Raw genomic sequence first — 57,671 nt, 5'->3', positions numbered from 1 at the left:
TTTTATGCGATTTTTTAGTAGGTTGAAATATAGGTATATTTGGATTATTTTTTAATCTTTCAGTTTCTTGATAATTTCTTAATTTATCAATAACCACGTCAACCTTACTTCTAGTTTCTCCTAGGACAAAATAAAAATCATCATATGATGGAATATTATGCTTTTCAATATGTTTTTGTATAATAGAGTTATCTTCTAAATCTTTTAAAGTTAAAGGTATAGGAAGCTTAGAAAGTTCTTTTTCTATAGCATCCTTACCTAGTCTAATATTTTCTTCCCATTTTTTATCTTTTAGCCATTTCTTTATTTTACTTTTAGCACTATGTGTAACCACTATATCTAACCAGTCATTTCCAGGTCCCTTAGCACTTTTAGAAGTTATAATATTTACTCTGTCACCACTTTTAAGTTTATAATCAAGAGGTACAATTTCACCATTTACTTTAGCTCCAATACATTTACATCCAACCTGTGTATGTATTGCAAAGGCAAAATCAATTGGAGTAGAACCCTTTTTTAGTTCTGTAATATCTCCTTTTGGAGAGAAGACATAAATAGTATCTTCCATTATATCCCCAGTTACAGTAGAAACGAATTCATCAGCATTATCAGCTTCTTTATTAACTTCTACAATATCTCTAAGCCAAGAATAAACTTTATCTTTTTTATTAGGTGTTATTTTTTCCTTATAACTCCAGTGAGCAGCAACTCCTTCTTCAGCTATTTTATCCATTTCATCAGTTCTTATTTGTATTTCTACAAATTTTCCTTTAGGACCTACAATTGTAGTGTGTATTGATTGATAATTATTTGATTTAGGTACTGCAATATAGTCTTTAATTCTTCCTGGTACAGGGTTAAAATGCTCATGAATTATTCCTAAGACGTGATAACATTGGGCAACATTATCAACTATTATTCTAATTCCCATTAAATCATAGATATCATCAAAATCCTTATGTTTTTCATATAGTTTTTTATAGATACTATAAAAATGTTTAAATCTTCCTTTAATACTTGCTTTTAAGTTATTTTTTTCAATTAAATCTTTTATTGTAGCTACAACAGATTGAATATATACTTCTCTTTCACCTTTTTTAGCATCAACTAAAGCTTTAATTTCATGATAAATATCAGGATAAATATAATAAAAAGCAATATCTTCTAATTCAGATTTAATTTTAGCCATACCTAGTCTATGAGCTAGGGGAGCATAGATAGATAGAGTCTCTTTTGAGACTCTTACTTGTTTTTCATTTGGGACAAATTTTAAAGTCCTCATATTATGTAATCTATCTGCTAATTTAATAATTATAACCCTTAAGTCTTTGGACATAGCAAGCATCATTTTTCTAATGCTTTCTCCTTGCTGTTTAGTACCATTAGGTAATTTTTTTAATTTAGTAACTCCATCAACTAAATGAGCAACTTCACTTCCAAAATTATATTCAATATCTGCAAGGGTAATGTATGTATCTTCAACTATATCATGTAAAATTCCAGCTACAATAGATTCAGTATCCATTTTCATATCAATTAATATCTGAGAAACTTCAGTAGGATGAAGAATATAATTATCACCAGATTGTCTATATTGTCCTAGATGAGATTCTTCAGCAAAATAATAAGCTTCTTTTATTCTATCTAAATCTACATCTAAATTATTCTTTTTTATTCGTTCTTCTAATTCACGCCAACACTCCATAAGCTTTCCTTTCCCCAAAGAAAAATTTAATATTTTATAAGAGACATAACATCATATCCTTGGAGTTTGTCTCTTCCATTACATTCTTCTTCTAATTCTATTAAAAATCCCATTCCAACTACTTCTCCTCCTAATTCTTCAATTAGTTTAATAACAGCTTCAGTAGTTCCACCAGTTGCTAATAAATCATCAATTATAACAACTTTTTGTCCTTTTTTTATAGCATCTTTATGCATTTGTAAAACATTTTCTCCATATTCTAATTCATAACTACGAGTTACTACTTCTCTTGGTAATTTTCCTGGCTTTCTAACAGGAACAAAACCTAATCCTAATTCAGACGCAACAGGACATCCAAAAATGAATCCTCTTGATTCAGGTCCTACGATTACATCAGCACCCTTTTCTTTAGCGTAGTTTGAGAAATCTTTTATAGAAGCTTTGAAAACTTCTCCGTTAGAAATAAATGTAGTGATATCTCTAAAGATAATTCCTTTTTTAGGATAATCCACTATTGATGCTATATAATCTTTGTAATTCATAATATTTTTTTCAACCTTCCCTTTATTTTAGTATTGTTTTCTTTTTTTATATTTTTATAACTTTTTCTTTTTTTCTGTTTTAAATTTTTTCTTTCCTGCCCATTATAAATTGTTTTAGCTAATTTAATAAAAAGTTCATTACTTCCATTATGGGTAGCAATATATCTTTTTAAGATTTCTTCTGCTAAATCAAATTCATAAAAATATTCTTCTATACTTTCAGTATAAAAAATTATGAAAGCTTCATTATCAAAATATTTTTCTTTGTTTTCATCTAAAAATATTCTCATTTTTTCAATCTTTTTTTCTTTGTTTAATAAAGTCATATAAATTTCTGCATATTCTTTATTGAAGCTATTCATTTTATCAAAAGCTTCTTCAATTTCAAAAATTCCTTCTTGTTCGTCCCCATCTTGGAATAATAGGAATCCTTTGAAAAATTTAGAATCAGTATCTAATTTATTTAAAGGTAATTTATTTATATATTTTAAAGCCTTTGAAGGGTTATCATTAAAATAATAAATAAAAGAAATTCCTTTTAGTGATTGAGTATCTTTATTATCAACTTTTAAAGCTTTTTTATAAAAAGAAAGAGCCTCTTTATAATTTTCTAGAATAGTATAAGTTCTAGCTGTTTCTTTAAGAGCATAAATATTATCAGATTCTATATCAAGGACTTTATCATATTCTTTTAAAGCTTGAGTATATTTTTGTTCTCTTGAATAGTTCATTCCTTTTAAAAGAGAATGCTCAGCTTGTCTTAATTCTTTAGAATCTACAGAAGAGCATCCTATAATTAAAGTTGAAACTATTAAAAGTGTAATTTTATTTTTTAGTTCCATGCTTATTCTCCATTCCCGGAATTAAAACTCCTCCCGAAATAACTAATTTAATAGCATCTTCTATTTTAATATCCAAAACTTTAACATCTTTTTGTTTCATAGCGATGAACATCCCAGATGTTGGGTTAGGAGAAGTTGGGACAAAAATATTGTAAACTTTATCTCCTACTATGTTTTCTATTAAAGGATTAGTTTCTGATGTTAAAAATCCAATGCTGTATATTCCTTTTTTAGGATATTCAATTAATACAGCTTTTTTATAGCTTGTATTTTTATTTGAAGATATTAGATTAACAATTTGATTAATTGTTGAATATATATGTTTGATAATTGGTAATCTATACATTATTTTATTGATAGCAGAAGTTATTTTTCTTCCTAAAATATTTCTAGTGATATACCCTACAAAAATTATAAATAAGATAATACCTAGAACATAGAAAAAATATATTATATATTTTAACTCCCTAATCTCAGAATAACCAAATTTATTAATAAATTCAGATATTAACTTCACAGTAAAAGACTTACTAGAAAGCATAACAACAAAATTTACCATCCAGTTTATTATAAATACGGTTAAAAATATAGGTAAGATTACTATTGAACCAGCGTAAAAATAACTTTTTAATTTTCTAGACATTGCCCCTTATCTCCTTCTTTTTTTAAGATAATTTTTGATATTCTAGTTTTTTTAATTTCTTTAACTTGTAATTTAATATTTTCTAAAGTTACAAGGTCTCCTACTTTAGCCATTTCATCTAATTCGTTTAAAATCAAACCTCCTAAACTTTCATAATCTTCTGATATAGGAAGTTCAATATCTAATTCTTTGTTAATTGTTTCAATATCTAATTTAGCGTCTATTTCATATTCATTATTTCCTAAATCTTTTATAGAATCTTCTTCTTTGTCATATTCATCTCTGATTTCTCCAAAGATTTCTTCTACAACATCTTCTATAGTTACAACACCAACTACTCCACCGTATTCATCTACCACAATAGCCATATGAACTTTACTATCTTTAAAATCTGCCAGTATTTTTAAAATTGGTTTTGTTTCTGGAACAAAAAATGCTTTTCTTACAAATTCTTTAACAGGATGATCTATTTTACCCTCTTTAACAGCATTTAATAAATCCTTCACATATAATAATCCTGTGATATCTTCAAGGACATCATTATAGACAGGAATTCTAGAATAACCTAGTTGAGTAATATCGTCCCAAATTTCATTGATAGTTTTATTTCCTTCAATGGCATATACAGAAGTTCTAGGAGTCATAACTTCTTTTGCGGAAGTTTCTCCAAAAGTAACCATAGATTCAATCATATCTTTTTCTTCTTCTTCAATTACACCTTCTGCTTCCCCAACATTAATATATGATATTATATCTTCTTCTGTTATCATTATCATCTCATCATTTATTTCAATACCAAGAATTCTACTTATTAATTTAGATATTCCAGTAAGAATAATAATTAGAGGTTTAGTGATTTTGGATAGTATATATATTGGTTTGATTACTTTGCTAGATATTTGTGATGAATTATTTTTAGCAATAATCTTAGGAGTAATTTCTCCAAATATTAATATTATAGTAGTCATAACAGCTGTAGAAATGAAAACTGATACTCCCTTAGAATGAGTCATGCCTTTTTCAGCAAGAATCTGAGTAATAAAAGCAGTTGCAAGGGATGTTGCTAAAATATTAACAATATTATTTCCTAAAAGAAGAGCAGTTAACATATCATTTGGTTTTTTAAGCCACTCTTTTAACATTTTTCCTTTTTTAGGATTTTTATCATTTATTTCTTCTAAAGCTATACTTTTAAACGCCGTTAATGCAGTTTCTGAAGCAGAAAATACTCCAGAAAGAATTATTAATATTATAAGTAAAATCAAATCATGAAATGTCTCCAATTGACAAATACACCTTCCTTAATTATTCAACAACAAAAAGTTGATCTCCTTTTTGTACTACTGTGCCATCTTCTACAAAAATTTTAACTATTTTACCGTTAAAATTAGAAGTTACTTCGTTCATCATTTTCATAGCTTCTATAATACATACAGTTTTTCCAGGTTCAACTTTATCTCCCATCATAACAAATGGAGCTTCTCCTGGAGCTGGGGAACTATAGAATGTCCCAACAGTTGGAGCTACAATGATATTTCCTTTAATTATTTCTTTTTCTTTATTAGTATGCGCAACTTTAGCTACTGGTGCAGATTTTTTAACAACAGTATTTTGTACTTGAGCTACAGGCTGACCTTTAATTTCTCTTTTTAAAGTTATTTTTTCGTCTCCCTTTTCAATAGAAATTTCATTTAAAGAATTTTCATTCATTTTATCAGCTAACTTTTCTACTAATTTTAAGTCTATATTTTTCATTATTTTTGTTTCCTTTCTGATTCTTTATTTTTTAATTAATTACTACCTATGATTCTAAGTTCTTTGACTCCATCAACTTCGCTGATTATTTCAAGCATACCTTCAATTTGTCTTAAAACATTTTCAGTGGTTTGAACAGTTATAGTTGCTCTGCCAACTCCGTCAATAGCTATGTTTTGCATAATTGTTAAAACATTCATATTATGATTTGCAATTACATCTAAAATTCTTGCTAAGATTCCAGGTTCATCAATCAAAGCTAAATGGATACTAAATACTTTTTCTTGCCCACTTTCAAAAAATGGTTTAATATAATCTTTATATTTATAATAAGTACTTCTACTTAGTCCAACTTTTTTAATGGCTTCATATTTTGATATTTTTGTTTCTTGTATTAAATCATTTACTTTAATAACATTTTGAATTGAAGTAGGTAATATTCTTTTGTCAACTATATAATATTCCTTTTTTCCTTCATCTTTTATTTCACCTTTCTTTTTTCTACCCATTATTTATTTCCCTCCTTTTCAAATGATTTTAAAGTATTTTTTAATAACATTGCAATTGTCATAGGACCTACTCCACCAGGAACAGGAGTTATATAAGATGCTTTTTTAGATACTTCTTCAAAATCTACATCTCCATATAATTTTTTATCTACTCTATTTATTCCAACGTCAATTATAATAGCTCCTTCTTTAACCATGTTACCTTTTACAAAGTTGGCAGAACCTAAAGCAGCAACAATTATATCAGCATCTCTTAATTTTTCATCAAGATTTTTAGTTCTACTATTACATACTGTAGTAGTAGCTCCTCTATTTATAAGTAAACCTGCAACAGGCTTTCCAACTATATTACTTCTTCCAATGACAACAGCTGTTTTTCCGTATAGATCAACATTTGTTTGATCAAGTAAATACATTATTCCTTGAGGAGTACATGGAATATATCCGTCTTCTTCTCCAATTAATAATTTACCTAAACTTTCAGGTTTAAATCCATCAACATCTTTTTCAGTAGCAATAGCATCACAAACTTTCTTTTCATCCATATGTTTTGGTAAAGGCAACTGCACTAAGATTCCATTCATAGAAGGATCATTATTTAATTCTTCTATTTTATCAAGTAATTCTTTTTCAGTAATATCTGCTGAAAAAGTTATTTTTTCACTTTTGATTCCAACTTTTTCACAAGCTCTAACTTTTGATCTAACATATATTTGAGAAGCTGGATTTTCTCCAACAATTATAACAGCTAGTCCAGGGACTTTATTTTCTTCTTCTTTATGCTTAGCAACTTTTTCTTTTAATTCTTCTAAAATATCATTTGAAAACTTTTTTCCATCTAGTATAGTCAATTACTGTTCAACTCCTTTTAATATTTCACCGATTTTTATAAAATTACCATTTAACAAATCTGCTCCAGAAAGTCTCTTCTTACTTTGAGGCTTAGCCGAAGTTATAATAACAGATCCATCTTTAGTTTTAACAACAGGACCTTTTCCTTTTACTTTTCCAACTACTTCTCCAATAGCTCCATTATCGTATACTTGCCCATTTTTTTTAACTTCATATATCTTTAAAACTTTATCATTTAACATAGAAAAACTACAAGGAATAGGACTTATTCCTCTTACAAAATTATATATTTCTTCTTCGCTTTGATTCCAGTTAACAATTAAATCTTCTTTTTTAAAAGGCTTTACAAATGTAGCTTTGCTATCATCTTGAATGATTCTATCATTTTCTCCTTTTTCCATTAAATTAACAGCTTCACTTATAGCTTCAGCTCCTAATTCTTTAAGTCTATCGTGAAGAGACTCAAAATTATCTTCTTCGTAAATAGGAGTTTCTTTAGCAAGAATGATATCCCCTGTATCAAGACCTTCAGCAATATACATAACTGTAACTCCAGTATTTTTATCTCCTGCCATAATAGCAGCATTTATAGGAGCAGCTCCTCTAAATCTTGGTAGTAAAGATGAATGGACATTGATAATTCCATATTTAGGAATATCAATTATTTCCTTTGGAATTATTTTTCCATAAGCAACTACAGCTATTAAATCAGGATTCATATTACGAATTTCTTCAATAACTTCAGGATCTTTTAATTTATTAGGTTGGAAAATTTTCAAATCATTTTCTAAAGCATATTTTTTTACAGGAAGATATTCAATCTTTCTTCCCCTATGATTTATTTTGTCAACCTTAGTATAAACTCCGATTATTTCGTGTTCTTTATTTAATATATCTAAACAAGGAACAGCAAAATCAGGAGTTCCCATAAATAAAATTTTCATATATTTTCCTTTCAAAACTTTATTAATTATTTATTTTTTTTAATTTCTTCAACAATTTTAATGAATGATTTAATATCATCAAAATCTTTATAAACAGAGGCAAACCTAACATAGGCAACTTCATCAACATCTTTTAATTTGGACATAACAATATCTCCTAATTTTTTGGTGCTGATTTCACTAGTTAAAGAATTTTGCAAAGATCTTTCAATATCTATAACAAATTCTTCAATTTCTTCCTGACTAATATTTCTTTTAATAGTAGCAATAGAAAGACCTCTAATTAGTTTATTTTTATTAAATTTTTCTCTACTTTTATCTCTTTTGATTACATAGATATCTCTTTCTTCAACTTTCTCATAAGTTGTGAATCTCTTTTTGCAGCTAAGACACTCTCTTCTTCTTTTGATTGAGTTTCCGTTTATAAAATCTCTACTATCAATTACCTTTGTGTTTTCACTATTACAAAAAGGGCATCTCATAGTCTACCTCCTAAAACAATTTATATACATTCTTCTTCTTCTATATATTTAATAACAGAAGCAGAATCTTTACAGTTTGCTAATTTATTTCTGAAAGATTCACTTCTTATTAATCTAGAAATTCTCGCTAAAACTTTTAAATAAATTTTACTATCTTCGATTGGGGAAGCAAATACGAAAAAGATATTAACTCCTTCTCCATCCATAGAGTCGAAATCTATTTTATGTTTACTTAATCCAAAAGCTACAGTTAATTTAGAAGCGCCACTTGTTTTAGCATGAGGAATAGCGATACCTTTTCCTATTCCAGTACTACCTAGTTCTTCTCTTTCTGTTAAAGCTTTTTTTATAATGTTTTTATCTTTTATATTTGAAGATTTAATCATCAATTCTGACAACTCATTTAAAACATTTTCCTTTGTTTTGCTTTCTAAATCAAGTTTTATTAAATCTTCTGACATATAGTCAGTTATTTTAACTATATCTACCATGCTATTTCCTCCAAAATATAATTTTTTACATTTAAATTTATTTCTAAATGATAATTTAAATATTTTTCATAAACTTTTAAAATATTGAATAAACTTTTGATACTAATAGTATTTTTCAATAACTCTCTTATTTTATGGTTTTTTATTGCAGATATAACCTTATATTCTTCATCTGACAACAAAAGGCTATCTACATACTGGTGTTTTCCAATATAAGATTCTTTAATTGAAAAATATTTTCCATCTTGAAAAATATAAGAAACTCCTTCTAAGGTAATAACTTTATTCATAAAAAATAGAAGCAAAGTTATATATTTATATTTTTCTTTTTCTTCATTTATATATTTTAAACTTTTACAAACTAATTGAAATAAATCGTTGTTTTGCTGAGAATCATTTAATATATTATTTAATATTGAAAACATATAGAGTGCAGTTCCTACTTTATCTATATCCTTTCTAATAAACTCATAACTACTTATTAATTCAATGGAACTTCCAATGAAGTTTTGTCCTTTTTTATAGCCGACTACTTTACAATAGGAGAGGACATCTGCAGCTATTTTATCTCTTTTTTTACTCTTTTTAATTCCTTTGATTAAAACATCTACTTTTCCAAAGCTAGGAGTAAATATTTTAAGAAATCTATCAGAGTCATTAAGGTCATTTTTATTTATAACTATTCCTTCTAACTTTATTAATTCTGTCATTAGATATCAAACTCGCTTTTGTTTATTCCAGAATTTATTTTAACATTAGAAAACTTTAGTTCTCCTATGAAAATATCATTATCATATATTTCCATTTCAACAGGCATTCTATAATTTGAAAAGACTTTAAATTTAAGAATTTTTATATTTAAATTATCTTTTTTAACTAGTAAATTTTTAGAATTGTTATATTTTTCTTTGAATGAATCATTTTTCTTATATGTTTTTTGAAATAATGTGATAAATTCACTAATCATATTTTCATCAACACTAGCATCATCAATGATTTTTTCATCAAAAATAGGTAAATAAGTTATTTTTTTATTATTTTTATATATAAAGATTTCTCCCTTGTGAGACTTAGGCTCTAACATTTCTTTCCTAAGTTTATCAGGGAGTGAATATTTTATTAAGTAAGTTTTATTTGTTTTTTTTCTTCCCTGCATAGTAGCTTCATGAACAGTTATAGTTAAATCTTTAATATTATTTATATCATTATATTTAGAAAAACTAAAACTGAATATTGTGAAAAATAAAAACATAATTTTTTTTATCATATAATCTATTCTCCTGTAATAACAATAACTTCATTTAAATTATATATATTTAAGTTATTTTCAATTTCATAAATTTTTTCAAGACCATTATTTTCTGAAATAATTTTTTTAATTTTTCCTACATAAAGTCCTTTAGGATAGACATCACTTATTCCAGAAGTATAAATTTCTTCTCCAATTTTTAAGTCAGATTCTAAAGTTGAGGTAGGTTTAAAATATAAATCTTCTCCTGTATTACCACTAAGAACTCCTAGGATATTATTTTCTGCTAAACAGCTTACATAGGAGTTGTTAGCTGTAATCATTCTTACTTTAGAATAATGAGATGAAGTTTCAACTACTTTACCAATAAGAGTTTTATCAACTAATACAGGCATATTAATTTTAACGCCGTCTTCTTCTCCAATTTTTATAGAAAAACTAGTATAAAGTTCTTGTATGTTTTGAAAACTAATCTTAGCTACAAGAGTTTTATATTGAGTTTCTTCTTTTATTTTTAAAAGTTTTCTTAATCTTTTGTTTTCTTCTGTAACATTTTTTAAAAGTTCATCTTGATATTCAACTAGAGATAATTTCTTTTTTAACTCAATATTTTCTTTAAATATTTCCTTATAATGAGTTATTATTTCAAATGTTTCTCTTACTCCAACGCTAGTTGTATAAATTTTACTTTGAACAGGTAATAAAATCATATTTATTTTTTTTAAACTAAAAAGTACAATACCTCTCAGAAAAAAAATAACAAGTACAAATACAATAAAGGAATATATCCATCCCATAATGGTTTTCTTTTTTCTTCTTATTTTCATACATCCAGCTCCAATTTACATTAATCTACCTTAAATTATAATATATTTAGAGAGATTTGTAAAGTTGAACGGTGATTTTTTTGGTACTTTTTTTGGTTAAACTCCATTTTTTTTAACACAATAAAAAAACTGCTGGCATAAAAATATCAGCAGTAATATATTTAATGAATGGCGATTCTGATGCGAATTGAACGCATGACCTACGCCTTAGGAGGGCGTCGCTCTATCCAACTGAGCTACAGAATCATGACAAGAGATATTATACACCATTTTTTGCTTTTTGAAAAGAGGTTTTATTTATCTATTGCTCTGTGGATCATATAAAACAAATGTTTTTTTCCTAAACCTGCTAAAAGTTTAACTTTGCCAAGGGATTCTAGGAGATCGAATTTATACTTGATTTGATTAATTAAATTACAAAATTTTTCAACTTCAGTTAAAAAATGAGCGTCACTTCCAAAGGTTAAATCTTTTTTATATTTCTTTTGTAAATTTTTTGCAATTTTATTTCTAGAGTTAGGAAGAGCATCATTATGGATTTCTATAGCATTAACTTTTTTAATAACTTCGTAAATATATTTTTTATTTTTAATAAAGTTTTTTTGAGCAACTCCTGCTATATGAGGTATAGATATATAGCATTCAAAATTTTCCAAAGCTTTTAAATAATGAAAAACATCCTTTGTAGTTTTTGACATTCTATATTTATTTCGATTTGGTCTTACATAGGAAGTATAAAAGTAGATAAGATCATCTTCACTTTTAAAATAAACTAATAGTTCAAAACCATCATTACATCCAAGTTCAATTCCAGGGACTACATCGATTCCTAATTTTCTAAGTATTATATTTCCACCAATGGCATTATGGTCTGTTACAGAGATTAGATAGTTTTTATCTCTAAGAAAATTAGCAAGCATTCTTCCTGTTATGAATCCATCAGAATAGGTTGTATGCATATGTAAATCTATTAAGGTAATTTCTCTTCCTTTTTCTTTGTAAAACTCCGTAAAGAAATTATTTAAATTTTTTAATTTCATAAAATCACACCCTTTATATTATGGGAGATATTAATTTTATAATAGCTTCCTTAAATTTTTCAGAAGTTTTTCTATTAGAGATATCCTTTTTATCCAGAATAACAGATTCATGGATATCTTCATAAAATAATTGTCTTAAATATCCTATAAGTTCAACATCATAAACATTAAAATTTATTTCAAAATTTTGATAGAAACTTCTATAGTCAAAATTAGCGCTACCCATGGCAGCTACTTCATTATCTATAATAATAATCTTACTGTGAAAAAAACCTTTTTGGTATTTATAAACTTCAGCTCCAAGCTCAATAAGTTCAATTACAGATGCCTGATTAGCCCAGTAAACAAACAAATGATCCCCAAAAGAAGGAATAATAATTTTAACTTCAATACCTGAAGAAATCGCTATTTTTAAACAATCTAGAATTAAATCATCAGGAACAAAATAAGGAGTTTCAATATAGATGCTTCTTTTAGCATTTGTTATCATAGAAATAAAAGAATCTCTTATTGTTCTAGTTTGATAATTAGGACCACTACTTATTATTTGAAGAGCATTAATATCATATTTTTTAATATTAGAACTCATTTCATCAGCCTTTTGTCTTAAATGTCTATCAATTTCTTTAAAGTCTAGGGGTTCTTTATGTAAAAAATTCCAAGAAATATAAAATTCCCTATCAGCATCAATTGAAGTTTCTCCTTCTATTCTACACCCAGTATCTCTCCAATATCCAAATTTACTATCACCAATATATTCACTTCCTATGTTGAAACCACCAGTATATAAAATTAAACTATCAATAATACATAATTTTCTATGATTACGATAATTTGCTCTTAAAGTTCCAATTTTAAGTATTGGAAAATGAGATGGAAAAAATATTTGTAAATCTACTCCACTTTCAGCTAAAGATTTTCGTCTAGATCTTTTTAATCTTTTAGTTCCAACTCCATCAATTATTATTTTAACCTTTATTCCTTCTTTTGATTTTTTTTCTAGTTCATCGTAGACTGTTTTTCCAAATGTATCATCATTAAATATATAAAATTCTAAATTTATTGTTTCTTTGGCATTTTTAATATCAGACATTAGGTTTTTAAAGAATTTGTCACCATCTTTATAGAATAGAACTGTGTTACAATAAGTAACTTTATTCCCAACAGTTTTAATTATGTAGTTAACAAGTTCTTTTCTTTTTTCAACTAGTCTAATTTTATAATTACTGTGGCTGTATATTTCCTTTAAAAAAGTTCTTTTGTAGAATTTCTGAACTTTTCTTTTTTTATAAAACTTTAATCCAAAGAATAAATATGCAATAAATCCTACATAGGAGGTTAGGAGTAAAATAACTATCCAAAGTAAGGTGTAAACAGGACGTTTTCTTTCAAAAAATAATACAATTGCTGCAAATATTATATTTATAATGTAAATATAACTTCCTATTTCTACAAACATTTTATCCCTCCAATATATTTTTCATTTTATAAAAAAATAAATATTTCATTATATACATATTATACCTTATTTTTTCAATTTTTAATTGAGAATTTTTCATTTTTAGTATATACTTATATTGAGGAAATAAATTTATAAGTGAGGTATTATATGAGCTTTTTTGAAAAACTTGATTTAGAAAAAAAACTTAATATATTTACTGGAAATTTTTTTCAACAATCTAGTGACTTGCCCAGTAGAGCAAATATTTCAACTATTCTTACCAATCAATTTAAATTTAAAAATTTAGGTGAGATTCATGATAGTTGTTCTTTGTTTGAGGTCAGTCAATGTTTTGTTGACGATGTAATTAGTACTCGAGATGGTCTGCTAAAAAAATTACAGGGAATATACGAATATAAAAAAGGAAATCAAACATTTTTAGAATCCTTAGTTAATTCTAATGTTGTTGCTTCCATAATAAATACTAATTATGATTCTTCTTTTGAAGAAAATGTAAATGTATTTAAAGCAACACCTTTTAGTAACTTAGATTCTCCAAATGGAAGGATTAGATTGTACAAAGTTTTTGGTGATTTATCTGATTTAGAATCTTGTGTTATAACAAAACAAGATTTTAGAAAGTTAAAATTATTACCATTTTACAAATTATTTTGGGATAGCATTAGATGTGAACTAAAAGTTAGAAATTCTATTTTTTTAGGAATTGATTTAGAAGATTCAGATTTTTTTGAATTTATAGAATTTTTATTAGAAGGATACTCAGAAGAAATTAAACCAATGTATTTTGTTACTTCTAAATCTATATTAGATCCAAAAATTATAGAGTTTTTTAATAAATACAAGATAAAATTACTTGTTTCGAATGAATATGAATTTTTTAAAGGTTTACATTCTTTTCTAGAAGGGGATAGTAAGATAGAATTAGAAAAACTATTTCCAGTGGAAAATCAAACTGTGATGTTAGAAAAAAAATCCCTATCGTAGTTTCTGATGCAGAAGCGGTGATTTCTGAAGCCAGTGAAAAAGAATGCACCGTGGAGACTACGAATAATGGCACTAAAGAAGAACAATTTTCTCTTTTATCTTCTTCCAATACAATTAAAGAAGAAATTTTAAAAAAAGAAATAGAAGAACCTATTGAAGAATCAATTAAAGAAGAATCAATTGAAGAAAATTTAATAGGACAAGAAGAAGAGTCAAATGAAGAAGAAGCAACTGAGCAAGAAAAAGTAATAGAAGAAAAGAAGGAAGATGTTTTAGAAGCTAAAATGGTAGAACTTAATAGTGAAAATGAAGGAGTGTTTTTAGAAACTGCTCCGGAGATTAGATGTTCTTCATCTAAGTTATTTAAATTTCCTTTAAAATCTGGAAATTTACCAGAGAACATTAAATTTGATAATTCTGTTGTGATAGGACATACAAATGTAGAAATTGGAGAATTATCAATTCCTTGTTATTTGCATTCTTTTTCTAATAGTAAGTTGACATATCTTGAGATAAAAAATAGAGAATTTAAATTAGGGTTTAGTGTAATTTTAAAAGATGACACTATAGAAGCTACCAATGAGTATTTCTTTTATGAAATGAGCAAAGGGTTGAATCATGTTCGTGGAATAGAAGTTTTAAAAATTCTAGATAAAATTTTCTCAGGAGTTCCTTTAATATTTAATGTTAAATTACTTTTTGGAAAATTAGAAATTGAAAATTGGGTGGAGTTAGTTAAGATAAAAACAGCTCTTGAAATTTTTACTTTAGCTAGAGAGAATCAATTCAAAATACAAATGAATAAATTATTAGATGTAGACAATGTATTTTATAAGGTGAATTTAATAGCTTTATTAAATAAAACTTCAAAATTTAATACATGGTGTAATTTTAAAATAGATAATGATAAATTATCTAAAGATAAAAACTTAAATGTTTCGGATTCTTTAAAAATTAAAAGAATTCTTCCTTTTAACAATAAATTTAGTATAGAAGAAACAATTGAGATTTTAGAACCAATAGGTTCTTGGGAACTTAGAGATAATAAAGTTGTTAGTAGAAAGAAAAAATGTGTAATAGCTTTAAGAAAGTTAAGAGGTGGATCATGCTAGATAGAGATGAGTTTTTTGAAAACTTTTCAATTACTGAAAATTATTTTAACTCAACAGGATTAAAATGGGAAACATTGGAAGAAATTTATGATGATTATGTAAAAATTATTCCTCATTTAGAAAAAAAAGCAGATGATTTCACTTTTAAATTAATTGATAAAGAAAGTGTCCATTCTGTTAGACGTAGAGTTAAAAAGCCTACCCATCTTATAGAAAAGATTATAAGAAAAGGGAAAAAGTATGTTGCTCAAGGAATAGATGTTAATAATTATAGAGATATAATAACAGATCTTATTGGAATTAGAATATTACATTTGTTTAAAAATGATTGGATTTTTATTCATAATGAAATTATAAATACTTGGAAACTTGCAGAAACTCCACAAATAAATGTAAGACCAGGGGATTATGATATGGATGTGCTTAGAAAAGATATGGCAGATCTTCATTGTGAAATTATAATAAGACCACATGGTTATCGTTCAGTTCATTATTTAATAGAAGCAGATATGGGAGAATTAAATATAAATGCTTTTATAGAAGTTCAAGTAAGAACAGTTTTTGAAGAGGCTTGGAGTGAGATAGATCATATTATAAGATATCCTTATGACATAGACAATCCAGTTTTAAATGACTATTTAAGTATTTTTAATAGGATAGTAGGGAGTGCAGATGAAATGGGGACCTTTATAAAAGATTTGAAACCTAAAGTAGCTTCTCCACATATGGATAAATATATGGAATCAGATAACAAATATAAATAAGAAAAGAGGAGTAATCCTCTTTTTTTTATTTGTTATTTTTAAAGAATTAAAAATTTATATTATTTAAAGTTTAGTACTTCTTGTAGGTAATTTAGGAGTGTGTTATAATCTACTAAACATCATGTTATTAATTACAGTGGAGGAAGATTATGAATCACACGATTAACTATAATGCTAAGAAAACATTTGGGGAATTTATAACTGCTTATTTTTATGAAAAGGATATATCTAAGGTTTTAGAAACTTTACATGATAAAATCAATTGGAATGGTGTGTATATTAATGAAGTAGCTATAGGAGTTAAGAGTGTAAGGAAGATAATAGAAGAAAATATGCTTAAAAGAGAAAGCTTTAATTATTCTTTAGAAAATTTTGTACAAACTAATTTTTCTAAAGATTTAGTTAATTATAGCTTATTTATTAGAAATAAAGCTTCTTTATCTGCTATGTTAAAAGCTGATGATAATGGAAATTTTAAAATTATTTCTATAAATATTAATAATTATACTAAGGATAGAGAAAAATTATTGATTAATACAGAAAGTATATTTAATGAAATTATTCAGGGGGGAGTTATAGGAGCCTATTTGGATGAAGATTATACTTTTTATTTTATAAATAAAAAGTTACTGAAATATTTAGGATATGAAAATGAAGAAGAGTTTAAAAGAGATATAAATAGTAAATGTGCAAATTTAATTCATCCTGAAGACTTAGAAAATTATAAACTTTCTTTAAAAAAACAATTAGAAACGAAAAAGACCTTTAGTTCAGAATTTAGAATGAAACGAGCAGATCAAACGTATATATATGTTTCGGAAATTGGAACAGTTTTAGAAAAAGATGACAATGGAAAAATATTATCATCTTTTATTTTAGATATAACTTCTAGGAAGAAAGCTATATTTGATAAAAAATTTATAGAAAAAAATACTGAAATAGCTTTAAAACATACTAATATGAATTATTGGATATATTATTTTAAAGAAGATAAAATTAGATTTTTAAATACACAAAAAGACTTTGATTATTTAGATCAAGAGTTTAATAATTATCCTGAAAGTTTATTTGCTAGAAGAATTATTCATCCTGAGGATAGTGAAAATTATAAAAAAGTAATTGAAAAAATAAAAAATGGTGAAAAAGATGAAGTTAATTGGAAAAGTAGAGTTTTAAACGGAGAAAAAGAATATAAAAGAAGAAGTTGCAGACTTTTAGCAGTGTATAATGATTTAGGTCAAAGAGAATATGCTGTTGGAATTTGTGGACCTGATGAGGAAAAGTTAGAAGTTTCTAAAATTAACGGAACTTTATTTAATCAAATGGGAGTTTTTTCATGGGTTTATAGAATAAAAGAAAAAGAAGTGGAAACTGTTAATAGTGATATTAATTTATTTAGTAAAGATTTAACTAAGACAACTGTTAAAAATGTTCCAGAAAGATTTTTTCAGTTGGGATTTATAAAAGGAAATGAAAATATTCAAAGAATAAAGAAATTTTTTAAGGAGATAAATCAAGGAAAAATTTCTTCAAAAACTACAGTATATTTATATAATGCTCAAACTGGTAAATATGGTTGGTATCAAGGTAATATGACTATTATAGAGTGGGAAAAGGAAGAACCTAAAACAGCTATTGGCTCTATGTATGATATTACAGATACAGTTTTAGTTAAGAAACGTTTTGAAGAAGCTTTAAAATTAGAAAAAAAAGAAAGAAAATATCAACTAGAAAGTTATGTTCCTGGTGCTTATACTTCTTGTGTCTGGAATTTGTCTAAAAATATTCTTCATTCTCAAGTAGGTTATAACTGGCTTATTGAAAAATTATCTGTAGAAGAGCAAACTTTTGATAATTTTTTAAAAGGAATAGGAAAGAATTTATCAGATGAAAATTATAGAGATATTTTTATAGAAGAGTATAGTATTAAAAATTTATTTAAATTTTTTGCAGAGGGGAAAAATAATATTACCTTTACTTTACCTTATAATAGTTATATAGGAAAAATTTGGGCTAAAACTAATCTTTTTTTTATAAAAGATCCTACAACTGATGATATATTTTTAAAAATTACAAATGAGAATAAGACTAATAAAATTATAAAAGATGAGATTTTAAATATTATAGTTAAGAATGAATTTAATTATATTGCTCATATTGATAAAAAATCAGATAAGTGTTTTCTTATTGCAAATCAAGAAGAGAAAATTTGTTCTTTAAAAGATTATATGATTAAATTTTGTAAAGAACTAGAGATAAATTATATAGATGCAGATGATTTTTTTAAAGAAGTTTATAAAATTCTTAAAGAATCTGGAATATATGAAAAAAGTTATACATTGAAAAATAAAAAAGTAAAATTAATTAGTATACACATTTTAAATGAAAAAAATAAAGAGTTTTGTATTTTATGTTCTGATATTACAGAACTTACAAGGGAAGAAAAACATCAAAAAATAAAATTGTTAGAAGCTAAAAAAATAGCAGAAAAGGCAAATACTTTAAAGTCAGATTTTTTTACTAGAATGAGTCATGACATGAGGACCCCTTTGAATTCTATTATAAGTTTTGCAGAATTTGGAATTAGAGATGGGAGAGATGCTAGGGATATTGAATATTTTTCTCAAATAAAGGAAAGCTCCAATTATCTTTTAGGGTTATTAAATGATATATTGAATATGAGGCGAATAGAAATGGGGAAAATACAAATAAATCCAGAACCTGTTTTTGCAGAAGAATTTATAAGGAATGTTTTGAATATAGTAAAACCTAAAGCAGAGTCTAAAAAAATAGATTTAAAAGTTAGATTACATACTGATGTATGGAAATATCAAAAATTTGATAAACTAAGAGTTATGCAAATAGAATTAAATATTTTAAACAATGCTATTAAATATACAAAGGATAACGGAAAGATTATATGGAATAAATGGTTTAAGTATAATGAGAAAAATGAACCTTATTTTCATAATGAGATTATAGATAATGGCGTAGGAATGTCGCAAGAATTTTTGAAAAAAGTATTCGAACCCTTTGCTCAAGAGAAAAATGAACTTTCTCATAAGGAGTCAGGAAGTGGTTTAGGGCTTGCTATAACAAAAAAATTAATAGAAATGATAGGCGGTAAAATTTGGTGTGAAAGTGAACTTGGGAAGGGAACAGTTTTTTATTTTAATCTTCCTGTGAAAATTATTTCTAAAAAAGAATATTTAGAATATTCTAAAGAAGATGTAGTTTTAAATGAGAAGGTTGATTTAACAAATAAAAAAATATTACTTTGTGAAGATAATGAAATAAATGCAAGAATAATGATTAAATTACTTGAAAATAAAGGAGTAATAGTAACTTGGGTTGACGATGGATATAAAGGAGTTATCAAAGCAAAAGAAGAGAATTATGATTTAATTTTAATGGATATTAGGATGCCTGTAATGGATGGACTTAGTGCAACTAAAGAAATTAGAGGATTTGATAAAAATATACCTATAGTTGCTCTTTCTGCAAATGCTTATGAAGAAGATATACAAAAATCATTAGATGCAGGAATGAATATTCATTTGCCAAAACCAATTAATTTTAATGTTTTATATGATACTTTAGAAAATGTAATAAACTAATAAAGGGCTCACTTATGAGCCCTTTTTATTTTGAAAAATTATTTATCTTTATTTTTTCTATCAGTATAGTGAGTGTGAAGTAATTCATGAGATTTTTTACTATAAGGGTTACCAAGAGCTTCTTTATAAAGTTTGATAACAGCTTTATTTTTATGAGATTCTCTTACTTTATTATAGTCATCTAAACTTTGAATAGCTTCTCCTCTTTTCTTAATGATGCTGAAATCTCCATGGTGATAAGGCTGACCTCCACCACCAATACATCCACCTTTACATGCCATAACTTCAATGGCGTGAAAATGTTCTTCTCCTTTTTCTATTTTTTCTATAAGTCTGCTAGCAGCTCCAAGACCATGAACAACAGCAACATTTAGATCTATCCCTTTAACATTTATAGTAGCTTTTCTTACCTCTTCAAAACCTCTAAGAGGAATGAAGTCTAAATTTTGTAATTTTTCGTCAGTAACCCATTCATATAAAGTTCTTGTGGCAGCTTCCATAACTCCACCAGATCTACCAAATATTTCAGCAGCTCCTGTTGAAGATCCAAGAGGATTATCAAATTCTTTTTCATGCAATAAAGGAAGATCAATATTATATTGCTTTAATAATCTACCTAGTTCTCTAGTTGTTAAAGAGTAATCTACATCAGGGGTTCCGTTTGTTGAAAACTCTTCTCTTGTACATTCATATTTTTTAGAAATACAAGGCATGATTGAAACGCAGACCAAGTCTTCTCTTTTTATATCGTTTTTAGGTGCCCAAATATTTTTAGCAATAGAACCAAAAATTTGTTGAGGAGATCTAGCTGTAGAAATATTATCTAAAATTTCAGGATATTTTAATTCAGCGAATCTAACCCAAGAAGGGCAACATGAGGTATACAATGGAAGTTTAATATCTTTATTTCCATTTAGAAATTCTTCCAATCTATATTTTAATTCGGTAGCTTCTTCTAATATAGTTACATCTGCAGCAAAGTTTGTATCAAAAACTCCATCGAAACCTAATTTTTTTAAAGCTCCAACCATTTTTTTAGTAACATCTGTACCTACAGGAAGACCGAATAATTCCCCTAAAGCTACTCTTACAGCTGGTGCAACTTGTACAATAACTTTTTTCTTTGGATTTAATAAATCTTGAATTAACCTAAAACTGTTATCAGTTTCATATAAAGCTCCAACAGGACATACAGCAACACATTGCCCACAGAAAGTACAATCAGTATCAATTAAATTTCTGTTAAAAGCAGTGTTTACAATTACATTAAATCCCCTATCTATTCCTGTTAATATACCACAGTTTTGAACTTCTTCACACATTGTTTCGCATCTTCTACACATAATACATTTTGTGATATCTCTTGTAATTGCAACAGAAACTTGTTTATCGTGTTTTGCTTCTTTCCCCTTAAATCTCATTTCTCTAAGTCCAAATTCAATTGCTAATTTTTGAAGTTCACAATTTCCATTTTTACCACAAATTAAACAATCCTTAGGGTGATTAGAAAGAATTAGTTCAAGGACTATTCTTCTTTTTTGCATTACTTTAAGTGAATTAGTTACAACTTCCATTCCCTCTGCAATTGGAGTTTTGCAAGATGGTAAAAGTCTATTCATCCCCTTTACTTCAACCACACAAATTCTACAAGAGGCACAATCATTTTTATATCCAACCTCTTCCATTTCCATATAACATAAATGAGGTATTTCGATTCCTGCACTTAAAGCTGCATTTAATATAGTAGTTCCTTCAGGAGCTATTACAACTTTATCATCTATCTTTAATCTTATCATTCTCATAATTTTAACCTACCCTCCTAGAATTATATTTTATCAATTGCTTGGAATTTACAGATATCATAACAAGCTCCACATTTAATACATATTTCATTGTCGATTTCATGTTTTTCTCTGATTTCTCCTTTAATTGCATTTGCAGGACAAATTCTAGAACAAGCTGTACATCCGATACAATTATTATTTATAACATAAGTTACTATATCTTCACATACACCAGCACGACATTTTTTATCTTGAACATGTTCCAGATATTCATCTGCAAATTGTTTTAAAGTTGATAGAACTGGATTAGGGGAGGATTGCCCTAAACCACATAAAGAAGTATCTTTAATAGCTTCAGATAATTCTTTTAAATAATCTAAGTCTTGTAATGTTCCCTTCCCCTTTGTAATTCCGTCTAATAATTCATATAATCTAGTATTTCCAATTCTACATGGAGTGCATTTACCACAAGACTCATCTAAAGTAAATTCAAGGAAAAATTTTGCTATTCCTACCATACAGTCATCTTCATCCATGACTATCATTCCTCCAGATCCCATGATAGAACCTTTTTCATTTAATGTATCAAAATCTATTAATGTATCTAAATCTCTTTCTGTTAAGCATCCTCCAGAAGGTCCTCCAGTTTGGACAGCTTTAAATTTTTTATTATTTTTTATACCTCCTCCGATTTCAAAAATAATTTCTCTTAAAGTTGTTCCCATGGGAACTTCAACAAGACCAACATTATTTATTTTTCCAGCAAGGGCAAATACTTTAGTTCCAGGAGAATTTTGAGTTCCTACTTCTCTGAACCAATCAACTCCGTTTAATATAATTCCAGGAATATTTACTAAAGTTTCTACATTATTAACTATGGTAGGTTTATCCATATATCCTTTTTCAGCAGGATAAGGAGGTTTTGAAACAGGTTCTCCTCTTTTTCCTTCCATTGATTGAATAAGAGCAGTTTCTTCTCCGCAAACAAATGCTCCAGCTCCAAACTTTAATTCTATATCAAAATTGAAGTCAGTTCCAAGAATTTTTTCTCCTAAATATCCAGCTTTTCTGGCGCTTTCAATTGCTTTAGTTAATCTTTCAATTGCTAGAGGATATTCGGCTCTGATATATACAAGACCTTTATCAGCTCCAATAGCATAACCTGCAACCATCATTCCTTCTATTATTGAATGAGGATCTCCTTCAAGAATAGATCTATCCATAAATGCTCCAGGATCTCCTTCATCAGCATTACAAACTATATATTTTTCTTCTGAATCATTGGCAAATGCAATTTTCCATTTTACACCAGTTGGAAAACCTCCTCCACCTCTTCCTCTAAGGCCAGAATCAATAATCATATTAACAACATCTTCAGCTCCCATTGATGTTATAACTTTTTCAATTGCTCTATATCCGTCATGTAAAATAAAATCTTTAATACTTTCAGGATTTATTAATCCGCAATTTTTTAATGCTCTTCTTTCTTGTTTTTGGTAAAATTCCATATCCTTTGAATCGTATATGACTTCTTTTGTTTTAGGGTTTTTGTATAGTATTCTAGGTATTTTCATTCCCTTCATTATATCTAGTTTTATTATATCTTCTGCATCACTAGGTTTAACTTCCACATAAAAAGTGTTTTCAGGTATTATCTTAACGATTGGTCCTTTTTCACAGAAACCAAAGCATCCTGTAAGAACAACTTCTACTTCTTTGGTTAATTTGTTTTCAGTGATATATTTTTCTAAATTTTTCTTGATAAGGTGACTTTTTGATGATAAACATCCAGTTCCACCACAGACTAATATTTTTTTCTTTTCCATTTTTCCTCCCTAAATGTTAAATATAAATATTATTTTTTTTCTTTAGCAAGATATGAAACTAAAATTTTCTTAATTTCATCTGGTTTAACTTTTCCGTGGACTTCTTTTCCTATAATAACAACTGGAGCTAATCCGCAAGCTCCTACACATCTTAAACAATCAAGAGAGAAAACTCCATCCTTTGTAACCTCACCAACTTCTATTTTTAATTCTTTTTTTATTGCTTCTAAAACTTTATCTGCTCCTCTAACATAGCAAGCTGTACCAGTACAAACAGATATTTGATATTTTCCTTTGGGTTTCATGGAAAAAAAGTTATAAAAACTAACTACTCCATATACCTTTGCAATGGGCATATTAACTTTATCTGCTACAAATTCTTGTACCTCTTCAGGTATATATCCAAAAATTTCTTGAGCCTTGTGAAGAATTATTATTAAAGAACCTTTTTTATCTTCAAAAGAAGAAATGTATTTTTCTAATTCTTTAAACCCTATATTATCCTTACAAATCATTTTAGTCCCCCTTCTTACGTTTGTGCGTTTTCAAACTTTTAAATATCAAAAAAGTAATATCCGATATAATATTATACACTTTTTGAAAGTTGGTGTCCACAAAGAAAGATTATATACAAAATATATAACACTCTATATATTCTGTATATGTTATTTTATTGATTCTAAAATTATAAATTTTATTAATTTAAATATATATATAATGAATGGTTTTCCATATAAAATTTGTTTATCCATAAATGATATTAATAGGTGAAAAATGTTGACATACTGTTTTAAATAGGGTATGCTTTAAGAGTGGATACTAAATTAGCTTGGTTTTAGACTTTTTCGGATTAAAATGTATATAAAAGATACATATTTCTTGTAAATTATAAAGTTAGGCTATTATTTAAATAATATATGTTTCAGAGGGAGGCACGATGCAAGATTTACTAAAAATTTTAATTGAAAACAACCGTCATCATACTAAGAATGGAAAAGTAGCATCATATATTCCAGAATTAGATAAAGCAAGAAAGGAAGCTTTAGGAATTTATGTTATGACAGTTGATGGTATGGAATATAAAGCAGGAGATTATGAAGAAAAATTCACTATTCAAAGTATTTCTAAAATAGTTTCATTAATGCTAGCTATACTAGATAATGGAGAAGATTATGTTTTTTCAAAAGTAGGAATGGAACCTACAGGGGATGCATTTAATTCTATTAAGAAATTAGAAACATCAACAGTAAAAAAACCCTATAACCCTTTAATAAATGCAGGGGCTATAGTGATTAGTTCAATGATAAAAGGAAGAGATGCTAGAGACAAGTTTAACAGATTATTAAATTTTATAAGAAAAATAGCTGAGGATGATACTTTAGATGTTAATTATAAAATATATTGCGGAGAATCTGATACAGGAAATAGAAATAGAGCAATGGCATATTTTATGAAAGGTGAAGGAGTTATAGAAGGAAATGTTGAAGATGCTTTAGATGTTTATTTTAAACAATGTTCAATAGAAGTAACTGCTAAAACTTTAAGTAAAATTGCATTATTTATAGCAAACAATGGAAAATTAAGCACAGGAGAAGAAATAATTACTCCTAGAATAGCAACAATAGTAAAAACACTTATGGTAACTTGTGGAATGTATGATAGTTCAGGAGAATTTGCTCTTAGAGTTGGAATACCTTCAAAAAGTGGTGTAGGAGGAGGAATACTTTCAGTGGTTCCAGGAAAAATGGGAATAGGGGTATTTGGACCTTCACTTGATCATAAAGGAAATTCAATAGCAGGGGTTGCATTACTTGAATATTTATCTAAGGAGCTAGATTTAACAATATTCTAATAATAAATTTTTTACACAAATATATATATAACAAGAAATTAAAGGGGGAATTACATGAATTTTTTAGGGAGTTTTGTGGGGACGATTAATACATACTTATGGTCTTATATTTTAATAGCGTTACTATTATTAGCAGGTGGATTTTTTACTCTTAAAACAGGATTTATTCAAATTAGAATGATAAAAGAAATGTTTAGAGTTTTAAGCAGTGGTTCAAATGATGAAAAAGGCGGAGTTTCTTCTTTCCAAGCTTTTTGTATCTCAATAGCATCAAGTGTTGGTACAGGTAACTTAGCAGGAGTTGCAATAGCTATTGCAATAGGTGGACCTGGAGCAGTTTTCTGGATGTGGGTTGTTGCTTTAATAGGAGCTAGTTCAAGTTTAGTTGAGTGTACTTTAGCTCAAGTATTTAAAATTAAAGAAGGAGACCACTTTAGAGGGGGACCTGCTTACTACATGGAAAAAGCTTTAGGAAAAAGATGGATGGGAGTTACTTTCTCAATCTTAATTTCAATTACTTACGGATTAATATTTAACTCAGTTCAAGCTAATACTATTTCATTTGCATTTGAAAAAGCATTTAATATTAGTAGAGTTCATGTTGGATTAGTTTTAACAGCAGCAACAGCAATTATCATTTTTGGTGGAGTTAAAAGAATAGCTCGTGTTTCTGAAATATTAGTACCAGTTATGGCAGTTGCTTATATTATAGTTGCTTTATTCATAATAGGAAAAAATATTACAATGATTCCTTCAATATTAAAGATGATTGTAACTAGTGCTTTTGGACTAAAACAAGCAGCAGGTGGATTATTTGGAGTTGTAATAATGCAAGGTATAAAAAGAGGATTATTCTCTAACGAAGCTGGAATGGGTAGTGCTCCAAATGCAGCAGCAGCACCAAATGTTTCACATCCAGTTAAGCAAGGACTTATTCATGCTCTTGGAATATTTACAGATACAATTGTAATATGTTCTGCTACAGCTTTCATAATATTAATTTCAGGATTCTATAATAATGGAAATGCTAACGGAATTCAATTAACTCAAGATTCAATAGTAGCACAAGTTGGGTCATGGGGAGCTATCTTTATAGCAGTTTGTATTCTAATGTTTGCCTTCTCTTCAGTAATAGGAAATTACTATTATGGTGAAACAAATATTGAATTTATAAATTCTGATAATAAAGGTTGGTTAATGGCTTACAGAGTATTAGTTGTTGGAATGGTTATGTTTGGTTGTGTTGCTAAAATTCAAATTGTTTGGGATCTTGCAGATTTATTCATGGGATTAATGGCAATAATGAACTTAGTTACTATCTTATTACTTTCTAAAATTGCTTTCGCTGTAATAAAAGATTACCAAGAACAAAAGAAACAAGGTTTAGATCCTGTATTCAAAGCAAGTTCAATCCCTGGATTAAAACATGCTGAATGTTGGGAAGATTAATAGATAATAAAGATTTTATCTTGATTAGATAGAGAGATATATTACCCTAAAAAAAGGATTGCGTAAGCAATCCTTTTTACTATATTATTTTTCATTTTTATTTAAGCAGTAATCAATGATTTCTCTAGAGATACTTCCATAAGGAGGAATATTTGGAACATTGTCCTTTGAGAACCAATTTCCTTTTTCAATTTCTATTCCATCAGGATCAATTTCACCGCTTTCATATTCAGCAGTAAATCCAAACATCATAGAACTAGGAAAAGGCCAAGATTGAGAACCAAAATATTTAATGTTTTTAACATTAATGTTGACCTCTTCTTTTATTTCTCTTCTAACTGCATCTTCAAGAGTTTCCCCTAATTCTACAAAGCCAGCAAGGATACTATATCTATCCTTTAAAAAATTAGTATTGTGAGCAAGAAGCAATTTATCTCCTTTAGTTATTCCCACAATAATAGCACAAGCTATTTCAGGAAATAATAGTTTTTTACATTTAGGACAAACTTTTGATTTATCTTCATTCATTGGAGGTAATTTTTCTCCACAAATTCCGCAATATCTATGAGTTCTATCCCAATTTAAAATAGCCTTAGCTTGAATCACTCTAGAATAAACTTCGTTTTTATGAAAACGTCTACATTTTTTAATATCTTCAAATTTAAAGCCCTCAGGGATATCATATTTTTCATCTACTTCAACTAAATATCCAGCTTTTTTATCGTTTAGTTTAAATGGTTTAAACTCAAAATCTTGATCAATTGTAAATTCTTTTTCTGAAGGAACAATAAGTTCATTTTCATCATCCTTTCTAAGTATTTTATCTCCTGCATATATATATAATTCCATAGTACAACCCTTCCTTTATATAATAATCTTATAAAAAAATTATATCATAATAGAAGAATAAAAAAAACCGCTATATAAAATATAGCGGTTTTTTAGGGTAAGTTTTTTAGGCAATTTTAGTATTTTAATTTTGGGAAATATTTAGTATGTAATAATTCATGAGCTTTTCTACTCATTGGGTGGTCTAAGTAATCTCTATAAATAGCTTTAACAGATTCATTTTCATGAGATCTTCTAATTACTTTGGCCTTATCAATACTATTTAACCCTTCAGCTCTTTTTTTAAGAACTTCCATTTTCTTTCTGGCTTTTGGTTGTCCACCTCCACCAATACATCCACCTTTACATGCCATGATTTCAATAGCGTGGAAGAATTCTTCTCCAGCTCTTATTTTATCTAGCATTTTAGCGGCTTCTTCTAATCCGTGGGCAATACCTACTCTAAGCTCAACATGTCCAAGCTTAACTTCAGCAGTTCTGAATCCTTCCCATCCTCTAAGTTCGTGGAATTCTATATCATCTAATCTTTTACCGGTAATCATCTCAACGGTTGTTCTTGTTGTTGCTTCGATAACTCCTCCAGTTCTTCCAAAGATGATTCCAGCTCCTGAATATTCTCCTAATGGATCATCGAATTCTTCATCTTCCATATCATTTAAATCTATATTTGACTGTTTAAAGATTTTTATTAACTCTCTTGTTGTGATAACAAAATCTGTGTCATAGTTATCTCCTCTAGAAAATTCATCTCTTGAAGCTTCATATTTTTTAGCTAAACAAGGCATTATAGCAACTACAGAAACTTGTTCTCTAGTTAAACCTAAATTTTTAGCCCATAAATCCTTTGTTACAGTTGAGAAAATTTCCATAGGTGATTTTACAGATGATGGAACATCTAGCATATCAGGATAACTTTGCTCAAAGAATTTAATCCATGCAGGACAACAAGAAGTTAGAATTGGAAGTTTAACTTCTTCTCCATTATAGAATTTTTCTAATCTGTGTTGGAATTCAGTAGCTTCTTCCATTATAGTAAGATCAGCTGCCCAACTTGTATCGAATACATAGTCAACACCTATTTTCTTAAGTGCAGCAACTAATTTTCTTTCTAAGTTTTCTCCAGGTTCATAACCAAAAGCTTCACCAATGGCAACTCTTACAGCTGGAGCTATTTGTGCAACTACAACCTTATTAGGTGTAGCAATATGTCTTAATAATTGAATTGTATGATCTCCTTCGAAAATTGCACCAACTGGACAAGCAACAACACATTGACCACAGTGAGTACATTTATCATTATCAATTCTATGTTTTTTCTTTAATTCTCCAGAAATACAGTTAACTGGACAAACTCTCGCACAAGCTGTACAACCAATACATTTACTTGTGATTTTAAATTTTAAAAGTTGGATACATTGTCCAGCTGGGCAAGTTCCTCTTTCTATATGACTTTTATATTCATCATAAAATTTATCAATTGATTCAAGAACTAAATTACTTTCTTGATTTAAAGTATGCTTGATAGCTTCTGAAAGTTGTCTTAATAGGAAAACATCTCTCATGTTTGCTTTACCCATTGAGATTCTTTCTAAAACTCTCCAAGTTCTTTCTATTTCATATTGAACTCTAGAATATCCTAAATATCCTCTTTGTTGCATTTTACCTAATAAAAACTCAATATAGAATTTAGAAAAAGATATAATACAGTCTTCTTCTGATAATATTATAATACTTCTATTGTTGTTTTTACTAAATAATTTGTTATCTATTGGAGTATTTAAAAACTCTTCAGTAATGAAACCTCCAAATGGTAGCCCAAATTGAGCTGCTTTGAATTTTTTCTTACCTGATATACCCCCAGCTAAATCAATTACATCCTTTAGAGAGAAACCATCTGATATCTCGTAAACCCCGGGATTAACTACTCTTCCTGAAATAGCAATAGCATTATCTCCCTTTTTAATAGCTGCTTTTAATTCTTTTTCAGCTGTAGAAGAAAACACAGAACCTACAGAACTCTGTATGATAACTTGTTTATTACCGCTAAAAAGATTATTTTCAAACATTACTTCCTCCTAAATTTTAAACTAAATTTTAAAAAATTAATAAACCATATCCATATTTCCTATTATACTATGAAAATTGAAAAAGATAAACATAAAAATTTAAATATTACTTAACAGATGAAAAACTATTCTTTAAAAAGGTAAAAAGTTAACAGTTTTAACATATATAATTTTAATAATTAAAGCTTCTTTGTTTTAATGTTTGATGTACAAGAATTTATGAGGATTTAAGTTAAAAGAAAACAAAAAATATAAAAAAAATTTCTTGTGAAAAAGAGGGGTATTTGATTAAAAATTTATCAAGTATGAATTAAAAATATTAATTTATAGTGAACAAATTAAAATCTTATTAAAAATACGTTGCTTTTTTTAAAAATTGGTAAAAAAATGCTATAATTTTATTTTTAAATTCATGATATAATTATACTATACTGTAGTTAGGAGGAATAATGAATAAAAATATATTTATAGAAAAACTTTTTAAAAAAGCTAAAGAACTTAAGATAGAGGAATTTGAAGTTTACTATATGTCTGGTGAAAATACTACTGTTAAAGTTTTTGATAGTAAGATTGATTCTTTCTCAGATAATACCAATCAAGGAATTTCTTTTAGAGGAAAGTTTCAGGATAAAATGGGTTATTCATATAGTGAAAGTTTTGAAGAAGAAGATATAATGTTTTTAATTAATGAAGCTAAGGAAAATGCTTCTATAATAGAAAATACAGATGAACAAATAATATTCGGTGAAAAATGTGAATATAAAGAGACAGAAACTTATAGTAAAGAATTAGAAGATATTACTGTTGATGATATGAAAGATTTTTTATTTAAAATGGAAAGTTATGTTAAATCTTTGGATAAGAGAATAAAGAATATAAATAACTGCACATTTGTAATAGGAAAAGGTGAAAGAGTTATAAAAAATTCAAAGGGAATTGATTTAAGAGATGAGGGAAATTTTGCCTATACAGTTCTTTCAATTTCTGTTATGGAAAAAGATAAAATTAAAACAGCCTATGATTTTAAAATTGGTAAAAGATTTTCTGACTTTGATTATAAGAAACTTGGAGATGAAGTTGTAAAAAAAGCAATTTCAAAATTAGATGTAATTAATGTATCTTTAGATAATGATTTATGTGTTGTAGAAAACTTAACTTTTGCTTCTTTACTAGGAAGCATGCTTGGAAATTTTTATGCTGAATCTGTTCAAAAGGGAATATCAAAATTAAAAGGAAAATTAAATGAAGTTATTGCAAATGAAAATATAACCTTAATAGATGATCCATTTTTAAAAGATGGGTATTCTAATTCATCTTTTGATGCAGAGGGAGTACCTACTGAATATAAAGAAATAATAAAGGACGGAGTATTAAAAACTTATTTATATAATTTAAAAACTGCTAAAAAAGACGGAGTAAAATCCACAGGAAATGCCAGTAAAGGTGGTTATAAAGGGACTATAGGAACATCATGCTATAATCTTTATTTGAAAAATGGTGAAACTTCTCTTGAAGATTTATTTAAAGAGATTGGAAACGGAGTTTATATAACTAGTTTTGCAGGATTACATTCAGGATTAAATTCTATATCAGGTGATTTTTCATTAGCAGGAGAAGGTTTTTATATTAAAGATGGAAAGTTAGATAAAGGTTTAAATCAAATAACAATAGCTGGAAACTTTTATGAACTATTAAATAATATTAAAAAATTAGGAAATGACTTTAAATTTGATTCTTCTGGAATTGGTTGTCCTTCTCTTTTAATAAAAGGTTTAAATATTGAAAGTGATTAGAAAATAAATTATATTAAAAAAGGAGCTGTTTTACAGCCCCTTTTTTAATAATAAGTTTAAGGTTAAGAATTATTAATCTCCTGGAGAAATTGCATCTACAGGACAAGTTTCTACACAAGCTCCACAATTAATACAAGTGTCACTTATTCTATATTTCCCTTCTTCAGTAGGCGCAATTGCGTCCACAGGGCATACACCAGCACAAGCTCCACATCCAATACATTCACTTTCATTGATTACATGCATAAACATCCCTCCTAAACTTAATAAATAAATATAAAATCACTAATTCATGGTGAGTTAGTTTCTAATTATTAAAGAATATTTTCATATCTTCTTCAACAGTTCCTATTCCAGCAATTTTAAAGTTTTCAATTAAAACATTGGCAACATTTGGTGATAAAAATGCAGGTAGTGTTGGTCCTAAATGAATATTCTTAACTCCTAAGTAAAGTAAAGCAAGTAATACGATTACAGCTTTTTGTTCATACCAAGCTATGTTATATATGATTGGTAATTCATTAATATCTTCTAATCCAAAGACTTCTTTTAATTTTAAAGCAATTACAGCTAGAGAATAAGAGTCATTACATTGTCCTGCATCTAGAACTCTAGGAATTCCTCCAATATCTCCTAAATCTAATTTATTATATCTATATTTAGCGCAACCAGCAGTTAAGATAATAGTATCTTTAGGAAGAGCTTTTGCAAATTCAGTATAATAATCTCTACCTTTTTGTCTTCCATCACAACCAGCCATAACTACAAATTTCTTAATAGCTCCTGATTTCACAGCTTCTACAACTTTATCAGCAAGAGCAATAACTTGATTATGCGCAAAACCTCCTACAATTTTTCCAGTTTCTATTTCTTTTGGAGGAGGACAATTTTTAGCCATTTCAATTATTTCAGAAAAATCTTTAATTTCTCCGACTTCTCCAGGAATATGTTTACATCCAGGGAACCCAGCAGAACCTGTTGTAAATATTTTATCTTTATATGAATCCTTAGGAGGAACAATACAGTTTGTTGTCATAAGGATAGGACCATTAAATGATTCAAACTCTTCTTTTTGTTTCCACCAAGCGTTTCCATAGTTTCCAACAAAATTATCATATTTTTTAAATTTTGGATAGTAATGAGCAGGTAACATCTCAGAGTGAGTATAGATATCTACTCCAGTTCCTTTTGTTTGTTCAAATAACATTTCTAAATCTCTTAAATCATGTCCAGATACAAGTATTCCAGGATTTTTTCTAACCCCTATATTAACTTCAGTTATTTCAGGATTTCCATATGTACCAGTATTAGCTTTATCAAGTAAAGCCATAGCTTCTACCCCGTATTTTCCTGTTTCTAAAGTTAAATTAACAAGATCAGCGACAACTAAATTATCATCTAAAGTTTTTGCTAAAGCACTTTGAATAAAGGTATCAAGTTCTTCATTATTTTCAAGTAAAACATCAGCATGTTTAGCATAAGCTGAGATTCCTTTTAATCCATAAGTAATTAGTTCTCTAAGACTTCTAATATCTTCATTTTCAGTTGCAAGTACTCCAACTCCTTCATGGAAAATTTCAAAATTCTCTCTTTTATCATTAAATAAAGCAGCTTTTGAAAGTCCAGTCTTATCCTTTAATTTTTTAATTAATTCATCTCTTAAAGCGATAGTTTTTTCTATTCGATCCTTTAGGGCCTCTTCGTCAAAATTTGCGTTGGTGATAGTTGTAAAAAGATTAAGAGTTACTAAACGATTGGTTTCCTTTGAAATTTTTTCTCCCTCAGCTCTTAGTCTAGTTGTTACTTCAGAAAGTCCCTTTGTAGTGTAAATTAATAAATCTTGAATTCTAGCTACCGTGTCATTTTTACCACACACACCTCTAACAGTACATCCAGTGTTTCTTGCAGTTTCTTGACATTGCCAACAAAACATTTTTTCTTCCATTAATTCCCTCCTATCAATCTTACTTTAACCAAAAAAAATACCCTATAACCTTTTGACTTTTAGAATATATATTTAGTTTAAAAAAATGTAATCTTTATTTAAAATAAAAGGTTTTAAGGTATTTAGTTTTTTTGCTTTAACCCTCATAAAGAAATAGATGGAGTTGTTTTTTTCAGAGCTAAAATTTTTAAAGTTTCAAATAATTTTTTTGGTTCAATTGGTTTAGATAAATGAATATTCATTCCTACTTCTAATGATTTTTGAATGTCTTTTTCATAAGAATTTGCAGATAAAGCTATTATAGGAATATGTTTATTAAATTTTCTAATTTCTTTACTGGCTTCTAGTCCGTCCATTATAGGCATTTTAATATCCATGATTATTAAATCATATTTTTTAGATTTAACTTTATTTAAACCAATTAGGCCATTTTCAGCAATATCAACATTATGTCCCTTTGAACTTAAAAGTTTGTGTATAATTTTAAAGTTTATTTCATTATCTTCGCAAACTAATATTTTAAGAGAAGTATCATAATTTTTAGAGCCTTCACTTTTATATTTATCTGGTATCTTTAGATTTTCTATTTCTTTAATTAGTTCAACTGGTATTTTAGAAATAGAAGTAATTTTTTCTTCATTTGAATCAGTACATATAATTGTATATTCTAAAGAGTATTTATTTGAATCTAATTTTAATAAATTAATATCTAAAATCAGATTTTGATTTATTTCACTGTACTTAATAGCATTGTTTAAACTGTTTATAATTAATTGACTGATTCTCGTTTTGTTACAAAATATTTTTTCATCTTTTTTTTGAAATTTTTCAAGATTGGTGATAAGGTTAATTTTTTTAGATTTAGCTTTAGGAGTTGTAATAGTTAAAATGTTAAGAAATATTTCTTTTAAGCTAATTATTTCTTTTTTTAAAACATGAGTTTTGGTATTTTCTTTTTCTAGATTCTCATTTAAAATTTTAAGCAAATAATTACCACTAGTGTAAATTTGCTTAAAGTATGTTGCTTCTTTTTCATTTTTACTTTCATCCATTCCAAATTTTGCATAATTGATAACAGCGTTCATTGGAGTTCTCATATTATGACTCATATTTGAAAAGAAATTATTTCTAACCTTGGCAAGAGTTTTAGCTTCACGAATAAATCTCATTACAGAATTATTTAAATATTCTTTACTTTTACAAGGATAAATAAAAGAAACTAAAAATTGTTTGTTATTAATTATAGTTGGTAAGCTTTGAACATCCATGAGGATAATCTTACCACTTGAAGTAATATGTGGAAAATGGAAGTAATTTTTATTTTTACTCCTAGCATTTTCCATTTCTTCTTTTATTTTTTTAGGATTAAATTTATTTAAATCCATGATGTTCATAGTATTTAATTTTTCAAGGGGATATTCATAAACTTCAGCTGCTTTATTATTTGCAGCAATGATTTTTCCATCTTCAGGATCAATTAGAAGAATTATAATAGGATAATTCATAAATGCTTCTTTAAAAATCATATTTTCACCTCTTTTATTTAAATAGATTTCTAAAATATAGATCTATTTTGTTTTGTCTTTCATCAGAATAAATTTTAATTTGTTCTTTTACAAGTTTTTCAACATATTTAGTTTCTAAATCATTTTCAGGATAATAAATAGGTATTTCTTTTAAAGGAGTTGCATAAAACTCAAGATTGTAACCCTTTGATTTACCATTTAATTTATACCATTTATAGAAAATATTAGAATTTAAATATCCTAGAACATAAAAAATGTTTAAAGACTTTTCCTTTGGAGTAAGATAATAAATATCAGCACTTCCATAAAAAGCTTTATTTGAGTAAGCAAATAAATTAGTCTTACATCTTTGTCTAACTATTATCTTTTCATCTAAGAATATATGCTCTTTTCTAGCCCATTGAAGTTCATACCAACTTATTCTACCAGTTTTAACTTCTCTTCTTTTTTCTAGTTTTTCTCGGTAATTAAGAAGGTGACTTCTAAGATAACTATCAATTTTTTTATCACTATCAATATAAAGTACCCAATATTTATTTTCTTCGTTATATGAATATTTTAAAATATCTTTATTTTTATATAAAGGTTTTAAATAATCTTTAAATCTTTCGTCATATTCTTTTAAAACAAAAGCTTTATCACAGCCAGAAATAATACCTTGATTAATAGAAAAAAGTTCTTTTAATTTATAATTTGATTTACCATAAATTCTTTTATTAAATTTTAAATCATTTTCTTTTATTAATCTAATTCTTCCAGTAGGACTATATAAATCTTTTTCATTCATTATAAAATCAACATTTTCTAAAGTGACAGTAACTTTAAATTCTTCGTGATTATAAATAAACTCATCAGTGATTTTCTTCCACAAAAATATAATATTATGTTGTCCAGGAGCTTCTTCAAATACAGACATATTGAAGTTATTAATTTCAAGAAATTTTCCTTTTTTACGAAGATAATATCTGAGGGTTTTACCACTGTCTGCCTTTAGCCAATAGTTAGTAGTAATATATGAAAGGATTCCATTTGGTTTTAATATTTCAATTGCTTTTTCTATGAAAAAATAAAAGTAATCCATTCTAGATTCATAGTATTTTTCTCCAAAATCAGTGCCTTTAATTTTATCAAATAGTTCCTTATTATTTTTTTCTCCAATATAAGGAGGATTACCAAGAACGATATCATATTTTCCATGATTTTCTATTAACAATCCATCACTATTTTCAAATGAAGTATGACCATTTAAGCCGTAATGCTTAAGTATTTTTTGTATATTATTATCATATTTTTCTCCAGCATTTTTATCTAAATCATAGCCTTTTAACCATTTAGGATTGTATGAATATTTTCCATTAATCTCGTAAGATAATTGAATTAATTTTTCTAGCATGAGGCAAAGTAAGTTTCCTGTGCCACAAGATAAATCTACGACCCTTAATTTGTCTAATTTTTTCTTTGTGTATACATCTTGAAAATAATTTTTTAAAGCTGAATTAATTATAATTTCAGCATACTTAGAAGGTGTATAAACTTTGTAATTGTTTTTTCCCATTTAAAATACCTCTAATTTCTTTTTATAGATAGGATAAGCCCATAAAGATAAATAAATAAGTGAGAATATAACTAACTTAATAATAATGTTATCTATATAGAAACTTCCTAAAATACTAATTATAGTAGCTGCTAAGACTTTTATTTTAAACTTAAATAATGGTTTACAATTTAACTTAATATATTTTTTTCTAAAATAATAGAATAATAAACCAAAATTACACATAGCAGCAATTGAAGTTGATAATGCAAGACCTTTATATTTTAAAGGACCAATCAACAATGCGTTTAATATAATATTAACAATTATAGAAATAACTGAGAATTTAACAGGATCTTTACTGTTTTTCATTCCATAAAAAGATCTAGTTAATAGATGTATTGCCGTATAAAAATATAGTCCTAACGAATAGAAAAGTAGAGCGCTACCTGTTACATTTATAGCTTCACTTCCAAACTTCCCATATCCAAATAATAAAGTAACAACTTCCTTTGAATAAAAACAAAATACTCCCATAGAAGGAATAACAAAGAACATTAAAATATTTAATCCCTTTAATATATTATCTTCCACAGCTTTAAAATCATTATTAACTATTTTTTTTGAAAGAGTTGGATAAATAACAGTTGAGATTGATATTCCAAAAACCCCAATAGGTAAAGAATATAATCTAGTTGCGTTTTCTAAGGCTGAAACTCCTCCACTTTGTAAATAAGATGCAAAGAATTGGTCAACCATTGTATTTATCTGTCTTGCAAATATTCCAACTAACATTGGAAGAATTAAGAATAATAATTTTTTTAAATATTCATCTTTAAATATTATCTTAAATTCATATCCTCTAACTTTTTTTAAAAAAGTAGGAAGAAGAATTAATAACTGTATTGCCCCACCTAATAAAATACCATAAGCCATGGCCTGTATACCATATTTTCTACCAAATAAAATAGCAGACCCTAGTATTGCTAAATTAAAAAATATAGATGTTGATGCAGGTAATGCAAAGCATTTAAAATTATTTAATATTGCTCCAATCATACCAGCTAGGGCTATAAATATAAAATAAGATGACATTATTCTAAGTAAATAAGATGCTATCATTTGAGTTTCATAAGAGAATCCTCCAACAATAAAACCTATTATTTCCTTAGAAAATATAGCTGTACAAAGGGCAACAATAATAGAAAAGATTAGAACGATATTCATAATTGAAAATATAAATTTTCTTCCCTCTTCTTCCCCTTGAACTTTAACCTTTTCATTATATAGGGGAATGAAAGATGTTCCAAGAGCTCCCTCCCCAAGTAGTTGCCTAAAAAAATTACTTATTTTAAAGGCACTAAAAAAAGCATCTGTACTTGCAGATGCTCCAAAATAATATGCTATAACAACACTTCTAGCAAGTCCTAACACACGACTAACTAAAGTTATTATCATCATAAAAAATCCACTCTTAAACATACATCCTCCAAGACCACAGGTCTAAAATCTTTTTATAAATATAGTTTCTTCTATTGAAATTATATCAATTACTCCTTCTTTATAAAAATCAAGTAATGCCAGGAAAATATATACTAAATGCATTCTACTTTCTGAAATCTCAAATAAAGTTTCTAAGGATTTCTCTTCTTCGTAGATGCTTATAAGTATTTTTTCCTTTTCATCTTCTATGGAATATGTTTTTTCATATTTTATCTCAATAAATTCTTTCTCTTGCTTATCAATAAATTTTTTATAAGTTTTATATACATCCTCAAGGGTAAGCTTATTTAAATCATATTCCTTAGATTCAACTTTTTTAATTTGTTTTCCATCTTTTTTGGAATAAGAAATATTAAATTCATTTTCAATTTTTCTTACTTCAGTAGTAACTTGTTTAAATAATTTATATTCTTCTAGTTTTCTCTTAAGTTCTTTTTCAGAATCTTTTTCCTTATCAATACTAAGGATTGATTTTGCTTTAATTTCTAAAAGCTCAGTTGCCATAATTAAAAATTCAACTTTAATATCTAAGGATTGATTCTTAAGATCTTCCATTATCTCTAGATATTCATCTATAATTTGAGAAATTTTAACCTCTGAAATTTTAACTTTCTTTTTCTCTATTAAATAAATTAAAAGTTCCAGTGGCCCTTCAAAATTATCTAATTTGAAAACTATTTCATCTTTATTTTCCTTTGATTTCTCTCCATCTTTTAACATCATTTCCAATTCCTTTTATTAAGTCTTCTATAGAGTCAAACTTCTTTTCATCACGTAAATGTTTTTCTAAATCAACATATATTCTTTTTCCATATAAGTCTCCTTGGAAATCAAGAATATGAACTTCAACACTTAGTTCACCAGGCTTTAAAGTTGGATTTTGTCCTATATTAATAACAGCTATATGGACATTATCATCTCCTTCAATTGTAACAGTTCCACCATATATTCCAAATGGAGGATAAATTTTATTCATTATTTTAAGATTAGCAGTTGGGTATCCTAACATTCTTCCAAGTTTCTTACCATGTTCAACAATACCAGAAATTAAAAGAGGTCTTCCTAGGAAAAGATTAGCTTTTTCCATCTTACCTTCAAGTATAAGTTTTCTAATAACAGTTGAACTAAGAACCTTCCCTCTACATTCAACAGGGGGAATAATATTTATTTTTAAATCTTTGCATCTAGTATACTCTTGTAAAAACTCAGTGTTTCCTTTTCCCTTTTGACCAAAAGTATAGTTAAATCCAACAAAAATTTCTTTAGCTCCTAATTTTTCAAGTAATATTTTGTCAATAAAATCTTCCTTGGTGATATTTGCAAAATCATCATCAAAGGTTTGTAAAACAACATAGTCAACACCGATTTCCTCTAAAATAAATAATTTTTCCTTAGTAGTGTTAATCATTTTAGGTTTCTTATCTGGAAAAATTACTTCCAAGGGATGATTTAAAAAAGTGTAAACAACAGAAATACCGTTATTTTCTCTAGCTTTATCAACAGCTCCTTGTATAAGTTCTCTATGTCCCCTATGAATACCATCAAAAGTTCCAAGGGCAACATAACTATTATTTAATTTTTCATCGCATTTTAATATATCTTTTATTACCTTCATGTAAAAATTTTACTCCTTTTCAGTTTCTTTTAGTAGTTCATTGTAAATTGTTTCAATACGTCTGAACCTGTTTCTGATACCTGATTTTGATATTCCAATCATTTGTGCTAATTCTTGTAAAGAAGCCTCAGGATTTTCAAGTCTTAAGAAAGCTACTTCCTCAAGTACAGGAGTTAAGTTGTTAAGTCCTAAGTTTGCTCCAATATAATTAACCATTCTTATTTGTTTTAAACCAGTATTTAAGGATTTTGTTTCATTTGCAACTTCCCAATTCATTTCTCTAATTGTTTTGTTTTTTAAATCCTTCATCATGGTAGTTTCTTCATATTTATAAAATTCTTTAATAGCTCCAAGCATAACAAGTACATCTAGGATATCTTCAGAATTTCTAAAATAAACAAGTTTCTTTTTTCTTTTATCTGTTATAAATACTTTTTTATGTAATTTTTCAAAAACTCTAAATAATTCTTCAGCAATTTCTATATTATCAATAAAGAAATCAAGAGCGTATTCCTTTTCAGGAGATTTAATATATCCAGTCATAAGAAACAGTCCTCTTATGAAACCAACTCTTTTTTCTTCATCTTCTATAAGCTTATCTTCATTACAAGTTTCAAGTATATTCAAAAGATCTTTAAAACCATTTTGCTTTTCAATTGTAATGACATATGTTTTATGTTCTCCAAAATGCATACTTACAAGGTATTTAACGTTTATTTTTAAATTTGTAACTTCCTTTAAAATTCTGTAAACTCTGTTAGCAAGTTCTATACTTTCTAATTTTAACTCTATTCTATCTTTAAGTATAGCATTTTTTACCTCTAAAATTCCACGTAATTCTGCTACTTTTTCTTTTGTTGTGTAATTAGACTTTTTAATTATCTCATTTTTAACTTTATAGGTATAGGACATTTGCAATTCTCCTTTCTGAAACTATTTAGTTTCTGCCCAATTTTCACCAATGGCACCATTAACTTTCAACCTTACATTATCAAAATGTACAGTATTTTCCATAATGTTTTCTATAATAGTTTTATAATTTTCAATTTTATCTTCTTTTACTTGGAAAATAAGCTCATCGTGTACTTGTAGTAACATTTTTATATCTTCATTATTTTTAATTTCGTTATATACTTCAATCATAACTTTTTTAATTATCTCAGCAGCAGTACCCTGGATAACTGTATTTACAGCCATTCTATCTGCTTGATTTCTAAGGTTTTTATTTTTAGAATTTATTCCTTCAATATCTCTTCTTCTTTTAAAATATGTTTCAGAATAACCAGTTTTAGTGGCATTTTCAATTATTTCTTCTTCTAATTTTTTAACCTTTGGATATTCTTGGAAATATCTTTCTATATATGAAGTAGCTTCTGCTCTAGTTATTTTTAATTCCTTTGAAAGACCAAATGGAGTTTTACCATAGATAATACTAAAGTTTACAATTTTAGCCATTGATCTTTGTTTTGGAGTAACTTCTTCTTCATCACTTAAATCAAATATTCTTCTAGCTGTTAGACTATGTAAATCTTGATCATCCTTGTATGCTTCAATTAGATTTTCATCCTTTGAAATTTCAGTTAAAACTCTTAATTCTATTTGAGAATAATCTATTCCAAGTAATTTATAACCTGAATCAGCAATAAATCCTTCTCTTATCTCAATTCCATCTTCTGTTTTAACAGGAATATTTTGTAAGTTTGGATCAGATGAAGATAATCTTCCAGTTGCTGTTCCTGTTTGATTAAATGTTGTATGAATAACATTGTTTTTATCTGCTGCTTTTGGTAGAGCATCTAGATAAGTAGATTTTAATTTAGAAAATTTTCTATATTCTAATATATGTTTTGCAATTTCTTCTCCCCTGTCATTTAGGACTTCTAAAACTTCACTGTTAGTTGAGTAACCAGTTTTAGTTTTCTTAACAGGATCTATGTTTAGCTTGAAGAATAAAACTTCAGCTAGTTGTTTTGGAGAATTTAAATTAAATTCTTCTCCAGCAATTTCATATACTTTCTTTTCAGTACTATCTAATAAAGTTCCAACTTCACTAGACATTTTAGAAAAATATTCTTTATTAATAAGGATACCATTTTCTTCCATATTATTAAGAACTTCTATTAAAGGCATCTCAATATCATGTAAAACTTCAAGTAAATTTTTATCCTTTAAGTCTTCTATTAAATCTTTATATACTTCCTTAATAAGGTTAACTCTTTTGTTTAAAAAATCAGCAAAATCAGGAATTCCAATATTTTCTGGAATTTCTTTTTTAAATACTTCATTATATTTATATATACCTTCAATACCTTCTCTCATTGCAATAGCTTCAATACCAACTCTAGTTTGAGAAGTTATTAAATGATATGCAAGCATTTCATCAAGGTCCATTTTACTTACAGGTAATTTATATATATTTTTTAATATATTTTTAAAATCATAAGTTACAAATTTCTTATCTAAATTAAATATTTCTTCTAAATATTTTCTATCTAAATTACTATAAGCTTCTCCTAATTTTAAATTATGGAAAAGAGGAATATAATAGTTTCCTTTTTTTGTAACAAGGGACATACCAGGTCCTTCTTGATAGAAGAATATTTTTTCCTCAGTTTTTAAATCTTTTATTAATTCATTCAAATCTTCCTTAGTAGAAACTATTTTAGAAATTTTTTCAATTGTCTCTTTCTTAGCTTCAGGACTTCCAAAGAAAAGTCCAAGTTGAGAAGAATTTTCTTCAATAGTTTTTTTAGATATAACATCAATTTCGTCATTTTTAACTTCAGTAGTTTTAGAGTTTTCAGAAACTGGATTGTTTTCTTTAGCTTCTTTCATTTTTTCAACAACTTCATTTAAGTTCATTCTTTTAATAAGGGCTCTAAATCCAAGCTCTTTAAATAAAGCAAGTAATCTTTCGCTATCTATATGAAATTCAAGATCTTCTATTTTTATATCAAGATCAATATCTTTTTTGATAACTGCAAGTTTTCTACTTAGGAAAGCAAGTTCCTTATCTTCAACTATATTTTTTATTAATCCAGGTCCTATTCCTGGAAGTTCTCTTAGATGATCAACGTTTTCATATATACCTTCTAAGTCACCATATTTTTTTAGCATTGGAATAGCTTTCTTTGGTCCTACTTTTCTTACACCAGGTATTCCATCACTTTTATCTCCAATAAGTCCAAATAGATCAGGTATTTTACTAGCAGGAACTCCAAGATGTTCTATAACTTCTTCATCATTTGAAATGATTTTGAATCCTCCATTTTCTCCCTTACCCATAAGACAGATGTTTATATTTTTGTCAACTAACTGAGCCAAATCTTTATCCCCAGTAATTATGAAAACTTCATAACCTTCGTGAGAAAATTTCTTACTAATAGTTCCAAGGACATCATCAGCTTCATATCCATTTATTTTGTATCTTCCTATTCCAAATGAGTCTAAAACTTCATCAATTCTAGGAATTTGAGTTACTAAATCTTCAGGCATTGCCTGTCTATCTTGTTTATACTCTTCATAAATTTCACTTCTTTTAAGAGTTGCTCTTTTTACGTCTTTAGCTGCACCGATAAAATCTGGAGAAAATTGTTTGATAACACTAAGTAGAGTATTGGTAAAACCATACACTGCCCCAGTTGGTTCATTCTTTGTTCTAAAATTCATATTTGCATAAAATGCTCTATACATTATTGCACTTGTATCTAATAATACTATTTTCTTCATCATTAAGCCTCCAAATTTTAATTTGCTCCTAATTATACCATATATAGCATTATAATTGAATGTTATTTAAATTATAATTCAAGTATATTTCTTGTTTTTATGTGTATTTTTTGCTATAATTGAATGAGTAAATAATCAAAATTAAATTATAAACTTGGGAGGTTTTAAAATGAATTTAGTTGTATTAACAGGAAGATTAACAAGAGACCCTGAATTAAAATACGGTCAAAGCGGTAAGGCTTACTCAAGATTTTCTATAGCTGTTGACAGAACATTTCAAAGAGGTGAAGCTGATTTTATAAATTGTGTAGCATTTGGTAAAACTGCAGAACTTATTGGAGAGTATTTGAGAAAAGGTAGAAAAGTCGGAGTTCAAGGTGCTTTACAAATGAATAGATACGAAGTAAACGGAGAAAAAAGAACATCTTATGATGTTGTAGTTTCAAATATCGAATTTTTAGAATCAAAATCAGGAGCAGGATCTCATGCACCTGCAGAACAAAAAACATATGACAAACCAGCACCATCAAGTGCACCATCTGCACCAGTTGATGATGATGAGTTTCCATTCTAAAAGCTAGTTAACTAAACTTTTATAAATTTATTTACGACACGGAGGGATTATGAAAAAAAATAGTATTATTATTCTAGACTTTGGTTCTCAATATAACCAATTAATCGCTAGAAGAATAAGAGAGATGGGGGTTTACGCAGAAATCGTTCCCTATTTTGAACCAATTGAAAAAATTAAGGAAAGAGAACCTAAAGGAATTATCTTATCAGGTGGACCAGCTTCTGTTTATTTAGAAGATGCATTCATGATTGATAAAGAAATATATAACTTAGGTGTTCCTATATTTGGTATTTGTTATGGAATGCAACTAACTACTCATCTTTTAGGTGGAAAAGTAGAAGCTGCTGACAAACAAGAATTTGGGAAAGCTCATCTTTTAATAGATGATGACGCAAGTCCATTATTTGAAGGAATTCCTAATGATTCTCAAGTATGGATGAGTCACCAAGACCATGTTGTTGAATTAGCACCTGGTTTCAGACAAATAGCACATACTGATTCTTGTATAGCTACTTGTTATAATGAAGAAAAAAATATCTATTGTGTTCAATTCCATCCAGAAGTTACTCACTCTGAATATGGAAAAGAAATCTATAGAAACTTTGTTTTTAACATTGCAAAATGTACTAAAAACTGGAGTATGGCAAACTATATAGATGAAACTATTAAAAACATAAAAGAAAAAGTTGGAGACAAGAAAGTGTTACTAGGACTTTCTGGAGGAGTTGACTCTTCTGTTGCTGCAACTTTAATCCATAAAGCAATTGGAGATCAATTAATTTGTATCTTCGTTGATACTGGACTTTTAAGAAAAGACGAAGCAAAAACAGTTATGGAAGTATATTCAGAACATTTCCATATGAACATCAAATGTGTTGATGCTGAAGCTAGATTCTTAACAAAATTAGCAGGAGTTGCTGATCCTGAGAAGAAAAGAAAAATAATTGGAAATGAATTCATTGAAGTATTTAATGAAGAAGCTTCTAAATTAAAAGATGTTGATTTCTTAGCACAAGGAACAATATATCCTGATGTAATAGAATCACAATCTGTAAAAGGACCTTCTATGACAATCAAATCTCATCATAATGTTGGAGGACTTCCTGAAGATATGGACTTCACTCTTCTTGAGCCACTAAGAGAATTATTTAAAGATGAGGTAAGAAAAGTTGGAAGAGAACTTGGAATACCAGATCATATGATCGACAGACATCCATTCCCAGGTCCAGGACTTGGAATCAGAATTTTAGGAGATGTGGATAAAGAGAAAGCTGATATCTTAAGAGAAGCTGACGCTATATTCATTGAAGAATTAAGAAGAGCAGACTTATATACAAAAGTAAGTCAAGCATTTGTAGTTCTTTTACCTGTAAAATCTGTTGGAGTTATGGGAGATGTTAGAACTTATGAATATACTGCAGTTCTTAGATCTGCAAACACTATTGACTTCATGACTGCTACTTGGTCAAGACTTCCATTTGAATTCTTAGAATTAGTTTCTAATAGAATTATAAATGAGGTAAAAGGAATCAATAGATTAACTTATGATATTTCATCTAAACCACCAGCAACTATCGAGTGGGAATAATACCGGCCAAGGCGTGTAATCCTTTGTTTTCAAAGGGTTATGCGTTTTTTTTATTCCATTTCGTACCATATACCATCCTTTTATTTTGTCATATATTTTTCTAATTTCTTAGCAATTTCTTCTTGTTTGTTTGGATATAAGTGTGAATATGTTTGTAATGTTGTTTGAATATCATCGTGTCCTAGACGCTCTGCTATAGCTATTGGAGATAATAAGCAAAGAGGCGTGAGAATGTCTTATATCATGTATTCTTATCCTTTTTATACCCGTATTTTTGCTTCCTCTATCCATTTCATGATGTAAATAATGCTTTGTTGCTACAAATAATCTTTCATTTGGTTTATAATCATATCTTAGCTCAGCAAATTTTTTTTACTTCATCACATAAAATTCCTGGTATAACTATTTCTCTTCTACTTTTTGGTATTTTAGGCTCTTGAATTAAATCTTTTCCACCTTTCAATTTAGCATAAGTTTTAGTTACTGACATTACTTTAGTTTCAAAGTTAAAATCATTTAAAGTAAGTGCCAACAATTCTCCAACTCTTATACCTGTATAAAAAAGTATATCGTATATTACTTTAGACATTATTTTATCTTCTATTCCTTTTATAAAAATATCATATTCATCTTTTTTCCAAAACTTCATGCTATTGGCATTCTTTTTTCCCATACTACCACTTAATTTACATGGATTCTTTTCTAATTTATGAAATTGTACAGCATAATTAAAAATAGCACTTAAACGATTATTAATTGTTTTTAAGTATGTTTGGCTATAATTTTTTTCACTTAATAACAAAGTATTTTGTCAAGGTCTAATAGTTGTTGCTTATATATTTTTTATTTTTAAAACTTTAAAATAAGGTCTTATATTCTTATTAATAATAAATTCATTATTTTCATATGTTGTAGGCTTTACTCTAGCTTTAGAATCTTCTAAATATTTTTCAAGTAACTTGTCAAATGTTAATTCTATTTTACCTTCAAAAAATCTCTTTCATAAAGCATTGCTTCTTTCTTAGTTTTAAACCCTTCTTTTTTCTTTCTTACTCTTTTTCCATTCCATCTCATATAATAAAATGAGACATAGTACTTTCCATTTTCTCCTTTATATACTGACATATTCACTCCCTATATACATGTTTTTTCTTCAAAATATCTTTTACTAATTTTCACTTTAATAGTTATTTTCCCCTTCTTCTCTAACTCCTCATTTAATTTTTTTATTAGTCTATAAGCTGATGTTTCCGATATCTTTTCCATATCTGCAACCTCCTTTGCCGATAAAAACTTTACCTTTCCTTCCATATTTAATCCTCTCTTTATTTTTTGTTAAATTCTACATCTGCATCTATTATCTTTGACTCTCTTTTTACCTTGTGTGCAAAGTAAGAAGAAAGTAAAAAGGCTTCACTTTCTTCCATTTCATCTTTAGAAAAAACTTGTTTTGTTTTTAAAAATGAATGATTCATACTTTTAAAAGCTTCATACTCTCCTTTCTCATCTTCACTCTCTATACAAAATTTCTTTTGGATTTTCACTTTTATTTTTTTCAAAATATTTTTTTAAAACTCCATAACTTGAAGATCCTATTAATCCACCTATTTGACTTCTTATATAAATATTATCTAATGATATCCCATTTAAAAAACTAACAATTACTCCTATTAGTGTTGTTGCCAATGGTATAGATGTTAAACCATAAAAATAAGTATAATTAACATCATAGATTTCTGCTAATTTTTTAACTTTTTTTATTGGGATTTTTTTAGTTATTCCAGTTTCATATCTATATAGTGTTGCTTCTTATATATCAATTTTTTCTGCAACTTCTGCTAAAGATAGATTTTTTTTTATTCTAATATTCTTTAATTTTTCATTGTTAAATGAATCCTCAATTATTTTTAGTAAAAGCATTTCTTCTCCTTTTTGTTTTTTTCGAATTATTTTTTTCTTCTTTTATCTTTCAATATATTTTTCTTTCATTTTTTTCAATATATTGAAATAATACTGATTTTTTATCTAAATGTCGATATTTTTTATATTTATAATAAATAAAAAAAAGAACTATATTTAGTTCTTTTTATATAATATATTTACTAGATTTAACTATTTCTAAAATTTCATTTAACTCCTCTTCATTAAAGGTTGCAATATCTATTAATTCATATTTAGAGTCTCTTTCTGTTGGACCTCCAAATCCTCTCATATCACAAATCCACGTTTTATTATAAAATTTTATCCCATCCCTTTCTCTTTTAGCAACCAATTGACAAAGCTCATCTACATCAGTCCCCATTGGAATATCTTTTAAAGTTTTTATGCAATCTTCTTTTTTATTATTTGCTTCTAATTTTTCCATTTCTCTCTTCTTAATCTCTAAAATTATTTTTTCTTTCACTATACTCTCCCCCTTAGAATAATTTTTATAGTTACATAATATATTATACTAAAAAAGGTTACAAATTTAAATATTTTTTATATTTTACACTATGGCATATTTTAATATAGTCCTTCAAGGACACAATATAACATTTAATGACATATATTAAAGCTTTTCTATAAATTCTAATAACTTGTCTTAAAGAATAAATACCCTATTTTTTCTGAAACTTTTTCCCAGGCAACTCCTAAAATATATCTATATCTCAACAAAGTTCTTTCCAATACATTTTCTACTTTATCTATAGGTTCACTTAACTCAAATTTAAAATCTTTTAATTTATCTATTTCCTTTTCCATCTCTAAAATTTTATTTAGTCTATTAACAAACTTATCATCTCCTGGAATAGATCCTCCTTGAACTTTTTCTGTTACCTTTATATCTTTTAATCCATCTAAAGTAATTCCAAGCTCTCCTACTACCTCTTTTTTAATCTATTTTCTTATTTAATCATTAAAAGTCTCTTCAATTTCTAAACACCATTTATCTATTATTTCATTTTTATCTTTCAAATAAGATAAAATATGATTTTTATTAAGAAGATACATAAACGAAATTATATCTTTTGAAATTTTTATTTTTTCTTCAAGTGATATTTCTTCATAAAATGTCATCTCTAAATCATTTTTTATTAATTCTTCAAAATGACTTTCACCATGTAAAAATAATTTATACATTGAATTTTTAAAATATTCTCTATGTGATTCTTTTAAATTTGATAAAATGTCTTCATCAACCGATACTTTTTCTATATAAAAATGTTGAATAGGCTTCTAAAACTCTTCTTATTGAATTTCCTATCGTTACCTCATCTTCAAAGGATTCTTCATTTGCAAATTTAAAAATTTTATCTAAAAGAATATTGTATTCAGACCTACTCTTATCTATTTTTTTAAGTTACCATTTAATTCCATTTCATAAAACATAGTTTCTATATGATTATCACTATAGAATTCTTTAAATATTTTTTTCAAGTTTAATACAGTTGGTAAATCATGAGTAAAAATTAAAAATTTACTATTCTCATTTCCGCTTTTTATTTTAAAAAATTGCATTCTTAAAAAGGAAAAAATTCCTATCTTATTATTTTTATCAAAACTTAAGGAAACGTGATAATTCGAGCTTAAAGAACATGGGAAAACGTGATAAACGAGAGAAAATAAACTTAAGGAAACGTGATAAATATGGTATAATAAACTTAAGGAAACGTGATTTTAAAAAATAATTATAAAGAGGAGGAACAAATGTTAAGAAGAAAACTATATAATTCCCTAGTTGAATGGAAAGAAAAATCTCAAGGAAAAACAGCATTGCTTATAGATGGAGCTAGAAGAATTGGGAAAAGTTTTTTATGTGAAGAGTTTGGGAAAAATGAATATAAAAGTTATCTAATCATAGATTTTGGAAATATAGCTAAAGAAATAATAGATATATTTGAAAATGAAAGTACAAATCTAGATTTATTTTTTCTGAAATTATCTGCATTTTATGGAGTACAATTGTTTCAAAGGGAAAGTCTAATTATTTTTGATGAAGTACAGCAATATCCTAAGGCAAGACAACTTATTAAATATTTAGTAAAAGATGGAAGATATGATTATGTTGAAACTGGTTCTCTACTTTCTTTAAAGAGAAATACAGAAAATATTATATTACCATCAGAAGAAAAACATCTTCAAATGTATCCTCTTGATTTTGAAGAATTTTTATGGGCTTTAGGAGATACAGGAACAATTCCTCTTATAAAATTATGTTTTGAAGAGAAAAAACCTTTAGGACAAGGACTTCATAGAAAGATAATGAATGATTTTAGACAGTATATCTTAGTTGGAGGAATGCCTCAAGCTGTAAATGAATATATAGAAACAAAAGATTTTGCAAAAGTAGATGAAATTAAAAGAGATATACTAACTTTGTACAGAAATGATATTGCTAAATTTGCTAAGGGATATGAGAATAAAGTAATATCTATTTTTGATGAAATTCCTAGTCAACTATCAAGAAAAGAAAAAAAATATAAATTAAGTTCTATATCAAAGAAAGCAAGATATAGGGAATATGAAGATGCTTTTATGTGGTTAAATGATGCTATGATTTCTAATTCTTGTTATAACTCAACAGATCCAAATCTTGGACTTAGTTTAAATTGTGATTTTTCTACAAGAAAATGTTACTTGATGGATACTGGATTACTTGTAACTCAAACTTTTATGGATGGAAGTTATACAGACAATGATTTATATAAAGCAGTTCTTTTTAATAAACTAAATATTAATGAAGGAATGCTTATGGAAAATGTTGTTGCTCAAATACTAAAAACAAATGGTAACAGTCTATTTTTTTATTCAAAATATGATAAAAACAAGAATAATAATATGGAATTAGATTTTATTATAAAAGATAAAAATAATTTTAAGAAAATATCTCCTATAGAAGTAAAGTCTGCTTCTTATAGAAAACATTCTTCTCTTGATAAGTTTAGAAATAAATTTAAAGAAAGAATAGGAACATCATATATTTTATATCAAAAAGATGTGTTAATAAAAGAAAATGTAGTTCATTTACCAATTTATATGGCTATGTTTCTTTAGGGGGAATTAGTAAAGATATATAAATCAAAAAAGTCTATCTTAATTGGTAGATTTTTTTAATTAAAAAATAGTCTATTTTAAATATGATTTAATAAATTTTTTTTGCAGTTTAATTTTGGATTTTGTGAAATATATGTTATTATATTGCTTGAGTTATTTACAAGAGAATCGAAAAAAACAGGAGAAGATAAATGAATATTATTGAATTTAAAAATGTAGCAAAATCACATTTCACTCAAAAATTATATGAAGATGTTAATTTAGAGATAAATGAAGGAGAAAAGATTGCTATTGTTGGTAATAACGGAAGTGGGAAAACAACTTTAGTAAAATTAATAAATGAAGATGAATATCCAACTGATGGAGAAATAATAATTGAAGAGGGAACAAAAATTTCTTACTTTGATCAATTTGGACAAGTAGATTTAGATAAATCAGTAAAAGAATTATTAGATTCACCATTTGAACATATAATAAAAGCTCAGGCTTATGTGGAAGAAGTTTCTACTAAGTTTACTGGAGAAGCAGAAAATGATGAAAAAGTAATGGAAGAATTTCAAAAAGCTTCAGATATATTTGAAAGTTTAGGAGCATACGATTATCTTCATTTACAATCTGAATTTATAGATGTATTTGAATTAGGGAATACTTTAGGTAGAAAATTTAAAGATTTAAGTGGTGGGGAAAAGCAGTATGTAAGAATTGCAATAGCTTTATTCAAAGAATCTGATCTTGTAATGTTAGATGAGCCATTATCATATTTTGACAAAAAGAAAACTAATTGGTTAGCTAACTTTATTAATAAAAGTCCTAAAGCATTTTTAGTTATTTCTCATAATGTTGATTTTATTAGATCATTTTCAAATAAATTCTTTGATGTAGATAATTATAGAGTAACTACATTTGAAGGAGATTATAGAACTTATCAAAAAGATAAAAAGCTTCAATTGAAGGAAGAAAAAAAAGAAAATAAAGAAAAAGATGCTGAAATAGAAGAAATGCGTGAAAGAATTAGAAGAAAAGAAATATTATTAGAAAGAGTTGAGGATAAACGTTCTCATGCTGTAATCTTAAGAAGAATGGAAAAAGAATTAGAAGAATTAGAAAAAGGAAAAATTATACATTCTAAAGAATCAAAACATGATTATGATTATAGAACTGAAAGATTTTTTATAATGAATAAATATATTGGGGATGTAATGGTTTCAGTTAAAAATGTTTCTAAAGAATTTCCTGAGAAAGTATTATATAAAAATGTTAATTTTGACATATTAAAAGATACAAAAATGTGTATTGTAGGAGAAAATGGAAGCGGGAAGTCAACTTTATTAAAGATGATTTTAGGTGAAGAAACACCTACTACAGGAACTATTGAAGTAAATCCTAAGGCAAAGATTGCTTATATAGGTCAAGAAAATATCTTAGAAGATGAAAATATGAGAATTGGAGAATATATCCAAGATAAGACTGGTTTAAATCAAGATTTTATTGATGAAGCTATTGATTCTCTTTTCAACTATGAAGAAGAGTTTAAAAGTAAAAAATTATTTATGCTAAGTGGTGGAGAGAAGAAGAGACTTGAAATATTTACTAATATCTTATCTGAAACTCATTTACTTATAATAGATGAACCTTCTACTTATATGGATAGTTATTCAAGAACTACAATTGCAAATATGTTAAAAGAATATGATGGTGCAGTTGTACTAGTAACTCATGATAAAGAATTATTAAGAATGATTGATTTTGAAATGTTTGACATTAGAGATAGATTGTTTAGAGAAAAACAAAGAGGTTAAAAATTAAAGAGTAAAGGCTAGAATATTTTTCTAGCCTTTTTTGTATTCATAGAAAATTAATACTAATATTAAAATAATTAGTATTGCAAAATTTTTAGGGATATTATATCATTAAGTAGACAGTAATATTAATATTAGTATAAAAACAGAAAGGAAAATCATGATAAAGATTAAAAATATTTCTAAAAGTTTTGATGATTTAAAAGTTATTGATGATATATCTTTTGAAATTGGTAAAAAAGAGATTGTATGCATACTTGGACCTTCAGGATGCGGGAAATCAACTTTACTTAATATAATAGCAGGTTTAAACAAAGAATATTTAGGAACAATTGAAAATAATGTGAGTAAAATTTCATATGTCTTTCAAGAAGATAGATTACTTGAATGGAAAACAGCATATGAAAATATTCAGTTTGTTAATAAAAATTCAGAGAAAAAAGATATATTAAAATTAATGAAAGAAATTGGATTAGAAGGATTTGAAAATAATTATCCAAGAGAATTAAGCGGAGGAATGAGACAAAGATGTTCCATTGCAAGGGCATTTAATTTTAAAGCGCCACTTCTTATTATGGATGAACCTTTTAAATCTCTTGATTATACTCTTTCTCTTCAAATGATTAAAAAATTAATAAAAGTTTGGCAGGAAAGTGAAAATTCTATTTTAATGGTAACTCATAATATTGATCAAGCATTGATGCTTGGAAATAAATTACTTGTTTTATCTAAAAAACCAACAGTTTTACTTGAAGAGATAAAAATTGATATCCCTCAAGATAAAAGAAAGTTAACAGAAAAAATATTAATAGATACAAGAAACAAGGTAATAGATTTATTGATTTAATACATAATAAAATTTTAATAATTTGAACTTACAAAAGGAGAAGAAATGAAAAAAAATATAATTGCGTTGATCTTTACATTATTATCATTAACTATCTTTGGAAATGATAAAATAAAAGTTGTTTCACCAGCAGGGGCACCAGCTATGACTTTATTAAAAACAATGGATGAAAATAAAAGAATTTTAAATAAAGATATAGAATATGAAATATTAAATGCATCAGATGTACTTGCATCTAAAATAATATCAAAGGAAGCTGATATAGCTATTATCCCTTCAAATTTAGCAAGTAATTTATATAATAAGGGAATTGATATTAGATTAGTTTCAACATCAATCTGGGGAGTATTATATTTAGTTTCAAGAGATGAATCTATTAAGACTTGGGATGATTTAAAAGGAAAGGAAGTTGTTTCCATTGGAAGAAACTTAACTCCTGATGCTATTTTAAGATATCTTGTAAAGGCGAATGGCTTAGAAGTAGGAAAAGATATAAAGATAAGCTATACAAATAGTTCTCCTGAAGTAGCCCAGTTATTTTTAGCAGGAAAAATTGATACAGCAATCATACCTGAACCTGTTCTTTCATCAGTATTAATGAAGAAAAAAGATACTCATATTATTTTTAATATTCAAGATGAATGGAAAAAAGCTTCAAAGGCAGATATTCCTCAAGGAGTTATGGTTGTACAAGCTGACTTAGCAAATAATCATAAGGAATTTTTAGATAAATTTGTTGAAAACTATAAAGAAAGTATAGGATGGGTTAATGCTAACCCTATTAAAGCAGGAGAAATTAATTCAAAGTTTAGTAAAAAAAATCAAGGGAAAATGATTGCTTCATCAATTAAAAGAAGTAATTTAATGTTTAAAAGTGCAAAAGATTCTAAAAAAGAGCTAGAAGAATATTTTAAAGTTCTTTTAGAATTTAATCCAAAATTAGTTGGAGGTAAGTTGCCAGATGATAAATTCTATTATGAAAAATAAAGAAAAAATTTATACAGTGCTATCTATTTTATCTTTACTTATAATATGGAAAGTTTTAGCGGTAGTAATAAATAAAAGTATAATAGTTCCTTCTCCTGAAGAAACTTTTCGTGAGTTAGTTTCTATTATAAAATCACCTTATTTTATAGTTACAGTTCTTGGGACAATTAAAAGAGTTTTACTTGGATTTTTTATATCTTTTATGTTAGCGATGACACTTAGTTTACTTGCAGGCTTTAATAATGTGATTTATTATCTTTTAAAACCAGTAGTAACTATAATAAAAGTAATTCCAACTATGGGGGTTATATTGCTTGCTCTTATATGGTTAAAATCAAGATATGCCACTATATTTGTAGGTTTTTTAATTATCTTTCCTATTTTATATGAAAATAATCTAAAGGGAATAAAATCAGTTGATAAGAATTTACTTGAGATGTCTAAAATATATGAGATTAGTTCATTTGATTTAATCAAAGATATTTATATTCCATCTATGAAACCATTTATTTTAGCAGGAATTAATAACGCTTTATCTATAAATTTAAAAATTATTATAGCAGCAGAAGTATTAAGTGAGCTTCCTAATTCTATTGGAAGTTTTCTTCAAATTGAAAAGACAGCTTTAAACACTCCTGGAGTTTTTGCATGGTGTTTAGTTGCTTTAATAATAGGAGGTTCTTTTGAAATTATATTAAGTAATATTACTAAAAGATTTTAAAGGGGTGAGAAGGTATGAGTTTATTAAACAATTTTTTTAGCATAGTATACGGTGCAGCAGCTGATACATTTATAGCTGTTGGAAGTTTTGTAGGAATAACTCTACTATTATTTGGATATATTAATTATAAGACAGAAGGGCAATTGGTTAAAACTATAGAAGAAAGAAAAAAATTGCAAGTGGTTCTTGGAGCTCTTTTGGGACTTACTCCAGGATGCGGAGGAGCTATAATGGTAATGCCTCTTTATCTTTTAGGGAAAGTAAGTTTTGGTACGGTAATAGCAACAGTTATTGCTACCATGGGAGACGCTGCCTTTGTAATAATTGTATATTCTCCTAAAATATTTTTAGTTGTTTCAATAATATCTTTTATAGTAGCTATAATAACAGGTTATCTAATAGATTTTTTTAATGTTGGTATTAATTTAATAGAAAAAATAAGTTCTAAAGAAGAATTAAAAAAACTTCATAAAGAATTTGAAGATGAACCTACAGAGCTTGAATTAAATGCAAAAAAAGAAAGCAAACATAAAAATAGTTTAGAAGGAATTTTTTATTTATTTAGACATAATCAAGGATATAAAATATTTTGGGTGTTTGCAGTTTTAGGATTTGCTTTGGGAGTTATGGATCTTATGCAAATAGATTTAGACACTGCTTTTCCAATTAAAAATCTTAGAGTTATAGGAGCACTTGGAACATTTTTTTCTATAGCTTATACAATTATTTCTAAAAAAATTATAAAAGATGATAATATCGGTGAGACTGAAAGTAAATTAGAATCTTTAAAAGAAACTTTGGTACATAATGCTGGAGAAACAGCCTTTGTAATTACTTGGATATTTATGGCCTTCTTATTATATGAAGTTGGTCTTGAAATTCTTGGAGGAGAAGAAGTTTTAATAAATCTAATGAATAAAAATGGATTTCTTGTTGTGATAGTAGCAGTACTTATAGGTCTTATTCCAGGATGCGGTCCTCAGATTGTACTTGCAACTCTTTATGTGACAGGGGCTCTACCTTTTTCAGCTTTAATAGCTAATGCCATATGTAATGACGGAGATGCTCTTTTCCCGCTTCTTGCTATTAATAAGAAATCAGCTCTATGGGTAACATTATATTCACTTGTACCAGCAGTAATAGCAGGAGGAATTTTTTATCTCTTGGGATATTAAAATAAAAAAAATAGAAATAAAAAAAAGAAGTTACCTTTGTAACTTCTTTTTATGTAATGGTTAGAATTTATAATGAACTCCTAAAATATACTGAGTAGAATCACTAGAATTAGAAGGACTATTATTTACTTCAGTGAAACTATGGTTAACTTTTACTGAAGCTGAAACACCAAAATTATCTATTTGTAGTTTAAGTTGATTAAACCATTGAAGAGAATTATCAGTTCCAGAAGTATTATTCCAACTATTATTATATTTTTCAGATTCTTTAGCACCGAAAACATAATCTATCCATCCACTATATGAAAGTACCCATCCATTTTCAAATGTGTATAAAGGAGCCATATAAGCTACGTTAAATAAATAACCATCCCATTTATTTTCATTTGGTTTACCATATGATTTTGTTGCATATCTTGCAAATAAGTTTACTCTAACATAATCAAATTTTTCTAAATCAAAGTAACTTCCTATTCCTATTTGATGACGTCTAAGTCCACCTTTATAGTCTCCATTATCATAATCAAATTGATACGAAAGGAACCATTCATTGAATCTTCCAATAGAAAGATCTTTTCCTAAAAGTCCATCTAAAGAGATACGTGGATTAAACTCTCCATAAATACTAGGTTTTACTCCGTGCATATCACTGCTTCCAGAGTTTGAGATATCAAAAAAATCATTGAACCAATATAAATCTAATAAATCATGTCTATGAAATCCTTCCATCTCAGCATAAATATCGTCAACACTTCCTCTAGTTCCATCAGCAGCATTATTTCCGCTAAATAAACTTACTTGAACCATATTATAATTCCATGGTTCGTATTTTGCCATTGCCAGTTGACCAAAGCATAGCATAATAATAATTAACAGTTTTTTCTTCAATTTTTTCTCCCCGTAAAAATATAATGTATTGCTAGATTATTATAGCATAAAAATTAAATTCAGTTTATATAAAATCTATTTTGAGAATATTAACTTCTCTTAATTATTGACTTTTATAAGGGTAACTGATATAATTTATCCTGTAAACTTATAAGTTAGTTTATTTGAAGCTCTCATTTTGTGGGAGCTTTTATTCTGTAATTAGCTTATATGAAAATATTTAGAAAGAAGGAGATAGAATGTTTATAGACACACATATGCATTGTGCAGAAGGTTCAGATGATAGCTTCATTGGAATTGCGGAAATTGTTAGCAAAGCCAAAGCTATGGGACTTGACGGAATATGTATCACAGACCATGATACAAACAGAGCAAAAGAATGCGTAAAAAATTATGGGAAAGAACATAATTTTAAGGTCTTTGTAGGAGCTGAAATCCTAACGCATGAAGGAGATATACTAGTTTTCGGATTAGATGATCTTCCAAAAGAAAAGCTTTATGCCCAAGAATTAATAGATTTAGTTAATTCTAAGGGGGGAGTTACTATTGCTGCCCATCCTTTTAGAGAAAATAACAGAGGTTGTGGTAAACAGTTAAGGGACTTAAAAGGTCTTGCTGGTATAGAAACTTTTAATGGGAGTACAAAAGACTATAATAATTTAAATGCCTATAAGCATGCTGTAGAATTAGGTTTATCAACAACAGCAGCTAGTGATTGTCATACTAATGATGCAATAGGGAAATTTTGTACAAAATTTTTAGAT

General features: G+C 27.2%; 54 protein-coding genes and 1 tRNA gene (2 of these 55 only partly in view). 16 read left to right on the top strand and 39 right to left on the bottom strand.

The genetic code is table 11. The features are described from left to right. The 17 genes from Q7K47_02680 to cls form a co-directional block, all read right to left on the bottom strand. Window positions 1–1,705, bottom strand: partial view of a bifunctional (p)ppGpp synthetase/guanosine-3',5'-bis(diphosphate) 3'-pyrophosphohydrolase gene (locus Q7K47_02680; protein MDP0506113.1) — the 5' portion only. It extends 467 nt beyond the left edge of the window; the window shows 1,705 of its 2,172 coding nt (coding positions 1–1,705); its start codon is at window positions 1,703–1,705; its stop codon lies off the left edge, out of view. Between the two features lie 26 nt (window positions 1,706–1,731). Then, on the bottom strand, window positions 1,732–2,247 hold the full coding sequence (locus tag Q7K47_02675) for an adenine phosphoribosyltransferase (GenBank protein ID MDP0506112.1): 516 nt from the start codon (window positions 2,245–2,247) through the stop codon (window positions 1,732–1,734). Then, complete coding sequence (locus tag Q7K47_02670; protein MDP0506111.1) at window positions 2,244–3,089, bottom strand: hypothetical protein; 846 nt, start codon at window positions 3,087–3,089, stop codon at window positions 2,244–2,246. The genes Q7K47_02675 and Q7K47_02670 overlap by 4 nt, the downstream gene beginning before the upstream one ends. Further along, entirely contained in the window at window positions 3,073–3,732 is a 660-nt protein-coding gene (locus Q7K47_02665) for a DUF502 domain-containing protein (protein MDP0506110.1), read from the bottom strand. The genes Q7K47_02670 and Q7K47_02665 overlap by 17 nt, the downstream gene beginning before the upstream one ends. Continuing rightward, window positions 3,717–5,015 carry a hemolysin family protein gene (locus tag Q7K47_02660; GenBank protein ID MDP0506109.1) on the bottom strand — a complete coding sequence of 433 codons (1,299 nt, stop codon included), beginning with the start codon at window positions 5,013–5,015 and terminating at the stop codon, window positions 3,717–3,719. The genes Q7K47_02665 and Q7K47_02660 overlap by 16 nt, the downstream gene beginning before the upstream one ends. A 22-nt stretch (window positions 5,016–5,037) precedes the next feature. Continuing rightward, window positions 5,038–5,487, bottom strand: coding sequence for a biotin/lipoyl-containing protein (locus Q7K47_02655; GenBank protein ID MDP0506108.1), 450 nt, complete (start codon window positions 5,485–5,487; stop codon window positions 5,038–5,040). Between the two features lie 35 nt (window positions 5,488–5,522). Beyond that, window positions 5,523–5,996: an ACT domain-containing protein gene (locus Q7K47_02650; protein MDP0506107.1), complete on the bottom strand. Its 474-nt coding sequence runs from the start codon at window positions 5,994–5,996 to the stop codon at window positions 5,523–5,525. Next, window positions 5,996–6,847: a bifunctional methylenetetrahydrofolate dehydrogenase/methenyltetrahydrofolate cyclohydrolase FolD gene (gene folD, locus Q7K47_02645; protein MDP0506106.1), complete on the bottom strand. Its 852-nt coding sequence runs from the start codon at window positions 6,845–6,847 to the stop codon at window positions 5,996–5,998. The genes Q7K47_02650 and folD overlap by 1 nt, the downstream gene beginning before the upstream one ends. Beyond that, complete coding sequence (gene fmt / locus Q7K47_02640) at window positions 6,848–7,792, bottom strand: methionyl-tRNA formyltransferase (GenBank protein ID MDP0506105.1); 945 nt, start codon at window positions 7,790–7,792, stop codon at window positions 6,848–6,850. Window positions 7,793–7,818: 26 nt separating this feature from the next. Continuing rightward, on the bottom strand, window positions 7,819–8,274 hold the full coding sequence (gene nrdR / locus Q7K47_02635) for a transcriptional regulator NrdR (protein ID MDP0506104.1): 456 nt from the start codon (window positions 8,272–8,274) through the stop codon (window positions 7,819–7,821). Window positions 8,275–8,294: 20 nt separating this feature from the next. Next, window positions 8,295–8,765: a PTS sugar transporter subunit IIA gene (locus Q7K47_02630; protein ID MDP0506103.1), complete on the bottom strand. Its 471-nt coding sequence runs from the start codon at window positions 8,763–8,765 to the stop codon at window positions 8,295–8,297. After that, window positions 8,759–9,475 carry a DNA repair protein RecO gene (gene recO, locus Q7K47_02625; protein MDP0506102.1) on the bottom strand — a complete coding sequence of 239 codons (717 nt, stop codon included), beginning with the start codon at window positions 9,473–9,475 and terminating at the stop codon, window positions 8,759–8,761. Before recO ends, Q7K47_02630 begins: the two co-directional genes overlap by 7 nt. Then, complete coding sequence (locus Q7K47_02620; GenBank protein ID MDP0506101.1) at window positions 9,475–10,032, bottom strand: hypothetical protein; 558 nt, start codon at window positions 10,030–10,032, stop codon at window positions 9,475–9,477. Before Q7K47_02620 ends, recO begins: the two co-directional genes overlap by 1 nt. 5 nt (window positions 10,033–10,037) lie before the next feature. Next, the gene (gene mreC / locus Q7K47_02615; protein ID MDP0506100.1) at window positions 10,038–10,841 is read right to left on the bottom strand and encodes a rod shape-determining protein MreC; all 804 of its coding nucleotides are present in this window, start codon (window positions 10,839–10,841) and stop codon (window positions 10,038–10,040) included. Between the two features lie 169 nt (window positions 10,842–11,010). After that, window positions 11,011–11,087: transfer RNA gene (locus Q7K47_02610), tRNA-Arg, on the bottom strand. 47 nt (window positions 11,088–11,134) lie between these two features. Continuing rightward, window positions 11,135–11,881 (bottom strand): PHP domain-containing protein, encoded by a 747-nt coding sequence (locus Q7K47_02605; protein MDP0506099.1) that lies wholly within the window; start codon window positions 11,879–11,881, stop codon window positions 11,135–11,137. 13 nt (window positions 11,882–11,894) lie between these two features. Continuing rightward, entirely contained in the window at window positions 11,895–13,340 is a 1,446-nt protein-coding gene (gene cls / locus Q7K47_02600) for a cardiolipin synthase (GenBank protein MDP0506098.1), read from the bottom strand. A gap of 150 nt (window positions 13,341–13,490) precedes the next feature. Here cls and Q7K47_02595 point away from each other — a divergent pair, with 150 nt between their 5' ends. The 4 genes from Q7K47_02595 (at window position 13,491) to Q7K47_02580 (ending at window position 19,820) form a co-directional block, all read left to right on the top strand. Continuing rightward, window positions 13,491–14,327, top strand: a complete 837-nt coding sequence (locus Q7K47_02595) for an SIR2 family protein (protein ID MDP0506097.1) — start codon at window positions 13,491–13,493, stop codon at window positions 14,325–14,327. 17 nt (window positions 14,328–14,344) lie between these two features. After that, window positions 14,345–15,439 carry a hypothetical protein gene (locus Q7K47_02590; protein ID MDP0506096.1) on the top strand — a complete coding sequence of 365 codons (1,095 nt, stop codon included), beginning with the start codon at window positions 14,345–14,347 and terminating at the stop codon, window positions 15,437–15,439. Beyond that, window positions 15,433–16,203, top strand: a complete 771-nt coding sequence (locus tag Q7K47_02585; GenBank protein ID MDP0506095.1) for a GTP pyrophosphokinase — start codon at window positions 15,433–15,435, stop codon at window positions 16,201–16,203. Before Q7K47_02590 ends, Q7K47_02585 begins: the two co-directional genes overlap by 7 nt. A gap of 149 nt (window positions 16,204–16,352) precedes the next feature. Further along, window positions 16,353–19,820, top strand: a complete 3,468-nt coding sequence (locus tag Q7K47_02580; protein ID MDP0506094.1) for a response regulator — start codon at window positions 16,353–16,355, stop codon at window positions 19,818–19,820. A 38-nt stretch (window positions 19,821–19,858) separates the two neighbouring features. On the opposite strand, the gene Q7K47_02575 is transcribed toward Q7K47_02580, so the two are convergent. The 3 genes from Q7K47_02575 to Q7K47_02565 are packed head-to-tail and all read right to left on the bottom strand — an operon-like array spanning window position 19,859 to window position 23,945. Further along, window positions 19,859–21,622 (bottom strand): NADH-dependent [FeFe] hydrogenase, group A6, encoded by a 1,764-nt coding sequence (locus Q7K47_02575; GenBank protein ID MDP0506093.1) that lies wholly within the window; start codon window positions 21,620–21,622, stop codon window positions 19,859–19,861. A 23-nt stretch (window positions 21,623–21,645) separates the two neighbouring features. Beyond that, window positions 21,646–23,430 carry an NADH-quinone oxidoreductase subunit NuoF gene (locus Q7K47_02570; protein ID MDP0506092.1) on the bottom strand — a complete coding sequence of 595 codons (1,785 nt, stop codon included), beginning with the start codon at window positions 23,428–23,430 and terminating at the stop codon, window positions 21,646–21,648. A 29-nt stretch (window positions 23,431–23,459) separates the two neighbouring features. Next, window positions 23,460–23,945, bottom strand: coding sequence for an NAD(P)H-dependent oxidoreductase subunit E (locus tag Q7K47_02565; protein ID MDP0506091.1), 486 nt, complete (start codon window positions 23,943–23,945; stop codon window positions 23,460–23,462). 422 nt (window positions 23,946–24,367) lie between these two features. On the opposite strand from Q7K47_02565, the gene glsA reads away from it, so the two are divergent. Together glsA and Q7K47_02555 are read left to right on the top strand one after the other, a co-directional pair. Then, window positions 24,368–25,282 carry a glutaminase A gene (gene glsA, locus Q7K47_02560; GenBank protein ID MDP0506090.1) on the top strand — a complete coding sequence of 305 codons (915 nt, stop codon included), beginning with the start codon at window positions 24,368–24,370 and terminating at the stop codon, window positions 25,280–25,282. A 54-nt stretch (window positions 25,283–25,336) separates the two neighbouring features. Continuing rightward, a complete protein-coding gene (locus tag Q7K47_02555; GenBank protein MDP0506089.1) occupies window positions 25,337–26,731 on the top strand; it encodes an alanine/glycine:cation symporter family protein in 1,395 nt (464 codons plus the stop codon). Between the two features lie 84 nt (window positions 26,732–26,815). Here the strand turns inward: Q7K47_02555 and nudC are convergent, their stop codons facing one another. Then, window positions 26,816–27,580 carry an NAD(+) diphosphatase gene (gene nudC, locus Q7K47_02550; GenBank protein ID MDP0506088.1) on the bottom strand — a complete coding sequence of 255 codons (765 nt, stop codon included), beginning with the start codon at window positions 27,578–27,580 and terminating at the stop codon, window positions 26,816–26,818. A gap of 116 nt (window positions 27,581–27,696) precedes the next feature. After that, entirely contained in the window at window positions 27,697–29,646 is a 1,950-nt protein-coding gene (locus tag Q7K47_02545) for a [FeFe] hydrogenase, group A (GenBank protein MDP0506087.1), read from the bottom strand. A 449-nt stretch (window positions 29,647–30,095) separates the two neighbouring features. Here Q7K47_02545 and Q7K47_02540 point away from each other — a divergent pair, with 449 nt between their 5' ends. Further along, a complete protein-coding gene (locus Q7K47_02540; protein MDP0506086.1) occupies window positions 30,096–31,439 on the top strand; it encodes a TldD/PmbA family protein in 1,344 nt (447 codons plus the stop codon). 72 nt (window positions 31,440–31,511) lie between these two features. On the opposite strand, the gene Q7K47_02535 is transcribed toward Q7K47_02540, so the two are convergent. The 9 genes from Q7K47_02535 to polA all read right to left on the bottom strand — a co-directional run bounded on the left by Q7K47_02535 (window position 31,512) and on the right by polA (window position 43,291). After that, window positions 31,512–31,685: a 4Fe-4S binding protein gene (locus tag Q7K47_02535; GenBank protein MDP0506085.1), complete on the bottom strand. Its 174-nt coding sequence runs from the start codon at window positions 31,683–31,685 to the stop codon at window positions 31,512–31,514. A 61-nt stretch (window positions 31,686–31,746) separates the two neighbouring features. Beyond that, complete coding sequence (hcp, locus tag Q7K47_02530; GenBank protein MDP0506084.1) at window positions 31,747–33,384, bottom strand: hydroxylamine reductase; 1,638 nt, start codon at window positions 33,382–33,384, stop codon at window positions 31,747–31,749. 143 nt (window positions 33,385–33,527) lie between these two features. After that, on the bottom strand, window positions 33,528–34,910 hold the full coding sequence (locus Q7K47_02525) for a response regulator (protein ID MDP0506083.1): 1,383 nt from the start codon (window positions 34,908–34,910) through the stop codon (window positions 33,528–33,530). Between the two features lie 13 nt (window positions 34,911–34,923). After that, window positions 34,924–36,465, bottom strand: coding sequence for a TaqI-like C-terminal specificity domain-containing protein (locus Q7K47_02520; protein ID MDP0506082.1), 1,542 nt, complete (start codon window positions 36,463–36,465; stop codon window positions 34,924–34,926). Further along, window positions 36,466–37,926, bottom strand: coding sequence for a murein biosynthesis integral membrane protein MurJ (murJ, locus tag Q7K47_02515; protein ID MDP0506081.1), 1,461 nt, complete (start codon window positions 37,924–37,926; stop codon window positions 36,466–36,468). A gap of 21 nt (window positions 37,927–37,947) precedes the next feature. Further along, window positions 37,948–38,670 carry a ScpA family protein gene (locus tag Q7K47_02510; GenBank protein MDP0506080.1) on the bottom strand — a complete coding sequence of 241 codons (723 nt, stop codon included), beginning with the start codon at window positions 38,668–38,670 and terminating at the stop codon, window positions 37,948–37,950. Further along, entirely contained in the window at window positions 38,633–39,562 is a 930-nt protein-coding gene (locus Q7K47_02505) for a bifunctional riboflavin kinase/FAD synthetase (GenBank protein ID MDP0506079.1), read from the bottom strand. The genes Q7K47_02510 and Q7K47_02505 overlap by 38 nt, the downstream gene beginning before the upstream one ends. Before the next feature lie 9 nt (window positions 39,563–39,571). After that, window positions 39,572–40,474 (bottom strand): DNA-binding protein WhiA, encoded by a 903-nt coding sequence (gene whiA / locus Q7K47_02500; GenBank protein ID MDP0506078.1) that lies wholly within the window; start codon window positions 40,472–40,474, stop codon window positions 39,572–39,574. Between the two features lie 21 nt (window positions 40,475–40,495). Further along, window positions 40,496–43,291: a DNA polymerase I gene (gene polA, locus Q7K47_02495; GenBank protein MDP0506077.1), complete on the bottom strand. Its 2,796-nt coding sequence runs from the start codon at window positions 43,289–43,291 to the stop codon at window positions 40,496–40,498. 169 nt (window positions 43,292–43,460) lie between these two features. Here polA and Q7K47_02490 point away from each other — a divergent pair, with 169 nt between their 5' ends. After that, complete coding sequence (locus tag Q7K47_02490) at window positions 43,461–43,865, top strand: single-stranded DNA-binding protein (GenBank protein MDP0506076.1); 405 nt, start codon at window positions 43,461–43,463, stop codon at window positions 43,863–43,865. 49 nt (window positions 43,866–43,914) lie between these two features. Continuing rightward, window positions 43,915–45,453 carry a glutamine-hydrolyzing GMP synthase gene (guaA, locus tag Q7K47_02485; GenBank protein ID MDP0506075.1) on the top strand — a complete coding sequence of 513 codons (1,539 nt, stop codon included), beginning with the start codon at window positions 43,915–43,917 and terminating at the stop codon, window positions 45,451–45,453. 358 nt (window positions 45,454–45,811) lie between these two features. Here the strand turns inward: guaA and Q7K47_02480 are convergent, their stop codons facing one another. From Q7K47_02480 to Q7K47_02450, 7 genes are all read right to left on the bottom strand, one after another. Beyond that, complete coding sequence (locus Q7K47_02480; GenBank protein MDP0506074.1) at window positions 45,812–46,126, bottom strand: tyrosine-type recombinase/integrase; 315 nt, start codon at window positions 46,124–46,126, stop codon at window positions 45,812–45,814. Between the two features lie 302 nt (window positions 46,127–46,428). After that, the gene (locus tag Q7K47_02475) at window positions 46,429–46,578 is read right to left on the bottom strand and encodes an Arm DNA-binding domain-containing protein (GenBank protein ID MDP0506073.1); all 150 of its coding nucleotides are present in this window, start codon (window positions 46,576–46,578) and stop codon (window positions 46,429–46,431) included. A 9-nt stretch (window positions 46,579–46,587) separates the two neighbouring features. Beyond that, window positions 46,588–46,719 carry a hypothetical protein gene (locus tag Q7K47_02470; GenBank protein ID MDP0506072.1) on the bottom strand — a complete coding sequence of 44 codons (132 nt, stop codon included), beginning with the start codon at window positions 46,717–46,719 and terminating at the stop codon, window positions 46,588–46,590. A gap of 59 nt (window positions 46,720–46,778) precedes the next feature. Beyond that, complete coding sequence (locus Q7K47_02465; GenBank protein MDP0506071.1) at window positions 46,779–47,012, bottom strand: hypothetical protein; 234 nt, start codon at window positions 47,010–47,012, stop codon at window positions 46,779–46,781. 527 nt (window positions 47,013–47,539) lie between these two features. Next, a complete protein-coding gene (locus Q7K47_02460; protein ID MDP0506070.1) occupies window positions 47,540–47,857 on the bottom strand; it encodes a hypothetical protein in 318 nt (105 codons plus the stop codon). Window positions 47,858–48,024: 167 nt separating this feature from the next. Further along, window positions 48,025–48,246 (bottom strand): hypothetical protein, encoded by a 222-nt coding sequence (locus tag Q7K47_02455; GenBank protein MDP0506069.1) that lies wholly within the window; start codon window positions 48,244–48,246, stop codon window positions 48,025–48,027. Window positions 48,247–48,345: 99 nt separating this feature from the next. Beyond that, window positions 48,346–48,576, bottom strand: a complete 231-nt coding sequence (locus Q7K47_02450) for a hypothetical protein (GenBank protein ID MDP0506068.1) — start codon at window positions 48,574–48,576, stop codon at window positions 48,346–48,348. A gap of 567 nt (window positions 48,577–49,143) precedes the next feature. Between Q7K47_02450 and Q7K47_02445 the strand changes: the two genes are divergently transcribed. From Q7K47_02445 to Q7K47_02420, 6 genes are all read left to right on the top strand, one after another. Further along, window positions 49,144–50,490, top strand: a complete 1,347-nt coding sequence (locus Q7K47_02445) for an AAA family ATPase (GenBank protein ID MDP0506067.1) — start codon at window positions 49,144–49,146, stop codon at window positions 50,488–50,490. A 191-nt stretch (window positions 50,491–50,681) separates the two neighbouring features. Next, on the top strand, window positions 50,682–52,289 hold the full coding sequence (locus Q7K47_02440) for an ATP-binding cassette domain-containing protein (GenBank protein ID MDP0506066.1): 1,608 nt from the start codon (window positions 50,682–50,684) through the stop codon (window positions 52,287–52,289). Between the two features lie 160 nt (window positions 52,290–52,449). Next, window positions 52,450–53,136, top strand: a complete 687-nt coding sequence (locus tag Q7K47_02435; GenBank protein MDP0506065.1) for an ABC transporter ATP-binding protein — start codon at window positions 52,450–52,452, stop codon at window positions 53,134–53,136. Between the two features lie 45 nt (window positions 53,137–53,181). Continuing rightward, complete coding sequence (locus tag Q7K47_02430; protein ID MDP0506064.1) at window positions 53,182–54,123, top strand: ABC transporter substrate-binding protein; 942 nt, start codon at window positions 53,182–53,184, stop codon at window positions 54,121–54,123. Further along, window positions 54,098–54,844, top strand: a complete 747-nt coding sequence (locus Q7K47_02425) for an ABC transporter permease subunit (protein ID MDP0506063.1) — start codon at window positions 54,098–54,100, stop codon at window positions 54,842–54,844. Before Q7K47_02430 ends, Q7K47_02425 begins: the two co-directional genes overlap by 26 nt. Before the next feature lie 14 nt (window positions 54,845–54,858). Beyond that, window positions 54,859–56,019, top strand: a complete 1,161-nt coding sequence (locus Q7K47_02420; protein ID MDP0506062.1) for a putative manganese transporter — start codon at window positions 54,859–54,861, stop codon at window positions 56,017–56,019. 60 nt (window positions 56,020–56,079) lie between these two features. Here Q7K47_02420 and Q7K47_02415 read toward each other — a convergent pair whose 3' ends face one another. Beyond that, window positions 56,080–56,907: an outer membrane protein OmpK gene (locus Q7K47_02415; protein MDP0506061.1), complete on the bottom strand. Its 828-nt coding sequence runs from the start codon at window positions 56,905–56,907 to the stop codon at window positions 56,080–56,082. A 239-nt stretch (window positions 56,908–57,146) separates the two neighbouring features. Between Q7K47_02415 and Q7K47_02410 the strand changes: the two genes are divergently transcribed. Continuing rightward, window positions 57,147–57,671: the 5' portion of a PHP-associated domain-containing protein gene (locus Q7K47_02410; protein ID MDP0506060.1), read on the top strand. It continues 99 nt past the right edge of the window; the window shows 525 of its 624 coding nt (coding positions 1–525); it begins with the start codon at window positions 57,147–57,149; the stop codon falls past the right edge of the window.

Source organism: Fusobacterium sp. JB019 (assembly GCA_030673965.1).
Taxonomy (GTDB): Bacteria; Fusobacteriota; Fusobacteriia; order Fusobacteriales; family Fusobacteriaceae; genus Fusobacterium_B.
The sequence above is the reverse complement of the archived record's forward strand: the minus strand, read 5'-3'. Positions and strand labels throughout refer to the sequence as shown.

What these genes read in the sequence shown, in the direction of transcription:
- Q7K47_02675 (MDP0506112.1), bottom strand. Translation starts at nt 2,247, where the DNA reads ATGAATTACAAAGATTATATAGCATCAATAGTGGATTATCCTAAAAAA.
- Q7K47_02670 (MDP0506111.1), bottom strand. Translation starts at nt 3,089, where the DNA reads ATGGAACTAAAAAATAAAATTACACTTTTAATAGTTTCAACTTTAATT.
- Q7K47_02665 (MDP0506110.1), bottom strand. Translation starts at nt 3,732, where the DNA reads ATGTCTAGAAAATTAAAAAGTTATTTTTACGCTGGTTCAATAGTAATC.
- Q7K47_02655 (MDP0506108.1), bottom strand. Translation starts at nt 5,487, where the DNA reads ATGAAAAATATAGACTTAAAATTAGTAGAAAAGTTAGCTGATAAAATG.
- Q7K47_02650 (MDP0506107.1), bottom strand. Translation starts at nt 5,996, where the DNA reads ATGGGTAGAAAAAAGAAAGGTGAAATAAAAGATGAAGGAAAAAAGGAA.
- fmt (MDP0506105.1), bottom strand. Translation starts at nt 7,792, where the DNA reads ATGAAAATTTTATTTATGGGAACTCCTGATTTTGCTGTTCCTTGTTTA.
- nrdR (MDP0506104.1), bottom strand. Translation starts at nt 8,274, where the DNA reads ATGAGATGCCCTTTTTGTAATAGTGAAAACACAAAGGTAATTGATAGT.
- Q7K47_02630 (MDP0506103.1), bottom strand. Translation starts at nt 8,765, where the DNA reads ATGGTAGATATAGTTAAAATAACTGACTATATGTCAGAAGATTTAATA.
- recO (MDP0506102.1), bottom strand. Translation starts at nt 9,475, where the DNA reads ATGACAGAATTAATAAAGTTAGAAGGAATAGTTATAAATAAAAATGAC.
- Q7K47_02620 (MDP0506101.1), bottom strand. Translation starts at nt 10,032, where the DNA reads ATGATAAAAAAAATTATGTTTTTATTTTTCACAATATTCAGTTTTAGT.
- mreC (MDP0506100.1), bottom strand. Translation starts at nt 10,841, where the DNA reads ATGAAAATAAGAAGAAAAAAGAAAACCATTATGGGATGGATATATTCC.
- Q7K47_02605 (MDP0506099.1), bottom strand. Translation starts at nt 11,881, where the DNA reads ATGAAATTAAAAAATTTAAATAATTTCTTTACGGAGTTTTACAAAGAA.
- cls (MDP0506098.1), bottom strand. Translation starts at nt 13,340, where the DNA reads ATGTTTGTAGAAATAGGAAGTTATATTTACATTATAAATATAATATTT.
- Q7K47_02595 (MDP0506097.1), top strand. Translation starts at nt 13,491, where the DNA reads ATGAGCTTTTTTGAAAAACTTGATTTAGAAAAAAAACTTAATATATTT.
- Q7K47_02585 (MDP0506095.1), top strand. Translation starts at nt 15,433, where the DNA reads ATGCTAGATAGAGATGAGTTTTTTGAAAACTTTTCAATTACTGAAAAT.
- Q7K47_02580 (MDP0506094.1), top strand. Translation starts at nt 16,353, where the DNA reads ATGAATCACACGATTAACTATAATGCTAAGAAAACATTTGGGGAATTT.
- Q7K47_02575 (MDP0506093.1), bottom strand. Translation starts at nt 21,622, where the DNA reads ATGAGAATGATAAGATTAAAGATAGATGATAAAGTTGTAATAGCTCCT.
- Q7K47_02570 (MDP0506092.1), bottom strand. Translation starts at nt 23,430, where the DNA reads ATGGAAAAGAAAAAAATATTAGTCTGTGGTGGAACTGGATGTTTATCA.
- Q7K47_02565 (MDP0506091.1), bottom strand. Translation starts at nt 23,945, where the DNA reads ATGATTTGTAAGGATAATATAGGGTTTAAAGAATTAGAAAAATACATT.
- glsA (MDP0506090.1), top strand. Translation starts at nt 24,368, where the DNA reads ATGCAAGATTTACTAAAAATTTTAATTGAAAACAACCGTCATCATACT.
- Q7K47_02555 (MDP0506089.1), top strand. Translation starts at nt 25,337, where the DNA reads ATGAATTTTTTAGGGAGTTTTGTGGGGACGATTAATACATACTTATGG.
- nudC (MDP0506088.1), bottom strand. Translation starts at nt 27,580, where the DNA reads ATGGAATTATATATATATGCAGGAGATAAAATACTTAGAAAGGATGAT.
- Q7K47_02545 (MDP0506087.1), bottom strand. Translation starts at nt 29,646, where the DNA reads ATGTTTGAAAATAATCTTTTTAGCGGTAATAAACAAGTTATCATACAG.
- Q7K47_02540 (MDP0506086.1), top strand. Translation starts at nt 30,096, where the DNA reads ATGAATAAAAATATATTTATAGAAAAACTTTTTAAAAAAGCTAAAGAA.
- Q7K47_02535 (MDP0506085.1), bottom strand. Translation starts at nt 31,685, where the DNA reads ATGCATGTAATCAATGAAAGTGAATGTATTGGATGTGGAGCTTGTGCT.
- hcp (MDP0506084.1), bottom strand. Translation starts at nt 33,384, where the DNA reads ATGGAAGAAAAAATGTTTTGTTGGCAATGTCAAGAAACTGCAAGAAAC.
- Q7K47_02525 (MDP0506083.1), bottom strand. Translation starts at nt 34,910, where the DNA reads ATGATTTTTAAAGAAGCATTTATGAATTATCCTATTATAATTCTTCTA.
- Q7K47_02520 (MDP0506082.1), bottom strand. Translation starts at nt 36,465, where the DNA reads ATGGGAAAAAACAATTACAAAGTTTATACACCTTCTAAGTATGCTGAA.
- murJ (MDP0506081.1), bottom strand. Translation starts at nt 37,926, where the DNA reads ATGTTTAAGAGTGGATTTTTTATGATGATAATAACTTTAGTTAGTCGT.
- Q7K47_02510 (MDP0506080.1), bottom strand. Translation starts at nt 38,670, where the DNA reads ATGATGTTAAAAGATGGAGAGAAATCAAAGGAAAATAAAGATGAAATA.
- Q7K47_02505 (MDP0506079.1), bottom strand. Translation starts at nt 39,562, where the DNA reads ATGAAGGTAATAAAAGATATATTAAAATGCGATGAAAAATTAAATAAT.
- whiA (MDP0506078.1), bottom strand. Translation starts at nt 40,474, where the DNA reads ATGTCCTATACCTATAAAGTTAAAAATGAGATAATTAAAAAGTCTAAT.
- polA (MDP0506077.1), bottom strand. Translation starts at nt 43,291, where the DNA reads ATGAAGAAAATAGTATTATTAGATACAAGTGCAATAATGTATAGAGCA.
- Q7K47_02490 (MDP0506076.1), top strand. Translation starts at nt 43,461, where the DNA reads ATGAATTTAGTTGTATTAACAGGAAGATTAACAAGAGACCCTGAATTA.
- guaA (MDP0506075.1), top strand. Translation starts at nt 43,915, where the DNA reads ATGAAAAAAAATAGTATTATTATTCTAGACTTTGGTTCTCAATATAAC.
- Q7K47_02480 (MDP0506074.1), bottom strand. Translation starts at nt 46,126, where the DNA reads ATGGGAAAAAAGAATGCCAATAGCATGAAGTTTTGGAAAAAAGATGAA.
- Q7K47_02475 (MDP0506073.1), bottom strand. Translation starts at nt 46,578, where the DNA reads ATGTCAGTATATAAAGGAGAAAATGGAAAGTACTATGTCTCATTTTAT.
- Q7K47_02470 (MDP0506072.1), bottom strand. Translation starts at nt 46,719, where the DNA reads ATGGAAAAGATATCGGAAACATCAGCTTATAGACTAATAAAAAAATTA.
- Q7K47_02450 (MDP0506068.1), bottom strand. Translation starts at nt 48,576, where the DNA reads ATGTATAAATTATTTTTACATGGTGAAAGTCATTTTGAAGAATTAATA.
- Q7K47_02445 (MDP0506067.1), top strand. Translation starts at nt 49,144, where the DNA reads ATGTTAAGAAGAAAACTATATAATTCCCTAGTTGAATGGAAAGAAAAA.
- Q7K47_02440 (MDP0506066.1), top strand. Translation starts at nt 50,682, where the DNA reads ATGAATATTATTGAATTTAAAAATGTAGCAAAATCACATTTCACTCAA.
- Q7K47_02435 (MDP0506065.1), top strand. Translation starts at nt 52,450, where the DNA reads ATGATAAAGATTAAAAATATTTCTAAAAGTTTTGATGATTTAAAAGTT.
- Q7K47_02430 (MDP0506064.1), top strand. Translation starts at nt 53,182, where the DNA reads ATGAAAAAAAATATAATTGCGTTGATCTTTACATTATTATCATTAACT.
- Q7K47_02425 (MDP0506063.1), top strand. Translation starts at nt 54,098, where the DNA reads ATGATAAATTCTATTATGAAAAATAAAGAAAAAATTTATACAGTGCTA.
- Q7K47_02420 (MDP0506062.1), top strand. Translation starts at nt 54,859, where the DNA reads ATGAGTTTATTAAACAATTTTTTTAGCATAGTATACGGTGCAGCAGCT.